This is a genomic window from Frankia sp. Mgl5 (assembly GCF_023242985.1).
Lineage (GTDB): Bacteria > Actinomycetota > Actinomycetes > Frankiales > Frankiaceae > Parafrankia > Parafrankia soli.
The window spans coordinates 1-57671 of record NZ_JALKFY010000011.1; the positions used below are offsets into that span (position 1 = coordinate 1).

The 57671-nt window shown below is 73.1% G+C and carries 41 protein-coding genes, 2 tRNA genes and 2 pseudogenes (1 of these 45 running past the window's edge); 36 read left to right on the forward strand and 9 right to left on the reverse strand.

Features of this window, described 5'->3' with window-relative positions; all coding sequences use genetic code 11:
* The first annotated feature begins 474 nt into the window (after positions 1–474).
* From MXD62_RS07570 to MXD62_RS40130, 7 genes and pseudogenes are all read left to right on the forward strand, one after another.
* Positions 475–3876, forward strand: coding sequence for a methylmalonyl-CoA mutase family protein (locus tag MXD62_RS07570; RefSeq protein ID WP_248828707.1), 3402 nt, complete (start codon positions 475–477; stop codon positions 3874–3876).
* Positions 3877–4158: 282 nt separating this feature from the next.
* Positions 4159–4665 carry a MarR family winged helix-turn-helix transcriptional regulator gene (locus tag MXD62_RS07575; RefSeq protein WP_071060699.1) on the forward strand — a complete coding sequence of 169 codons (507 nt, stop codon included), beginning with the start codon at positions 4159–4161 and terminating at the stop codon, positions 4663–4665.
* Between the two features lie 114 nt (positions 4666–4779).
* On the forward strand, positions 4780–5967 hold the full coding sequence (locus tag MXD62_RS07580; protein WP_248828708.1) for a cysteine desulfurase family protein: 1188 nt from the start codon (positions 4780–4782) through the stop codon (positions 5965–5967).
* Between the two features lie 69 nt (positions 5968–6036).
* Positions 6037–7095 carry a tRNA 2-thiouridine(34) synthase MnmA gene (gene mnmA / locus MXD62_RS07585; RefSeq protein ID WP_248828754.1) on the forward strand — a complete coding sequence of 353 codons (1059 nt, stop codon included), beginning with the start codon at positions 6037–6039 and terminating at the stop codon, positions 7093–7095.
* Between the two features lie 269 nt (positions 7096–7364).
* The gene (locus MXD62_RS07590) at positions 7365–8483 is read left to right on the forward strand and encodes a methionine synthase (protein WP_248828755.1); all 1119 of its coding nucleotides are present in this window, start codon (positions 7365–7367) and stop codon (positions 8481–8483) included.
* Positions 8480–10570 carry an NAD-dependent DNA ligase LigA gene (ligA, locus tag MXD62_RS07595; protein WP_248828709.1) on the forward strand — a complete coding sequence of 697 codons (2091 nt, stop codon included), beginning with the start codon at positions 8480–8482 and terminating at the stop codon, positions 10568–10570. Before MXD62_RS07590 ends, ligA begins: the two co-directional genes overlap by 4 nt.
* Positions 10571–11127: 557 nt before the next feature.
* Positions 11128–12759 (forward strand): annotated as a pseudogene (locus tag MXD62_RS40130) (putative bifunctional diguanylate cyclase/phosphodiesterase); the annotation flags it as partial.
* Positions 12760–12873: 114 nt separating this feature from the next.
* On the opposite strand, the gene MXD62_RS40135 reads toward MXD62_RS40130, so the two are convergent.
* Positions 12874–13590 (reverse strand): ACT domain-containing protein, encoded by a 717-nt coding sequence (locus MXD62_RS40135; protein ID WP_248828756.1) that lies wholly within the window; start codon positions 13588–13590, stop codon positions 12874–12876.
* A gap of 349 nt (positions 13591–13939) precedes the next feature.
* On the opposite strand from MXD62_RS40135, the gene gatC reads away from it, so the two are divergent.
* From gatC to leuA, 12 genes are all read left to right on the forward strand, one after another.
* Positions 13940–14236 (forward strand): Asp-tRNA(Asn)/Glu-tRNA(Gln) amidotransferase subunit GatC, encoded by a 297-nt coding sequence (gene gatC / locus MXD62_RS07610; RefSeq protein ID WP_020458721.1) that lies wholly within the window; start codon positions 13940–13942, stop codon positions 14234–14236.
* Between the two features lie 17 nt (positions 14237–14253).
* On the forward strand, positions 14254–15810 hold the full coding sequence (gatA, locus tag MXD62_RS07615) for an Asp-tRNA(Asn)/Glu-tRNA(Gln) amidotransferase subunit GatA (protein ID WP_248828710.1): 1557 nt from the start codon (positions 14254–14256) through the stop codon (positions 15808–15810).
* An 85-nt stretch (positions 15811–15895) separates the two neighbouring features.
* A complete protein-coding gene (locus tag MXD62_RS07620; RefSeq protein ID WP_248828711.1) occupies positions 15896–16144 on the forward strand; it encodes a hypothetical protein in 249 nt (82 codons plus the stop codon).
* The gene (gatB, locus tag MXD62_RS07625) at positions 16141–17658 is read left to right on the forward strand and encodes an Asp-tRNA(Asn)/Glu-tRNA(Gln) amidotransferase subunit GatB (protein ID WP_248828712.1); all 1518 of its coding nucleotides are present in this window, start codon (positions 16141–16143) and stop codon (positions 17656–17658) included. The genes MXD62_RS07620 and gatB overlap by 4 nt, the downstream gene beginning before the upstream one ends.
* 98 nt (positions 17659–17756) lie before the next feature.
* A complete protein-coding gene (locus tag MXD62_RS07630) occupies positions 17757–18713 on the forward strand; it encodes a metallophosphoesterase (RefSeq protein WP_248828713.1) in 957 nt (318 codons plus the stop codon).
* A 204-nt stretch (positions 18714–18917) separates the two neighbouring features.
* On the forward strand, positions 18918–20768 hold the full coding sequence (locus MXD62_RS07635; protein ID WP_248828714.1) for a penicillin-binding transpeptidase domain-containing protein: 1851 nt from the start codon (positions 18918–18920) through the stop codon (positions 20766–20768).
* A gap of 290 nt (positions 20769–21058) precedes the next feature.
* Positions 21059–23029: an acetolactate synthase large subunit gene (locus MXD62_RS07640; protein WP_285223988.1), complete on the forward strand. Its 1971-nt coding sequence runs from the start codon at positions 21059–21061 to the stop codon at positions 23027–23029.
* On the forward strand, positions 23026–23550 hold the full coding sequence (gene ilvN, locus MXD62_RS07645; RefSeq protein WP_020458728.1) for an acetolactate synthase small subunit: 525 nt from the start codon (positions 23026–23028) through the stop codon (positions 23548–23550). The genes MXD62_RS07640 and ilvN overlap by 4 nt, the downstream gene beginning before the upstream one ends.
* Before the next feature lie 46 nt (positions 23551–23596).
* Positions 23597–24592, forward strand: coding sequence for a ketol-acid reductoisomerase (gene ilvC / locus MXD62_RS07650; RefSeq protein ID WP_248828716.1), 996 nt, complete (start codon positions 23597–23599; stop codon positions 24590–24592).
* Between the two features lie 244 nt (positions 24593–24836).
* Positions 24837–26426: a phosphoglycerate dehydrogenase gene (gene serA, locus MXD62_RS07655; RefSeq protein ID WP_248828717.1), complete on the forward strand. Its 1590-nt coding sequence runs from the start codon at positions 24837–24839 to the stop codon at positions 26424–26426.
* 139 nt (positions 26427–26565) lie between these two features.
* Entirely contained in the window at positions 26566–27459 is an 894-nt protein-coding gene (locus MXD62_RS07660) for a septum formation family protein (RefSeq protein ID WP_248828718.1), read from the forward strand.
* A 240-nt stretch (positions 27460–27699) separates the two neighbouring features.
* A complete protein-coding gene (gene leuA, locus MXD62_RS07665) occupies positions 27700–29370 on the forward strand; it encodes a 2-isopropylmalate synthase (RefSeq protein ID WP_248828719.1) in 1671 nt (556 codons plus the stop codon).
* An 84-nt stretch (positions 29371–29454) separates the two neighbouring features.
* Here the strand turns inward: leuA and MXD62_RS07670 are convergent, their stop codons facing one another.
* Together MXD62_RS07670 and MXD62_RS07675 are read right to left on the reverse strand one after the other, a co-directional pair.
* Positions 29455–29754 (reverse strand): DUF1059 domain-containing protein, encoded by a 300-nt coding sequence (locus MXD62_RS07670; RefSeq protein ID WP_248828720.1) that lies wholly within the window; start codon positions 29752–29754, stop codon positions 29455–29457.
* Complete coding sequence (locus MXD62_RS07675; protein ID WP_248828721.1) at positions 29751–31109, reverse strand: EAL domain-containing protein; 1359 nt, start codon at positions 31107–31109, stop codon at positions 29751–29753. The genes MXD62_RS07670 and MXD62_RS07675 overlap by 4 nt, the downstream gene beginning before the upstream one ends.
* A gap of 5 nt (positions 31110–31114) precedes the next feature.
* Here MXD62_RS07675 and MXD62_RS07680 point away from each other — a divergent pair, with 5 nt between their 5' ends.
* The 8 genes from MXD62_RS07680 (at position 31115) to MXD62_RS07715 (ending at position 40991) form a co-directional block, all read left to right on the forward strand.
* Complete coding sequence (locus MXD62_RS07680; protein WP_248828722.1) at positions 31115–31408, forward strand: hypothetical protein; 294 nt, start codon at positions 31115–31117, stop codon at positions 31406–31408.
* Between the two features lie 138 nt (positions 31409–31546).
* Entirely contained in the window at positions 31547–32575 is a 1029-nt protein-coding gene (locus MXD62_RS07685) for a 3-isopropylmalate dehydrogenase (protein WP_248828723.1), read from the forward strand.
* 390 nt (positions 32576–32965) lie between these two features.
* Positions 32966–33889 (forward strand): branched-chain-amino-acid transaminase, encoded by a 924-nt coding sequence (gene ilvE, locus MXD62_RS07690; protein WP_248828724.1) that lies wholly within the window; start codon positions 32966–32968, stop codon positions 33887–33889.
* Between the two features lie 213 nt (positions 33890–34102).
* On the forward strand, positions 34103–34489 hold the full coding sequence (locus tag MXD62_RS07695; RefSeq protein WP_041253718.1) for a cyclic nucleotide-binding/CBS domain-containing protein: 387 nt from the start codon (positions 34103–34105) through the stop codon (positions 34487–34489).
* Positions 34490–34606: 117 nt separating this feature from the next.
* Positions 34607–35284, forward strand: coding sequence for a Crp/Fnr family transcriptional regulator (locus MXD62_RS07700; protein WP_041255536.1), 678 nt, complete (start codon positions 34607–34609; stop codon positions 35282–35284).
* 260 nt (positions 35285–35544) lie between these two features.
* Positions 35545–37128, forward strand: a complete 1584-nt coding sequence (gene cimA / locus MXD62_RS07705) for a citramalate synthase (protein ID WP_248828757.1) — start codon at positions 35545–35547, stop codon at positions 37126–37128.
* Between the two features lie 341 nt (positions 37129–37469).
* Positions 37470–39899, forward strand: a complete 2430-nt coding sequence (locus MXD62_RS07710) for a murein transglycosylase (protein ID WP_248828725.1) — start codon at positions 37470–37472, stop codon at positions 39897–39899.
* 141 nt (positions 39900–40040) lie between these two features.
* Positions 40041–40991: a hypothetical protein gene (locus MXD62_RS07715; RefSeq protein WP_248828726.1), complete on the forward strand. Its 951-nt coding sequence runs from the start codon at positions 40041–40043 to the stop codon at positions 40989–40991.
* Here the strand turns inward: MXD62_RS07715 and MXD62_RS07720 are convergent.
* Positions 40907–41173, reverse strand: a complete 267-nt coding sequence (locus MXD62_RS07720; RefSeq protein ID WP_071060659.1) for a hypothetical protein — start codon at positions 41171–41173, stop codon at positions 40907–40909. The two genes, MXD62_RS07715 and MXD62_RS07720, sit on opposite strands and share 85 nt — an antisense overlap.
* Positions 41174–41415: 242 nt before the next feature.
* Here MXD62_RS07720 and MXD62_RS07725 point away from each other — a divergent pair, with 242 nt between their 5' ends.
* The 3 genes from MXD62_RS07725 (at position 41416) to MXD62_RS07735 (ending at position 42683) form a co-directional block, all read left to right on the forward strand.
* Positions 41416–42192 carry a fumarylacetoacetate hydrolase family protein gene (locus MXD62_RS07725; protein ID WP_248828727.1) on the forward strand — a complete coding sequence of 259 codons (777 nt, stop codon included), beginning with the start codon at positions 41416–41418 and terminating at the stop codon, positions 42190–42192.
* Between the two features lie 292 nt (positions 42193–42484).
* Positions 42485–42556: transfer RNA gene (locus MXD62_RS07730), tRNA-Gln, on the forward strand.
* 54 nt (positions 42557–42610) lie between these two features.
* A tRNA-Glu gene (locus tag MXD62_RS07735) sits at positions 42611–42683 on the forward strand.
* A 588-nt stretch (positions 42684–43271) separates the two neighbouring features.
* Here MXD62_RS07735 and MXD62_RS07740 read toward each other — a convergent pair.
* Entirely contained in the window at positions 43272–43541 is a 270-nt protein-coding gene (locus tag MXD62_RS07740; RefSeq protein WP_071060656.1) for a hypothetical protein, read from the reverse strand.
* 200 nt (positions 43542–43741) lie between these two features.
* Here MXD62_RS07740 and MXD62_RS07745 point away from each other — a divergent pair, with 200 nt between their 5' ends.
* Positions 43742–45487: a HAMP domain-containing sensor histidine kinase gene (locus MXD62_RS07745; protein ID WP_248828728.1), complete on the forward strand. Its 1746-nt coding sequence runs from the start codon at positions 43742–43744 to the stop codon at positions 45485–45487.
* A 271-nt stretch (positions 45488–45758) separates the two neighbouring features.
* On the opposite strand, the gene MXD62_RS40140 is transcribed toward MXD62_RS07745, so the two are convergent.
* The 3 genes and pseudogenes from MXD62_RS40140 to MXD62_RS07755 all read right to left on the reverse strand — a co-directional run bounded on the left by MXD62_RS40140 (position 45759) and on the right by MXD62_RS07755 (position 49134).
* Entirely contained in the window at positions 45759–46196 is a 438-nt protein-coding gene (locus MXD62_RS40140) for a PASTA domain-containing protein (RefSeq protein WP_368862334.1), read from the reverse strand.
* Positions 46197–47183: 987 nt separating this feature from the next.
* Positions 47184–48134: pseudogene (locus tag MXD62_RS40145) on the reverse strand (serine/threonine-protein kinase); the annotation flags it as partial.
* A gap of 187 nt (positions 48135–48321) precedes the next feature.
* Complete coding sequence (locus MXD62_RS07755; RefSeq protein ID WP_248828730.1) at positions 48322–49134, reverse strand: IclR family transcriptional regulator; 813 nt, start codon at positions 49132–49134, stop codon at positions 48322–48324.
* Positions 49135–49300: 166 nt separating this feature from the next.
* Here MXD62_RS07755 and leuC point away from each other — a divergent pair, with 166 nt between their 5' ends.
* The 3 genes from leuC to MXD62_RS07770 all read left to right on the forward strand — a co-directional run bounded on the left by leuC (position 49301) and on the right by MXD62_RS07770 (position 52206).
* Positions 49301–50698 carry a 3-isopropylmalate dehydratase large subunit gene (gene leuC, locus MXD62_RS07760; protein WP_248828731.1) on the forward strand — a complete coding sequence of 466 codons (1398 nt, stop codon included), beginning with the start codon at positions 49301–49303 and terminating at the stop codon, positions 50696–50698.
* Positions 50699–50797: 99 nt separating this feature from the next.
* A complete protein-coding gene (gene leuD / locus MXD62_RS07765; protein WP_248828732.1) occupies positions 50798–51385 on the forward strand; it encodes a 3-isopropylmalate dehydratase small subunit in 588 nt (195 codons plus the stop codon).
* A 536-nt stretch (positions 51386–51921) separates the two neighbouring features.
* Positions 51922–52206 (forward strand): HU family DNA-binding protein, encoded by a 285-nt coding sequence (locus MXD62_RS07770; RefSeq protein WP_006541029.1) that lies wholly within the window; start codon positions 51922–51924, stop codon positions 52204–52206.
* A gap of 118 nt (positions 52207–52324) precedes the next feature.
* Here the strand turns inward: MXD62_RS07770 and MXD62_RS07775 are convergent, their stop codons facing one another.
* Positions 52325–54541: an RNA degradosome polyphosphate kinase gene (locus MXD62_RS07775; protein ID WP_248828733.1), complete on the reverse strand. Its 2217-nt coding sequence runs from the start codon at positions 54539–54541 to the stop codon at positions 52325–52327.
* 192 nt (positions 54542–54733) lie between these two features.
* Here MXD62_RS07775 and MXD62_RS07780 point away from each other — a divergent pair, with 192 nt between their 5' ends.
* Both MXD62_RS07780 and MXD62_RS07785 read left to right on the forward strand, forming a co-directional pair.
* The gene (locus MXD62_RS07780) at positions 54734–55720 is read left to right on the forward strand and encodes a transglutaminase family protein (RefSeq protein WP_248828758.1); all 987 of its coding nucleotides are present in this window, start codon (positions 54734–54736) and stop codon (positions 55718–55720) included.
* 568 nt (positions 55721–56288) lie between these two features.
* Positions 56289–57671 carry the 5' portion of an EAL domain-containing protein gene (locus tag MXD62_RS07785; RefSeq protein WP_248828734.1) on the forward strand. The gene runs 1008 nt beyond the window's last position, so the window shows 1383 of its 2391 coding nt (coding positions 1–1383); it begins with the start codon at positions 56289–56291; its stop codon lies beyond the right edge, outside the window.

A 57671-nucleotide genomic window follows, 5' to 3' on the forward strand; every position in this document is an offset into this window, starting at 1 on the left:
CTTCTTTTGGTGGGGGCTGTTTCTGGCTGTGGCCGGGAGCAGCCCCCACCTGTATTTCCGGACCTTTTCCCGGCCGACGGCCGATGCCGGAGCGACGGAGGCGGTTGCCTGAGGCAGCCCCGTCGGCCCGGCTGCCAGCCATGCAGGACACCCCCGCCGGTCTCGGTGACCAGGCCGCCGGCGAGTGCGCTCCGGCCGCTCGGCTCATCGGCTGGCGTCAGGCTTGTGAGAAGGAGCCCCAGGCGGAGGCTCCTGGAGCGTTCGGACCGGCGCCGGAACCCGGAACGTGGAGGGTTCAGGTCGTGTCGGAACGCCAGGTCACGGCGATCGGTCCTCCTGCTGTGTGACGGGTTCGACGCCCCTGTGTCGCCCGCACGTCCATGGTCTCGGTGGCCCCAGTTAAATGGACGTCCTACTATCGGAGTGCCAACGAGGGTCGTTGGTGTCCGCGTACCGTCCTCGGGAGCAAGCCACATGAGCGCAGCCACCGTGGTGGGCCAGCAGGCCCCCGCCCTGCACGTGCCCGTCTGGCCGGTGCGCGTCGTCACCGCGGCGTCGCTGTTCGACGGCCATGACGCGGCGATCAACATCATGCGCCGGATCCTGCAGGCCCAGGGAGCCGAGGTGATCCACCTCGGTCACGACCGGGGCGTCGACGAGATCGTGACGGCGGCGATCCAGGAGGACGCGCAGGCGGTCGCGATCTCGTCCTACCAGGGCGGTCACGTCGAGTACTTCACCTACCTGGTGGACCGGCTGCGGGAGCGGGGAGCCGGGCACATCGGCGTGTACGGCGGCGGTGGCGGGGTCATCGTGCCGGACGAGATCGCGCTACTGCACTCCCGCGGTGTCGCGAGGATCTTCTCCCCGGAGGATGGCCAGCGACTCGGCCTGCACCTGATGGTCAACAGCATCGTCCGCGACGGGGACGTCGATCTCGCGGCGCGCCCGCCGGCGGTCGAGGCGGTGCGGGCCGGCGACGAGTCCGCGCTGGCCCGGGCGATCACCGTGCTCGAGGACGGCCGGAACCCGGCCCTGGCCGCAGCGCTGCGCGAGGCGGCCGAGTGCGGACCGGCCGTGCCGGTGCTCGGCATCACCGGTACCGGCGGGTCCGGGAAGTCGTCGCTCACGGACGAGGTGCTGCGCCGTTTCCGTCTCGACCAGGGAGACGGCCTGCGCATCGCCGTCCTCGCGGTCGACCCGACCCGGCGGCGCGGCGGCGGTGCGCTGCTCGGCGACCGGATCAGGATGAACGCGCTGGGAGCCGGCTTCCTCGGCGGTGAGCCCGACGGCGGCGGTCCGGCGGACGGCGGTCCGGCGAAGGGCGGCCAGGGGAACGGTGCCCAGGAGAGTGGCGTCCACGGGAGCGGGGTCTTCTTCCGCTCGTTGGCCACCCGCGGCGCGGGGCGCGAGCTGCCCGAGCATCTCGCCGACATCATCGCGGCCTGCAAGGCCGCCGGGTACGACCTGATCATCGTGGAGACTCCGGGCATCGGCCAGGGCGACGCGGCGATCGTGCCCTTCTGCGACGTCTCGATGTACGTGATGACCCCCGAGTACGGGGCCGCGTCCCAACTCGAGAAGATCGACATGCTCGACTTCGCGGATGTCGTGGCGGTCAACAAGTTCGAGCGCCGCGGAGCGGAGGACGCGCGGCGCGACGTCGCGCGTCAGATGGTGCGCAACCGGGAGGACTTCAGCGCCTCCTGGGAGGAGATGCCGGTGTTCGGCACCTCGGCCGCGCGGTTCAGTGACGACGGGGTGACAGCGCTCTACCAGTTCCTGCGCGACCTGCTGCGCGAGCGCGGGCTGCGCGTGGTCCCGGGCCGGCTGCCGGCGGTGGACGTCCGTGTCTCCTCGGGGCTGACGACGGTGGTGCCGCCGGCGCGGGTTCGCTACCTCGCGGAGATCGCCGATGCGGTGCGCGGCTACCACGCGCACACCGAGGAGCTGTCCGAGCTCGCCCGCCGGCGCCAGCACCTGTCCACGGCGATCGGCGAGCTCGACGGCGCCCAGGCGGATCACGCCAGCTCGAATGGCGCCGGCGGTCCGGGTGGCGCGCTGGCGCGGCTGCGGAGCCTCCGGGACGCGGCTGACGCGGCGCTGGACGCGCGGACCCGCGAGCTGCTCGACGGCTGGCCCGCCCTGGTCGCCGAGCGGTCCGGCGAGGAGATGGTCTACACGGTGCGCGACCGGGAGATCCGCACCCCGCTGCGGCGCACGACGCTGTCGGGTACCGCCGTCCCCCGGGTGGCGGTGCCGCGGATCGACGACGACGCCCGCCTCGTGCGGTTCCTGCGGCGGGAGAACCTGCCGGGGCTCTTCCCGTTCACCGCGGGCGTGTTCCCGTACAAGCGGGCCGGTGAGGCGCCGGCGCGGATGTTCGCCGGCGAGGGCGACCCGTTCCGCACGAACCGGCGGTTCCACCTGCTCTCCGCCGACTCGCCGGCGACCCGGCTGAGTACCGCGTTCGACTCGGTCACGCTTTACGGGCGGGACCCGGGCCCCCGCCCGGACGTGTACGGAAAGGTCGGGACGTCCGGGGTCTCCGTGGCGACGCTGGACGACATGAAGGCGCTTTACGCGGGATTCGACCTGTGCTCGCCGACGACGAGCGTCTCGATGACGATCAACGGCCCGGCCCCGGCGATTCTGGCGATGTTCCTCAACACCGCGATCGACCAGCGGCTCGAGCTGTTCCGGACGGAGAACGGGCGCGAGCCGTCGGCGGCCGAGACGGCCGAGGTGGCAGCCTGGGCGCTGGCGAACGTGCGCGGCACCGTGCAGGCGGACATCCTCAAGGAGGACCAGGGCCAGAACACCTGCATCTTCTCGACGGAGTTCGCCCTGCGCTGCATGGCGGACGTGCAGGAATGGTTCATCGACCACCGCGTCCGAAACTTCTACTCGGTTTCGATCTCCGGCTACCACATCGCGGAGGCCGGGGCGAACCCGATCAGTCAGCTCGCGTTCACGCTCGCCAACGGGTTCACCTACGTCGAGGCCTACCTGGCGCGCGGAATGCGGATCGACGACTTCGCGCCCAACCTGTCGTTCTTCTTCTCCAACGGCATGGACGCCGAGTACAGCGTGATCGGCCGGGTGGCCCGGCGGATCTGGGCGGTCGCGATGCGCGAGCGCTACGGCGCGGCGGAGCGCTCCCAGAAGCTCAAGTACCACGTGCAGACCTCGGGTCGGTCGCTGCACGCGCGGGAGATGAACTTCAACGACATCCGGACGACCTTGCAGGCATTGTGCGCGATCTACGACAACTGCAACAGCCTGCACACCAACGCCTACGACGAGGCTGTGACGACGCCCACGGAGCAGTCCGTGCGGCGGGCGCTGGCCATCCAGATGATCATCGATCAGGAATGGGGGCTCGCCGGGAACGAGAACCCGCTGCAGGGCTCCTTCGTGATCGACGAGCTGACCGACCTCGTCGAGGAGGCGGTGCTGGTCGAGTTCGAGCGGATCTCCGAGCGGGGCGGTGTTCTCGGCGCGATGGAGACCGGTTACCAGCGCGGGCGCATCCAGGACGAGTCGATGCTCTACGAGCGGCGCAAGCACGACGGCTCCCTGCCGATCATCGGGGTGAACACCTTCATCGGGCCGGACGCCGACGACAAGGGAGCCGGTCCGCTGGAGCTCGCCCGGGCCACCGAGGAGGAGAAGCAGTCCCAGCTGCGGCGCCTGGCGGACTTCACCAGCCGTAACCGCGAGCCCGCCCAGCAGGCTCTCGAGCGGCTGCGGCAGGTAGCCGCGGCGGGCGGTAACACTTTCGAGGTGCTGATGGACGCCGTGCGGGTGTGTTCCCTGGGCCAGATCAGCGCGGCGTTCTTCGAGGTCGGCGGACAGTACAGGCGTAACATCTGAGGACGTGACCGCGGGCCGGTGCCGGTGCGCGGGCAGCGGCGCGTCGAGCGTGTGCACCCGCACCACCTGGTTCGTCGATCATCAGGCGATCACCAGATGTCGGTCGGACGTCGATCCGGGCGTCGGCGGGGATGCGCACCTGGGCGCGCTGTGTGGCCTTCATGTTGCCGGCATCGCCAACGTTGCCAGCATCGCCGTTCCCGGATGCAACGGTCGTACGCCGGAATGGCTATTGTTGATGGCTCTGCCGGCCCGACGATCCCGTCCTGGAGAATTGCACCCGTGTCACAGCCGAAACCGCTTCCGACCGACCCGATCGCGGAGGCGCACCGGCAGTGGACCGCCCACGGATGGGGGCCCGTCGCGGACGGCATGGCCGCCGTCACCTCGCTGATGCGCGCGCAGCAGATCCTGCTCGCCCGGGTCGACGAGGTCCTGCGGCCCCTCGATCTCACCTTCGCCCGCTACGAGCTGCTCATGCTCCTGCTGTTCAGCCGCAAGGGCTCGCTGCCGCTGAGCCGCATCGGGAGCCTGCTGCAGGTGCACCCGACCAGCGTCACCAGCGCCGTGGACAGGCTGGAGGCCCGCGGGCAGGTGCGCCGCCTGCCGCATCCGACGGATCGGCGCGCGATCCTCGCCGAGATCACCGAGGACGGGCGGGCGACGGCGCTCGCGGCCACCGAGAAGCTCAACGACACGGTGTTCGCCGACCCCGGGCTTCCTGACAGCGGTGTGCGGGACCTCGTCGAGCTGCTCACCGACCTGCGGCGCGGTGCCGGCGACTTCTGACCCGCCCGGACCCGGACCCGGGCCGGCCGGTGCCCGGGCCCGGTGCGCGGCCGGGTTCGGGCGGTCGTCCCGAGGCCGGGTGGGGCGCCCGAGTGGCGGCTACCCTCTACAGACGTGACCTACCTCGACCACGCGGCGACCACGCCGATGCGCCCGGAGGCCGTCGCGGCGTTCACCGCCGTGTTGACGGACGCCGGGAACGCCTCATCGCTGCACGCCGGCGGTCGGCGCGCCCGCCGGATCGTCGAGGAGTCGAGGGAGTCCCTGGCCGAGGTGCTGGGCGCGCGGCCGTCCGACCTGATCTTCACCGCGGGCGGCACGGAGAGCGACAATCTGGCGATCAAGGGGCTGTACTGGTCGCGCCGCGCCGCCGACCCGCGCCGGCGCCGGATCCTGGTCAGCGCGGTGGAGCACCCGGCGGTGCTGGACACCGCGTCCTGGCTGGCCCGGCGGCAGGGGGCGGTGCTGGAGACGCTGCCGGTGGACGAGACCGGCCTGGTCGCCCCCGAGGTGCTGCGCGCCGCGGTGGAGTCCGACCCGGCCTCGGTCGCGCTCGTCTCGGTGATGTGGGCGAACAGCGAGGTGGGCACCATTCAGCCGGTCGCCGAGCTGGCCCGGGTCGCCCACGCTCGCGACATCCCGTTCCACACCGACGCCGTCCAGGCGTTCGGGCAGATCGAGACGTCGTTCGCCGCCAGCGAGGCGGACGCGCTGACGATCAGCGCGCACAAGATCGGCGGCCCGGTGGGGGTGGGCGCGCTGCTCGTGCGGCGCGGGGTCGAGGTGGAGCCGCTGGCGCACGGCGGCGGGCAGGAGCGCGACGTCCGCTCCGGGACGCTCAACACCCCGGGAGTGGCCGCCTTCGCCGCGGCGGCGGCCGCCGTCACCGCGGAGCTGCCCGCCGAGCGGGTCCGGCTGGCCTCGCTGCGCGACGACCTCGTGCGCCGGGTGCTGGCCGAGGTGCCCGGGGCGACGCTCAACGGTGCCGCCCCCGGCCCCGGCCGGCTGCCCGGAAACGCACACCTGACCTTCCCCGGCTGCGAGGGCGACTCGCTGCTGATGCTGCTCGACGCGCACGGGGTGGAATGCTCGACGGGCTCGGCCTGCTCGGCGGGAGTGGCGCGGCCCTCGCACGTGTTGTTGGCGATGGGCGCCGGTGAGGCCCACGCCCGTGGGTCGCTGCGGTTCTCGCTCGGGCACGGCTCGTCGGCGGCGGACGTCGACGCGCTGGTCGCCGTGATCGGTCCGGTGGTGGCGCGCGCCAGCCGCGCCGGTGAGCTCGCGGGTCTGAGCGCGGGGTGAGTCGATGAGCCGGCGGCGGGAGCGCCCGCCGAGCCGGCGGTGTGGACGAGGGGTGGGATCGTGAGCCGGATGAGGGTGCTCGCGGCCATGTCGGGCGGCGTCGACTCGGCGGTGGCCGCCGCCAGGGCCGTCGACGCCGGCCATGACGTGACCGGCGTCCACCTGGCGCTGTCGCGCTCGCCCGCCTCGGACCGGGTCGGTGCCCGTGGGTGCTGCACGCTCGAGGACGCCCGCGACGCCCGCCGTGCCGCCGACGTGCTCGGCATCCCCTTCTACGTCTGGGATCTCGCGGAGCGTTTCGAGACCGAGGTCATCGACGAGTTCGTCGCCGACTACTCGGCCGGGCGCACGCCCAACCCCTGCGTGCGCTGCAACGAGCGCATCAAGTTCGCCGCGGTGCTGGAGAAGGCGCTCGCGCTCGGCTTCGACGCGGTCGTCACCGGGCACCACGCCCGGCTGGACGAGGACGGCACGCTGCGCCGCTCGGTGGACCCGGCGAAGGACCAGTCGTACGTGCTCGGCACCCTGCGGCCCGAGCAGCTCGCCGCGGCCCGGTTCCCGCTCGGCGACTCGACGAAGGCGCAGGTCCGCGAGGAAGCCGCGCGCCGTGGCCTCGCCGTCGCCGACAAGCCGGACAGCCACGACATCTGTTTTGTGGCCTCCGGGGACACCGGCGCCTGGCTGCGCGAGCGCCTGGGGCCGCGCCCGGGGCCGGTCGTCGACGCGGAGACCGGCGAGACCCTCGGCGAGCACGACGGGGCGTACGCCTTCACGGTCGGGCAGCGCCGGGGGCTCGGGCTGGGACGTCCCGCGCCGGACGGCCGTCCGCGCTACGTGCTGGAGATCTCTCCGGCGACGTCGACGGTGACCGTCGGCCCGTCCAGCGCGCTGGACATGCGCAGCCTGGTCGCGGAGCGGATCGTCTGGCCCCATGACGGGCCGGTGTCGTGCACCGCGCAGGTCCGGGCGCACGGCGGGGTGGTCCCCGCGGTGGTGACGGTCCGGGGCGACGAGCTCGACGTGCGGCTGGCGGAGCCGGTGCGCGGCACCGCGGCGGGGCAGGCCGTGGTCTTCTACGACGGCGACCGGGTGCTCGGCGGCGGGCGCATCCGCTCCCTGGCAGCCTGAGGCACCGGGCCCGCCCGAAGCCCGGCCGCCCGCCTGGCCGGAGTGGCTCGTGTGGCCTTCGGCGCGCCTTCGGTGATACGCCGGGCGCGGTGGCCGCGTGCTGACGGGTCCTGCCAGCGAGTCATCCGAGGGGTGCCGCCGGCGGGTCGTTCCGACGGGTGATCCTGACGGGTGATCCTGGTGGGTGATTCTGACGGGCGATCCTGGTGGGTGTTGTTCGCCGGCCGTGGCCTGGGGTCGCGGCCGGAATCTAAGGAGTCGATGTGGTGATGACGTGGTCTGCCACCGAGCGGGGCGCGGGCCCGGAGCCGATCCGGGACGTGCCGGGGGAGGGTGTCTCACCGCTGGGCAGCGACGGGACCGCCGAGCGGGCGGGCATCCCCTGGCCGCCGGGGACGGCCTCCGGGGTCGGGTCGCTGCCGGATCTCGACCCGGTCGAGGCCGCACGGTACGTCCTGGGGGAGGTGCCGGACCTGCCGTTCCTGCCGGAGCTGCCGGGCCGCGGGGTCGGCGCCGACATCATCGGCCGTTCGTGCGCGCTGCTGGTGGACCTCCCGGTCGACTTCCAGCCGTCCGGGTGGCGGCTGGTGCCGCGGCCCGGCCTGGACCTGCGCCGGGCCCGTGACCTGCTCGCCCGGGATCTGGACGCGTTCACCGAGGCGGCCGCCGGCTACACCGGGCCGCTCAAGGTGTCGGCCGCGGGCCCCTGGACGCTGGCCGGCGGGGTCGAGCTGCCGCGCGGGCACAAGGCGCTCGCCGATCAGGGCGCGGCCCGGGACCTGGCCGAGGCGCTCGCCGAGGGGCTGGTCGCCCACCTGGCCGACCTGGGGCGACGGATTCCGGGTGCCCGGCTGCTCGTCCAGCTCGACGAGCCGTCGCTGCCGGCTATGCTCGCCGGCCACATCCGCACTCCCAGCGGGTTCTCCGTCCTGCCCGCCGTCGAGGAGGGGCCGGCGACCGAGCGGCTGGCCGGCGTGCTGTCCGCGGTGACCGGGGTGGCGTCGGTCGCCGCGTCCGGCGTGCACTGCTGCGCGCCGGACGTGCCGCTCGACCTGCTGCGGCGGGCCGGCGCGCGGTTCGTCGGCCTCGACGCGACCCTGCTCACCCGGGCGCAGGACGACGCGGTCGGCGAGGCGGTCGAGGCGGGCGTCGGCCTGATGTTCGGCCTGGTGCCGACGGACGGGGCCGGGAACCTGTCGGACCCCCGTCATACGGTCGCGGTGGCGGTCGACCTGTGGCGTCGGCTGGGGTTCGCTCCGGAACTACTCGGGGAGGTGGTGGCCGTGACACCGACGTGTGGTCTGGCCAATGCCAGGGTGGGTGACGCACGCGCCGCGCTGCGGCACTGCCGTGAGGCGGCGCGGGTCCTGGTGGAATCTCCACAGTGAGCGTGGACGAGCGTGGCCTGGCTGCCGACGAGCGTGGCCTGGCTGCCGACGAGCGTGGCCGGGCCGCCGAGCTGGCCCGCGAGCTGGAGGAACACGCCTACCGCTACTACGTGCTCGACAAGCCGACCGTCGCCGACGCCGAGTACGACGCGCTTATGCGCGAGCTGGAGGCGATCGAAAAGCGGCACCCCGAGCTGCGCACCCCGGACTCGCCGACCCAGAAGGTCGCCGGCTCCTACTCGACGCTGTTCACCCCGGTCGAGCACCTGGAACGGCTGCTGTCACTCGACAACGTCTTCACCGACGAGGAGTTCCACGCCTGGGCGGCGCGCGCCGCGCGGGAGCAGCCCGTCACGGCGTGGCTGTGCGAGCTGAAGATCGACGGGCTGGCGGTCGACCTCGTCTACGAGGGCGGCCGGCTCGTCCGCGCGGCCACCCGCGGCGACGGTCGCACGGGGGAGGACATCACGCCCAACGTGCGGACCCTGGCGAGCGTGCCGTCCCGGCTGCGCGGCCCGGCCGTGCCGGAGCTGCTCGAGGTGCGCGGCGAGGTGTTCTTCCCGACCGAGCGGTTCGCCGAGCTCAACGCGGCGCTGGTCGAGGCGGGGAAGGCGCCGTTCGCCAACCCGCGCAACGCCGCCGCCGGGTCGCTGCGCCAGAAGGACCCCCGGGTCACCGCCGGCCGTCCGCTCGACATGATCGTGCACGGCCTCGGCGCCCACCAGGGCTTCGACGTGGCGTCCCAGTCGGGCGCGTACGCGCGGCTCGCCGAGCTGGGGCTGCCGGTCTCCGCCCGTCACGAGGTGCTGGCCTCGGTGGAGGACGTGCTCGCCTTCGTCCGGCGCTGGGGCGAGCACCGCCACGACGTCGAGCACGAGATCGACGGGGTCGTCGTGAAGGTCGACGACTTCGGCCGGCAGCGTCGCCTCGGCGCCACCTCGAAGGCCCCCCGCTGGGCGGTCGCGTTCAAGTACCCGCCGGAGGAGGTCACCACCCGGCTGCGCGACATCCAGGTGAACGTCGGCCGCACCGGCCGGGTGACCCCGTTCGGGGTGCTCGAGCCGGTGAAGGTGGCGGGGTCGACGGTGGCGATGGCCACCCTCCACAACATCGATGAGGTGGGTCGCAAAGGCGTCCTGATCGGCGACACCGTGGTGCTGCGCAAGGCCGGCGACGTCATCCCCGAGATCGTCAGCCCGGTCGTCGACCTGCGTGACGGTTCCGAGCGCGCGTTCGTGATGCCCACGCACTGCCCGGAGTGCGGCACCGAGCTGGTCCGCCCCGAGGGCGAGGTCGACATCCGCTGCCCGAACACCGTCTCGTGCCCGGCACAGCTGCGGGAGTCGGTGTTCCACCTGGCGTCGCGCGGCGCGCTCGACATCGACGGGCTTGGTTACGAGACGGCGACGGTCCTGCTCGCGGAGGGCCGGATCCACGACATCGGCGACGTCTTCCACCTGGCCCCGGAGTCCTTCGAGGGGCTGCGCGGCTTCGCAGACAAGAAGATCGAGCAGATCCTGCGCGGCCTGGAGGCGGCTCGCGACCGCCCGCTGTGGCGGTTGCTGGTCGGGCTGTCGATCCGTCACGTCGGGCCGACGGCCGCCCGCGGGCTGGCCCGGGAGCTGCGTTCCCTCGACGCGATCGCGGCGGCGCCCGCCGAGCGGCTCGCGGCCGTCGACGGCGTCGGGCCGAAGATCGCCGATGCGGTGGTCGACTGGTTCGCCGACCCGCGGCACCGCGACATCGTCGCCCGGATCGCCTCGGGCGGAGTCCGTCTGGCCGACGAGGGCGCCGGCGAGGGCCCCGGCCCGCTGGACGGCGTCGTGGTGGTCATCACCGGCACCCTGGACGGCTGGAGCCGGGACACGGCGACCGAGGCGGTGCAGTCCCGCAGCGGCAAGGTGACGGGCTCGGTGAGCAAGAAGACGACGTTCGTCGTCGCCGGCGCCGATCCCGGGGCGTCGAAGTACGACAAGGCTCGCGCCCTGAAGATCCCGCTCCTGGACGAAGCCGGATTCGCCGTGCTTCTCCGTGACGGGGCGGATGCGGCGAGGGCACTCGCCGTGCTCGAGGAGGTCGACGGGTAACCTTCGCATCCTGGCAGCGAAAGGTTCATTACGGTGAGCACTCATATGTTCCGTCATGTTCTCGTCGGTGTGGCCGGGCGTCGGTGCGCCCGTCCCCGACGCGTCGAGGGATCGACGCGGGGCCGTTCCGGTCGCCGCTGATGCGCGCCCCGCGAGCCGGCGGCGTGCCGCCGGAGCCAGGGGCCGGGTGGGGGGCCGCGGTCGGCGCGGCGGGATGCCTGACGGCCGCGGTGGTCGCCGTCGCCGGGGCCTGGCGCGGTGCCTTCGACAACCTGGGCGCGGCCTTCGTGCTGATCGCCGGGCTCGCCCTTCTCGTCGGGTCGCAGCCGGTGCCCGCCGGTGGGGCCTGGCCGGGCGCCTTCGGGCCGGCCGGTCTGCCGGCGGGTGCGCTGGGTGCCCGGCGCCGAGCGGGCGGGCCGGGCGCCGGCGGCAGTGATCTCACGGTGACCTTCCTGTTCGCGCTCCTGCTCGGTTGGGGAACGCCGCCCGCGCTGGCGGCGCACCTGGTCGTCGGCGTCCTGCTGGAGCTCGTGCGGGGCGCGCGCCCGCGGTGGGTGATGGTGGTCGTCGGGCGCCGCTCGCTGGCGCTGTGCGCGGCGGGAGCCGTGGCGGCCGCGTACGGCCTCGGAGCCGATCTCGGGGCCGGGGATCTGCCCGAGGTCGCGCTCGCCGGCCTCGCGCTGTTCGCCGTCGACGACCTGCTCGGCCTGCCTACGCACCCGCGCGGGCCGGCGGCCGTCGGCGGCGCGGCCGGCCGTGGCGGGGGCGGTGCCCACGCCGGGTACCGGGCTCCCCTCACCGACCTGCGGCGCCGGGTGGCGGGCGGGGTGGCGACGCTGTCCCTCGCGCCGCTGGTGGTGGTAGCCGCGGCGCGAAGCGCCTGGCTGGTGCCGCTGCTGCTGCCGGCACTGCTGGTGGTGGCCCGGGTCGGTGAGGTCTCCCGGCAGAAGGAGCACGAGGCCCGCCACGACGGGCTCACCGGGCTGCCGAACCGGGCGGAGCTCGCCGAGCGCGCGGCCGCCAGCTTCCACGCGGCCGAGCGGACCGGCTGCCGGGTCGGCCTGCTGCTGCTCGACCTGGACCGGTTCAAGGAGGTCAACGACCGGCTGGGGCACGAGGTCGGCGACCGGCTGCTGGTCGTCGCCGCGGCCCGGCTCACCGCCGCGCTGCGCCCCGGTGACGTCGTCGCGCGGCTGGGCGGCGACGAGTTCGCCGTCCTGCTGCCCGCGCTGCCGGCCGGCGAGGCGGGCCGGACGGTGGCAGGGGAGGTGGCCGGGCGCGTCCGCGGCGTGCTGCGCGCCCCGTACGAGATCGACGGGCAGTTCTGCGACGTCGACGCGAGCGTCGGGGTCGCGCTCTACCCGGACCACGGCGGCGACCTTCCCGCGCTGTCGCGGTGCGCCGACCTCGCCATGTACACCGCGAAGGAGCACCGCCTCGGCGTCCAGGCCTACGGGCCGCGTGACGCCAGCCGTGCCCGGCTACGGGCCCGGACGGCCGCCGAGCTCGGCTACGCTTTCGAGCACGGGCAGCTCGAGGTGCACTACCAGCCGCAGGCGGAGATCGCCGACGGGCGGGTGCGGCGGGTCGAGGCGCTGCTGCGCTGGCGGCACCCCAGCCGGGGGCTGCTGCTGCCGGGAGTCTTCGTCCCGCTCGCCGAGTCCGCCGGCCTGATCCGCCCGATCACGTCATGGGTGATGGGCCGCGCGCTCGCGCAGGTCGCCCGGTGGAACGCGGCGGGGATCCCGGTGGCGGTCGCGCTGAACGCGTCCGCGCGTGACCTGCGCGACCCCGGCTTCGTCGGCTCGGTCGCGGCCGCGCTGGCCGAGACCGGCCTGCCGGCCGCGGCGCTGACCTTCGAGGTCACCGAGGGCGCCGTCACCGCGGACGGTGACGAGCCGGCCGGGGCGCTGCGCGACCTGGCGGACCTCGGCGTGCGGGTCAGCCTGGACGACTTCGGCACCGGCCGGGTCTCCCTCGACGCGCTGCGGCGCCTGCCGTTCGAGGAGATCAAGATCGACCGGACCGTGATCGGCCGGATGGCGGGCGCCGACCGCGACGCCGACTTCGTCCGCGCGGTCGTTCGGATGGCCGCGGACCTGGGGCTGCGGGTCGTCGCCGAGGGCGTGGAGACCCCCGTCGAATGGCGCCGGCTGGCCGGCTTCGGCGCGGACGCGGCCCAGGGGTGGCACGTGGCGCCCGCGCTGCCCGCGGTGCTGCTCACCCCGTGGCTCGCCGCTGCGTCGGCGGAAACGGCCGCGCCGCCGCGGCCGGCAGCCGCGGTCAGCGGCGCGCAGTCGTGCTCAGTGGCCGGGACCGGCCGTGCGGGCGAGGGTGGCGGCGATGCCGGCCAGGTGCGCGAGCCGGGCCACCTCGGAGGAGCGGAACGCGGGGCCTCCCGGCCGGCCGACCAGGACGGCCAGCCGTTCGTGCCCGACCGGGGCCGCGGCGAGCTCCATGTTGACCGCCTCCCAGCGGGCCGGGAACTCGCCGTCGTCCGGCACGACGCGCCGCGCCGCGCGCAGCGGCAGCCAGGGCAGCGGGAGGCGCACCCGCTCCGGAACGCCGAGGTCGTCGCCGCCCAGGCTCGGCGCGCCCACCGAGGCCTCCCGGATCCGGACGTCGCCCGGCCCCAGGTACTCGAGCAGCAGCGTCCAGTCGGCGTGGAAGACCCCGGCGACCAGGTCGGTCAGCACGGCCACGGCGTCGGCGGGGCGTTCGGCGAGCGCGTCGACGAGCTCGAGGTCCTCGCTGATCCCGGCGCCGTCGGCCTGGTAGGGCCGCAGCGACTCGACTGAGACCCCGGGTACGGAGTGGGCCGCGGTGAACAGCCGCTCGGCCAGGCCGCCCGGGGGCAGGAGCACGATCAGGTCGTCGACCGCCCCGGCCGGTGTGTGCTCCACCACGGTGAGGCTGACGATGTCGATGCCGGCGGCACCGAGTGCCGTGGCCACCGCTCCCAGCACACCGGGATGATCGGGAAGCAGGAGCCGGAGCAGGTACGACATGTGGTCGAGCATGCGCAAGGGGCGTGACGGAACGGTGGCCGCCGGGTCACGCCCGCGTGTCGCGCCGCCCTACCGACGCCCGCCGCGCCCATGCCGTGTCGCCAACCGCCACGGATGAGTCGGGGTGGGGTGGTGGGCCGTACGATGTGGGGAACGCCGACGTTGTGTTCGCCGGCATGTCACCGCCGGCAGCAACCGGCGCGGCAGTCGTCCGGCGCCCAGCCGGCCGGGCCGCGGTCAGGGTCGCCGGCAGCGGCCTGCCGCCGGTCGTGGCCACCACCGGGCCACCACCCGCACGACGGCGCGCGACGACCTGACCGATCTCGGGCCTGTGCCCACCGCCCACGAGGGGTCCACCGGAATGGCGATCACCCGGGACGAGGTAGCCAACCTCGCCCGCCTGTCGCGGATGTCCCTGTCCGACGCCGAGCTCGACGCGCTCGCGCCGCAGCTCGAGGCGATCCTCGGCGCCGTCGCGCGGGTCTCCGAGGTCGCGGCCGCGGACATCCCGCCGACCTCGCACGCCGTGCCGCTGACCAATGTCTTCCGCGCGGACGTGACCCGCCCGTCGCTGCCGGTCGCCGACGTCCTCGCCGGTGCGCCCGCCGCCGAGGAGGGCCGGTTCCGGGTGCCGCGCATTCTCGATCCGGACGAGTGAGGGGCACCAGGCCGCACATGACCGACGTTTCCAGCACCTCAACGCCTGCCGCCGCGGCTGCCGCCGGCGCGGGCGCCCTCCGCCGCACGGACGACGTCGTCCGGCTGACCGCCGCCGAGACGGCGGCCGCGATCGCCGCGGGCGAGCTGTCCGCGCAGGACGCGACCCTCGCCGCGCTCGACCGCATCGCCAAGGTCGACGAGGCCGTCCACGCCTTCCTGCATGTTGACGCCGAGGGCGCGCTCGCCGCCGCCCGCGCGATCGACGCCCGCCGCGCCGCCGGGGAGAAGCTCGGCCCGCTCGCCGGCGTCCCGCTCGCGCTCAAGGACGTGCTCACCGCGCGGGGCATGCCGACGACCTGCGGCAGCCGCATCCTGGAGGGCTGGCGCCCGCCGTACGACGCGACCGTGGTCTCCCGGTTGCGCGCCGCCGACGTGGTCATCCTCGGCAAGGTCAACATGGACGAGTTCGCGATGGGCTCGTCCACCGAGAACTCGGCGTACGGGCCGACCCGCAACCCGTGGGATCTCACCCGCATCCCCGGTGGCAGCAGCGGTGGCAGCGCGGCGGCGGTCGCCGCCTTCGAAGCGCCGTTGTCCATCGGCACCGACACCGGCGGGTCCATCCGCCAGCCGGCAGCGGTGTGCGGGCTGGTGGGGGTCAAGCCGACCTACGGCGGGGTGAGCCGCTACGGCCTGGTCGCGTTCTCCAGCTCGCTCGACCAGGCCGGGCCGCTGGCCCGCACCGTCGGCGACGCCGCCCTGCTGCACGCCGCGATCGCCGGGCACGACCCGATGGACAGCACCAGCGTCGACCTGCCGGTGCCGCCGGTGGTCGAGGCCGCCGCGCGCCGCGACATCCGCGGCCTGCGGGTGGGCGTGGTGCGCGAGCTCTCCGGTGAGGGCTACGACCCGGGTGTGCAGGCGGCGTTCGACGCGGCGGTCCAGGAGCTGGCCGGTCTCGGCGCCGAGGTCGTGGAGGTGAGCTGCCCGCACTTCACCTACGCGCTGGCGGCGTACTACCTGATCGCGCCGAGCGAGTGCTCGTCCAACCTGGCCCGGTTCGACGCGATGCGGTTCGGGCTGCGCGCCGGGGACGACGGCCGGGCCGGTGCCGAGGAGGTCATGAGCCACACCCGCGACGTCGGCTTCGGTGCCGAGGTCAAGCGGCGGGTCATGCTCGGCACGTACGCGCTGTCCTCGGGCTACTACGACGCCTACTACGGGCAGGCGCAGAAGGTCCGGACGCTGATCAGCCGCGACTTCGCCGCCGCCTACGAGAAGGCCGACGTGCTGGTCTCGCCGACCACGCCGACGCCGGCCTTCCCGCTCGGCGACAAGGTGGACGACCCGGTGTCGATGTACCTGTCGGACCTGTGCACGATCCCGTCCAACCTGGCGGGCGGGCCGGCGATGAGCCTGCCGGCCGGCCTGGTGGGCGGGCTGCCCGCCGGCATCCAGATCATGGCCCCGGCGTTCGCGGACGACCGGCTCTACCTGGTCGGCGGAGCGCTCGAGGCCGCGCTGGAGGCGCGCCGCGGACATCCGCTGCTGGACGAGGCACCCGCGCTCTAGCGCCGGCACTCGGCACCCGGAACACCGGGAAGCCGGTAGGGCGGGGAAGCCGGGGAAGGTCGGGAAAGTAAGGACGAGGAGGGACATGGTCGGGCTGCGCAGCGGCCGGCAGGACCGCGCACTGCTGATGGTCGTCTGGGGGCTCACGCTCCTGGTGCTCGTCCTCGGCGGCCTGACGCTGAGCCCGATCCTGCTGGTCTGGGGGATCATCGGGCTGCCCGCCGCGATCGCGCTGAGTTACGTCCACGTCCGTGACACCCGCTCCGCTCCGCGCCCGCCCGCCGCGGGTGAGGGAGACGGCGTCGACGGCATCGAAGAGGAGTCATCCCGGTGAGCACATCGGCTCCCGTCATCGCCACCCCGTCCTACGAGGACGCCACCGCCCGGTACGAGTCGGTGATCGGGCTGGAGACCCACGTCGAGCTCGGCACCGCGTCCAAGATGTTCTGCGGGTGCGCGACCGCCTTCGGTGCGGAGCCGAACACCCAGGTGTGCCCGGTCTGCCTGGGCCTGCCCGGCGCGCTGCCCGTGGTCAACGAGGCCGCGGTGCGTTTCGCGACGCTGATCGGGCTGGCGCTGAACTGTTCGATCGCGTCCTGGTGCCGGTTCGCCAGGAAGAACTACTTCTACCCGGACATGCCGAAGAACTTCCAGATCAGCCAGTACGACGAGCCACTGTGCTCGAACGGCTGGCTCGACGTCGAGGTCGAGGGCGAGATCCACCGGGTCGGGATCACCCGGGTGCACATGGAGGAGGACACCGGCAAGTCCCTGCACGTCGGCGGGGCGACCGGTCGGATCCACGGCGCGACCCACTCGCTGGTCGACTACAACCGTGCCGGCATCCCGCTGGTCGAGATCGTCACCGAGCCCGACATCCGCTCGCCGGAGGTCGCCCGCGCCTACGTCGACGAGCTGCGTGAGCTGTGCCGCGCGCTGGCCGTCTCGGACGTCCGGATGGACCAGGGCTCGCTGCGCTGCGACGCGAACGTCTCGCTGCGTCTGCGGCCCGCGCCCGGTGAGCCCGACGCGCCGTTCGGCACCCGGTCGGAGACGAAGAACCTGAACTCGCTGCGCTCGGTCGAGCGCGCGGTGCGGTTCGAGATCGTCCGGCAGGCCGCGCTGCTGGACGCGGGCGACCGGGTCGTGCAGGAGACCCGGCACTTCGACGAGGCCTCCGGGCGGACGTCGTCGGGCCGGTCCAAGGAGGAGGCGACCGACTACCGGTACTTCCCCGAGCCGGACCTGACGCCGCTCGCGCTCACGCACGAGTACATCGAGGCCGTTCGCGCGGTGGTGCCGGAGCTGCCGGCGCAGCGGCGCGTCCGGCTCATCGCCGAGCACGGGTACACGGTGCGCGACATCCAGGAGATGCGCAACGCCGGGGTGCTCGACCTGGTCGAGGCGACGGTGGCCGCCGGGGCCAGCCCGCCCGCGGCCCGCAAGTGGTGGCTCAACGAGCTCGCCCGGCGCGCGGCCGACGCCGGGGTCGAGCCGCGCGAGCTGGCGATCGGCCCGGCCGACGTGGCGCGCATCTGCGAGCTGGTCGCGAGCGGGCAGCTCACCGACGCGCTCGGGCGCAAGGTCGTCGACGGGGTGCTCGCGGGTGACGGCTCCGCCGACGAGGTCATCGCCACCCGTGGCCTGGCCGTGGTCTCCGATGACTCGGCGCTGCGCGACGCGGTCGACACGGCGATCGCCGGCGCGCCCGACATCGCCGAGAAGGTGCGCGGCGGCAAGGTGAACGCCGTCGGTCCGCTGGTCGGCGCGGTCATGAAGGCGATGCGCGGCCAGGCCGACGCCGCGGCCGTCCGCCGCCTGCTGCTGGAGCGCCTCGAGGCCTCCTGACACATCCGGGGCGGCGTCCGGGGCGGCGACGTGGGCCACATCACTGGTTCCGTTCTCGCTCCGGGCCCGGGCCGGCCGGTGTGCGACGATCGTCAGTGATGCAAGCGACCACGCCGGGCCGGCTGCCGGCGACCACACAGGGGCGGCTGCTCGCCACCAGCGACATCCACGTCCGCCATCCCGACAACCGGGCGATCGTCGAGGCGATGCGCCCGGGGCGACCCGACGACTGGCTGCTCGTCGTCGGCGACGTCGGGGAGCTCTACGAGGACGTCGAATGGGCGCTGCGGCTGCTCGCCGACCGCTTCGCGCAGGTCGTGTGGGTACCGGGCAACCACGAGCTGTGGACGCTGGGGCGGGACCAGACGTCGCTGCGCGGCGAGGCGCGCTACCGGCGCCTGGTCGACCTGTGCGCCGGGCTCGGCGTGCTCACCCCGGAGGACCCCTACCCGCTGTGGACGGGTCAGGGCGGCCCGGCCCGCATCGTGCCGATGTTCCTGCTCTACGACTACACGTTCCGGCCCGAGGGCACCTCGACCAAGCAGGAGGCGCTCGCCGCCGCCTACGAGGCCGGCATCGTGTGCTCGGACGAGTCGGTCCTCTTCCCCGACCCGTACCCGACCCGGGACGACTGGTGCCGGGCCCGGGTCGAGCTGACCCGGCGGCGGCTCGACGCGTGCCCGCGCGACGTCCCGCTCGTTCTCGTGAACCACTTCCCGCTGGTGCGGGAGCCGACCAGGATCCTGCGCTACCCGGTGTTCGCCCAGTGGTGCGGCACCGAGCTGACCGCGGACTGGCACACCCGCTACAACGTCGCCGCCGTGGTCTACGGGCACCTGCACATACCGCGGACGACCTGGTACGACGGGGTCCGGTTCGAGGAGGTCTCGGTCGGCTACCCGCGCGAATGGCGGGCCTGGCCGGCCCGCCGGCCGGTGCTGCGCCAGATCCTGCCGGCGCCGACGGGCGAACCGGTGCCCCCGTGGGGGGCGCCCCGGGACGAGTCCGCCGTGGCGGCGATCCGGTCCGGGCTGTCAGCGGATCGAACGAGTTAGACGACGAATTAGATAACGGATTAGGCCGGACGTCCGATCGGTCGCCGTGGTCCTCTGTGTTGCCACCATCGGTGCATCCGCGTGTCGGCTTGCCGACGAACGACGGCGCGTCGGATGCGGAGCGGGTTAGCCGTTCGTAGGGTGTGGCTCGGGCCGTGTGGTCCTGTCAGACGGTTCTCCGAGCGAGGGGGGAGGCGAGCCGTCGTGCCTCTCACTCCGACTGGGTTCAGCCCGTCCACGTCACGCCGCCGTGGCCGGGGCCGCGGCCGGCGCAACGCACTCATCGTCGCGCTCGTCGTGGTCCTGCTGGCGGTCGGTGGCGGGGTGGCCTACTGGCTGAAGTCCCGCTCCGACGCGCGCGAGGCGGACCGCCGGGTGGCCGCGGTCGCCCTCGCCTACCTGGACGCCTGGAAGACGCTGACGACCGCGCCGGCCGCCGAGGAACCGGCGGCGGGCGACCCCGCCGGCGGCGCCGCGGGCGCGACCGCACCCGCCTCGGGCGCGCCGGCCTCGGCCGCGCCGACAGCCTCGGCCGGGCAGGCACCGGCCGGGCAGGCACCGGCCGGGCAGGCACCGGCCGGGCAGGCCCGGGAACGGGCGGGCGCCGCCGTGACGGCCCTCAGCACCGAGGGCGACGTCGCGGTTGGTGCCCTCGTCGGGCTGATGGGTGACATGCGTGACCGGCTCTCGGTGACCGGGGCCGAGTTCGTCTCCGGTGAGCTGACCCGGCCGGGCTCGACCGCGACCGTCCCGTACACCGCGAAGCTGACGCTCGCCGGTTTCGCCGAGCCGCTGGCCTACGTGGGTGAGCTGGCCCTCGTCGACACCGGCGGCGGGCAGTGGAAGGTGCGGGCCCGGCCGTCCTCGGTGCACCCGTCCCTCAAGCCCGGCCTGCGCCTCGACCGCGCCGCGTCCACCGGCGAGCGCGGCGCCCTGCTCGACGTCAACGGGCGGCCGCTGGACGGCAGCCCCGAGCTCGCCGGGAACCTCGTCGGCCGGGTCGATCCGGCGTCCGGCCTGCAGCGGGTGTACGACGCCAGGCTGCGGCCGCAGGGCGGCTCGGTGGTGGTGCGCACCGACGGCAACGAGACCGTCGAGACCCTCAAGACCTACCCGAGCAGCAACGGCGAGGAGATCCGCACCACCATCAACCTGGACGTCCAGCGCGCGGGGGAGGCGGCGCTGGGGACCGCGTCGCGCCCCAACGGGGCCCTCGTCGCGATCGACACCCGTACCGGCGGGGTGCTGGCGGCGGTGAACCACCCGCTCAACGGCTACGGCCGGGCGGTGCGCGGCTCCTACCCGCCGGGCTCCACCTTCAAGATCGTGACGGCTACCGCGGCGCTGATGAGTGGCAAGGTCGCCGACACCATGATCGACTGTACGCAGACGGTGAGCGTCGGCGGGCGCGAGTTCCAGAACGCCGAGGCGGAGCAGTTCGGGGCCATCCCGCTGCGGACGGTCTTCGCCAAGAGCTGCAACACCGCCTTCATCCGGCTCGAGCAGTCGCTGCCCGACGACGCGCTCGAGCGGGCCGCGAAGCTCTACGGGTTCGACAGCTCCGAGCCGTTGCCGATCGCCAGCGTGGGCGGCTCGTTCCCGACCCCGCGCGACGCCGTCGAGTCGGCGTCCGCCTCGATCGGGCAGGGGCGGGTGGCCGCGTCGCCGCTGCAGATGGCGAGCGTCGCCGCGGCGGTGGCCAGCGGCACCTGGCACCAGCCGTTCGTCGTCGGAGAGTCCCCGCGCAGCAACCCCCTCCCGGCCGAGGCACTGGGGCCGCTGCGGGACTTCATGCGCGCGGTGGTCACCGAGGGGACCGCGGCCGGCGTCCCGATGCCCGGCGACGTCCACGGCAAGACGGGCACGGCCGAGTACGCCGACGGCAACCCGCCGCCCACGCACGGCTGGTTCGTCGCCTACCGCGGCGACGTCGCCGTCGCGGTGGTGATCGAGGACGGCGGGTTCGGCGCCGAGTCGGCCGCGCCGGTGGTGTCGGCGTTCTACACCGCCCTCGACGGCGGCCAGGTCGGCGGCCCGCCCGCCGCGGCCGGCTGATCGGTTCCCTGCCACTCCGCCGGCATCGACCGGACCACGATCACATGGCCGTCGCCGGCGGGGTGGCGCATGCTTGTCCGGCGTCCTGGCGGGCGGCGCGGCGACTGTCGTCGTGCTGTCGGTCGCGGTGTCGGTGTTGTGGTCTGTCTCTCCGGACGCGACGTGGTGCTTGACGCGGTGGCGGATGTCGGGGATGGTTGTCCGCATGCTGCTCGGCATTCTCGTACGTTCGGAGCGCGTGTAGTCGGACCAGACCGGTCTCCGACCACCCGCGCCGCCCCTCAGTGCCCATGGCACGAGGGGTTTTTTCGTGTCCGGCTCAGACCCCGGCCCCGCGTGACGCCGTTCCCGGACACGGGCACGGCGGCAACGCCGCGCACGGCGACCAACCGTCGCCGTCCGTGGACCCGTCCGTGAACGACGTCCCGTCCGCACCTCGCCGGCCCCGTCAAGGAAGACGACAGATGACCAGAGAGACCAGACAGATCACCGGAGCGCAGTCGCTCGTCCACTCGCTCGAGGCGGTCGGTGCCGACGTGGTCTTCGGCATTCCGGGCGGGGCGATCCTGCCCGCCTACGATCCGCTGTTCGACTCCACCCGGGTCCGGCACGTGCTCGTCCGGCACGAGCAGGGCGCCGGGCACGCCGCCGAGGGGTATGCCCAGGCCATCGGGCGTGTCGGGGTCTGCATGGCGACGTCCGGGCCGGGCGCGACGAACCTCGTGACACCGATCGCGGACGCCTACATGGACTCGGTGCCCATCGTCGCCATCACCGGGCAGGTGCCGAGCGCGGCCATCGGCACCGACGCCTTCCAGGAAGCCGACATCTGCGGCATCACGCTGCCGATCACCAAGCACAACTTCCTGGTGCAGTCGGCGGACGACATCCCGCGCACGATCGCCGAGGCGTTCCACATCGCCTCGACGGGGCGCCCGGGCCCGGTGCTGGTCGACCTGCCGAAGGACATCCTGCAGGCGGTCACGTCGGTCCTGCCGCACGAGGTGTGGCCGCCCACGCTCGACCTGCCCGGCTACCGCCCGGTCACCCGGCCGCACGCCAAGCAGGTCCGCGAGGCGGCCAAGATGATCAGTGCGGCGCGCCGGCCGGTGCTCTACGTGGGCGGTGGGGTGCTGAAGGCCCGTGCCGCCGCCGAGCTGCGGGTGCTCGCCGAGCTCACCGGCATCCCGGTGGTCACCACGCTGATGGCGCGCGGCGCGTTCCCCGACTCCCACCCGCAGCACCTGGGCATGCCCGGGATGCACGGCTCCGTCGCGGCGGTCACCGCGATGCAGAAGGCCGACCTGCTGATCACCCTGGGGGCCAGGTTCGACGACCGGGTCACCGGCAAGCTGTCGTCGTTCGCGCCCGGCGCGGCCGTCATCCACGCCGACATCGACCCGGCCGAGATCGGCAAGAACCGGATCGCCGACGTGCCGATCGTGGGCGACTGCCGGGAGGTCATCGTCGACCTGACCGCGGCACTGCGCACCGAGGAGCGCCCCGACCTCGAGGGCTGGTGGCGGTCGCTGGACAGGTGGCGCAAGACCTACCCGCTCGGCTACGACCAGCCCGCCGACGGCTCGCTCGCCCCGCAGCAGGTCATCGAGCGGATCGGCCGGATCGCCGGCCCGGAGACCGTTTTCGCGGCCGGGGTGGGGCAGCACCAGATGTGGGCCGCCCAGTTCATCTCCTACGAGCACCCCTACACCTGGCTGAACTCCGGCGGCGCCGGCACCATGGGCTACGCCGTGCCGGCCGCGATGGGCGCCAAGGTCGGCCGCCCGGAGGCCACCGTGTGGGCGATCGACGGCGACGGCTGCTTCCAGATGACCAACCAGGAGCTCGCCACCTGCGCCCTGGAGGGCATCCCGATCAAGGTCGCGGTCATCAACAACGGTTCGCTGGGCATGGTCCGGCAGTGGCAGACGCTCTTCTACGACAAGCGCTACTCGAACACCGACCTGGGCACCCACCCGGTGTCGGCGCGCACCGGGGTGACCCGGGTCCCCGACTTCGTGCGCCTCGCCGAGGCCCTGGGCTGCGTCGGCCTGCGCTGTGAGTCGCCCGCGGACGTGGACGCCACGATCGAGAAGGCGATGAGCATCGACGACGCCCCGGTCGTGGTCGACTTCGTGGTCCACCCCGACGCGATGGTGTGGCCGATGGTGGCCGCCGGCTCGAGCAACGACGAGATCCGCGTCGCCCGCGACATCGCCCCCGACTTCGACTACTCCGGCGACGCGGAGGTCAACCTGTGACCCGGCACACTCTCTCGGTGCTCGTCGAGAACAAGCCCGGCGTCCTGGCCCGGGTGTCCGGCCTGTTCTCCCGGCGCGGCTTCAACATCGAGTCGCTCGCCGTCGGGCCGACCGAGCACGCGGACGTCTCCCGGATGACGATCGTCGTCGCGGTGGAGGACCTGCCGCTGGAGCAGGTCACCAAGCAGCTCAACAAGCTGGTGAACGTGCTGAAGATCGTGGAGATGGACACGGCCGTCTCCGTGCAGCGCGAGCTGATGCTGGTCAAGGTGCGGGCCGACCTCTCGGTCCGCTCCCAGGTGCTCGAGACCGTGCAGCTCTTCCGGGCGAAGGTCGTCGACGTCGCCCCCGACGCGGTCACGATCGAGGCCACCGGTACCCGTGACAAGCTGGACGCGCTGATCCGCATGCTGGAGCCCTTCGGGATCCGCGAGCTGGTCCAGTCCGGCATGGTCGCGCTCGGCCGCGGGTCGCGGTCGATCACCGACCGCAGTCTGCGCGCCGTCGAGCGCTCGGCCTGACTCCCACCCCCACATTTCATTTCCCACTAGGAGAGATGCAGCAGCGATGGTCGAGATCTACTACGACGACGACGCCAACCTCGACAACCTGGCCGACCGCAAGGTCGCCGTGATCGGCTTCGGCAGCCAGGGGCACGCGCACGCGCTGAACCTGCGCGACAGCGGGGTCGACGTCCGCGTCGGGCTGCCGGAGACGAGCACCAGCCGGGCCAAGGCGCAGGAGCAGGGCCTGCGGGTGGTGACCCCGGCGGAGGCGTCCGCCGAGGCCGACATCATCATGATCCTCACGCCGGACACGACCCACCGCAAGATCTACGCCGAGTCGATCGCGCCGCACCTCACCCCCGGCAAGGCGCTGGCGTTCGGGCACGGGTTCAACATCCGGTACGGCCTCATCGAGCCGCCGGCCGGCGTCGACGTCTTCATGGTCGCCCCCAAGGGCCCGGGTCACCTCGTCCGCCGGGTGTTCGTCGAGGGCAAGGGCGTACCGGTGCTCGTCGCCGTCGAGGCCGACGCCACCGGCAAGGCGCTCGACATCGCGCTCGCCTACGCGAAGGGCATCGGCGGCACCCGGGCCGGCGCGCTGCGCACGACCTTCACCGAGGAGACCGAGACCGACCTGTTCGGCGAGCAGGCGGTGCTCTGCGGCGGCGCCAGCGCGCTGGTCCAGGCCGGCTTCGAGACGCTGGTCGAGGCGGGCTACACCCCCGAGGTCGCGTACTTCGAGTGCCTGCACGAGCTGAAGCTGATCGTCGACCTCATGTACGAGGGCGGCATCTCGCAGATGCGCTACTCCATCTCGGACACCGCCGAGTACGGCGACGTCACCCGCGGCCCGCGGGTGATCACCCCGGCGGTCAAGGCCGAGATGCGCAAGATCCTCGACGAGATCCAGGACGGGACGTTCGCCCGCGAGTGGGTCGCCGAGGACGACGCGGGCCGGGCCACCTTCACCAAGCTCGTCGAGGAGGGCAAGCAGCACCCGATCGAGCAGGTCGGTGGCAAGCTCCGCCCGATGATGTCCTGGATCGCGAAGGACTGAGGCGAGCCGGGCCGGGCGGCACGTGCTGCCCGGCCCGTCGACGTGTGCCCGCGCCCGCCGCAGGTGAGAGCGGGCACACCCGTCGCGGCGCCCGAACGTGCCGAGCTCCGTCTGTAGGCTGTACCCGCACCGAACCGCCCACCGATTCGACATCGTCGTCGTCCGCCCGGGCTGCGGCGCAGCGCGTCCACGCCGCTGCGTCCTCCTCAGCGGTGGCCGGCGACGAGCGTGCTAGGAGCAGACCGTGCCCGTCGTACTCGTCGCCGAGGAACTCTCACCGGCCGGGCTGGAGGTCCTGTCCGGGGACTTCGAGATCCGTCATGTGGACGGGGCCGACCGATCCGCCCTGCTACCGGCGCTGGCGGACGTCGACGCGGTCCTCATCCGCTCGGCAACGAAGATCGACGCCGAGGCGCTCGCGGCCGCCCCGCGGCTGAAGGTCGTGGCCCGCGCAGGGATCGGGCTCGACAATGTCGACGTCCCCGCCGCCACCAACCGCGGCGTCATGGTGGTGAACGCGCCGCAGTCGAACATCGTCAGTGCCGCCGAGCACGCCATCGCACTGCTGCTCGCGGTCGCCCGCCGGGTCCCGGCCGCCCATGAGTCGCTCGTCGGCGGTGAGTGGAAGCGCTCGAAGTACGTCGGCGTGGAGCTGACGGAGAAGACCGCGGGCGTCGTCGGCCTCGGCCGCATCGGTGTCCTGGTCGCGCAGCGGCTGGCGGCCTTCGGCATGAAGGTCCTGGCCTACGACCCCTACGTCTCCGTCGCCCGCGCCTCGCAGCTCGGTGTGCGCCTGGTGGACCTCGACGAGCTGCTCACGTCCAGCGACGTCATCACGATCCACCTGCCGAAGACACCCGAGACGCTGGGGCTCATCGGGGCCGACGAGCTGGCCCGGGTGAAGCCGGGCGTGATCATCGTCAACGCGGCGCGCGGCGGCCTGGTCGACGAGGGCGCCCTGGCCGACGCGGTCCGGTCCGGCCGGGTCGGCGGTGTCGGGCTCGACGTGTACGTCAAGGAGCCGACCACCTCCTCGCCGCTGTTCGGGCTGGAGAACGTCGTCGTCACCCCGCACCTGGGCGCCTCGACGCAGGAGGCGCAGGACAAGGCCGGTCTGGCCGTGGCCCGTTCGGTGCGCCTCGCGCTCAGTGGCGAGTTCGTCCCGGACGCGGTGAACGTGCAGGCCGGCGGGGTCGTGGCCGAGGACGTGCGGCCCGGTCTGCCGCTGGCGGAGAAGCTGGGTCAGCTCTTCTCCGGGCTGGCCGCGGGCGTGGCCGCCGCGATCACCGTCGAGGTGCGCGGCGAGAGCGCCGCGCACGACGTGTCGGTGCTGCAGCTCGCCGTCCTCAAGGGTGTCTTCATCGACATCGTCGAGGAGCAGGTCACCTACGTGAACGCGCCGCTGATCGCCAAGGAGCGTGGCGTCGACGTGGCGCTGGAGACCTCCGAGGAGAGCCCGGACTACCGCAACCTCGTCACGGTGCGCGGCGTCCTGCCCGACGGGACGGCGGTGTCGGTCAGCGGGACGCTCGTCGGCTCCCGCCAGGTCGAGAAGATCACCGCGATCGACGGGTTCGAGGTCGACCTGCGTCCCGAGGACCACCTGGCGTTCTTCCGTTACGAGGATCGTCCCGGCATCGTCGGGGCTGTCGGCGCGCTGCTGGGCGAGGCCCACATCAACATCGCCAACGCTCAGGTCAGCCGGCTCAGCGCCGGTGGCGAGGCCCTCATGTCGCTGTCCCTGGACGACGCGGTGGCGCCCGACATCCTGGCCGAGATCGCCAAGATCATCGGTGCGTCGTACGCCCGCGCGGTGAGCATCTCCGCGAGCTGAGCGCGCACCGGCGCAGGTAGGGCGCCTGTACGGCGGGATTCTCCGTACTTGACCGGGGTCGTGACGACTCGGCCCGGTGTGGGTGATCTTTAGCGGGAAGCGGCGCTCTCACGCGCTTGCTCGCGTTACCGTGACAGGCATGGCGGCACGGCACCCGGATCCGTTCGAGGACCTTCGGCTCGACGAGCGCTTCGTCCGGTCGGCCCGGTTTCTCGAGCCATCGGCCCGCGAGCGGGCCGGTCAGGTTGCTCGGGCCCACGGGACACGGTGCCAGGTGGTGCCCGCGCCCCGTGGCCTGCAGGGATTCGTCCACCGGCTGTTCGTCGCGCCGCCACGCCCGGCGCCGCGGACGAGGCGGCTCACCCGGGTGCTGGCGGTTGTCACGCTCGCCGTCGGCATGATCAGCCTGACGGTCGTGGCGCTGCGCCAGACCGCGGGCCGCGGCACACCGGTGGCGACGGAACCGCTGCCGGTCTCGCAGGTCAGCACCCCCGTCGGCGGGCCGGCGTCGGCGAGCAGCGTGGGTGAGTTCGCCGACGGCGCCGCGGCCACCGGCGGTGGGAGCGGGGGCGGGGGTGGTGTCGGGTTCTCGGCCAGCTCGGTTCCGCTCACCGTCGACCCCGCGGTCGGGGTGCCGGGGGGCTTCGACCTGGCGCCCGGGCTGTTCGCCGCGATCCGCAAGGGTGACTGCATGGCCTGGTCGGCCCGGTCCGTGTCTCCGGTCACGCCGGTCCGCGTCGACTGTGCGGCCCCGCACGTCGACGAGGTCACGAAGATCGTCGATCTCGGCGGCCGCTTCGCCGACTGGCCCGGCGTCGAGGTCCTGCGCACCACGGCGCGGGACGTCTGCGCCGGGTCGATGCGCGAGTACGTCGGCGCCCTCGACGTGGCCCCGCACCAGGTCGTCGGGTCGGTGCGGCCGGACGAGGCGAGCTGGGAGCGGGGGGTGCGAGCCGTGGTCTGCACCATCCGCTCGGATGATCTCGCCGCGCGCTCGGGGCGGTTCGTGGTGGCTGGCGCCGTCCGGAGCTGACCGCTGGGCCGGCGGGTGGGCTGGGCGATCCGGTAAACTGCCACCGTGATGCGTGCGCTGCTTCTTCTTAGGTGCCGCGGCGGGGCCTGATCCGATCCGGCTGATCCGAGCCGGACAGATGGCTGGCTTCCCCGCCGCGGAGTTCTCGTGCGTCAGCGCCGGGTCCCGCTCGGCGGGGGGATAACCGCCGGCTCTTCCGAGGAAGCAGGAGCAGTGATCACACCGCAGCAACCGTCCGGCATGCCCATTGAGAAGTACCGCCCGTTCCCGGCGGTCGCGCTGCCGGACCGCACCTGGCCCAACGCCACGATCACCGAGGCCCCGCGCTGGTGCAGCGTCGACCTGCGGGACGGCAACCAGGCCCTGATCGACCCCATGACGCCGTCGCGCAAGATGCAGCTGTTCGAGCTGCTGGTCGCGATGGGCTACAAGGAGATCGAGGTCGGCTTCCCGGCGGCGAGCCAGACCGACTTCGACTTCGTCCGTCAGCTGATCGAGGATGACCTGATCCCCGACGACGTGACGATCCAGGTGCTGACCCAGGCCCGCGAGGAGCTGATCGAGCGCACCGTCACCTCGCTGGTCGGCTCCCGCCGCGCCCTGATCCACCTGTACAACTCGACGTCCACCCTGCAGCGCCGGGTCGTGTTCGGCCTGGACCGGGCCGGCGTCACCGACATCGCGGTGCAGGGCGCCCGCTGGTGCGCCCAGTACGCGGAGAAGTTGCTGGAGGGGACGGACGTCCGCTGGCAGTACAGCCCCGAGTCGTTCACCGGGACCGAGCTGGAGTACGCGCTCGAGGTCTGCGAGGCGGTGATGGACGTCTGGGCGCCCACCCCGGACAACCCCGTCGTGCTGAACCTGCCCGCCACGGTCGAGATGTCGACGCCGAACGTGTACGCCGACCAGATCGAGTGGATGAGCCGCAACCTGAGCCGCCGGGACTCGGTCGTGCTGTCGCTGCACCCGCACAACGACCGGGGCTGCGCGGTCGCCGCGGCGGAGCTGGGCGTCATGGCCGGCGCCGACCGGGTGGAGGGCTGCCTGTTCGGCAACGGCGAGCGTACCGGCAACGTCTGCCTGGTCACCCTGGGGATGAACCTGTTCTCCCAGGGCATCGATCCGATGATCGACCTCTCCGACATCGACGGCGTGCGCCGCACCGTGGAGTACTGCAACCAGCTGCCCGTGCACCCGCGCCACCCCTACGGCGGCGACCTCGTCTACACGGCCTTCTCCGGCTCCCACCAGGACGCCATCAAGAAGGGCTTCGAGGCGATGGAGCGGACCGGCCAGACGCTGTGGGAGGTCCCCTACCTGCCGATCGACCCGAAGGACGTCGGCCGCTCGTACGAGGCCGTCATCCGGGTGAACAGCCAGTCGGGCAAGGGTGGCGTGGCGTACCTGATGAAGTCGGAGTACGCGCTGGACCTGCCCCGCCGGCTGCAGATCGAGTTCTCGGGCGTGGTCCAGAAGCACACCGACGACGCCGGTGGCGAGGTCACGGCCGGCCAGCTCTGGGAGATCTTCACCCGGGAGTACCGGCCGGAGGGCGGGGACCCGGCGGCATCGCTGGAACTGCTCGGATCACGGACGACCGCGGCGAGCGGCGCACGGGACGAGGTGACCGTCTCGGTACGCCTGGACGGCACGGAGACGGTCATCACGGGCAGCGGCAACGGCCCGATCGACGCGTTCGTGGCCGCGCTGTCCGAACGGGGTGTGCCGGTGCGCGTCCTCGACTACAACGAGCACGCGCTGGGTTCGGGCGCGGACGCCCGTGCCGCGGCCTACCTGGAGGTCGCGGTGGGGGAGACGGTGCTGTGGGGGGTCGGGATCGACCCCAACATCGTCACCGCCTCGCTGCGCGCGGTCGTCAGCGCCGTGAACCGGGCGTCCCGGGAGAGCTGAGTATCCGGCCGGTGCGGGTGGGCGGGCGGGATGCCGTGCCGTCGTCCGCACCGGCCACGACCTGCGCCGCGGCCAGTGCCGTGATCAGTCGTTGAGGGAGGCCGGCTCGGCGTTCCTGATGCCCTGCCGGACCTGGTCGACCAGCTCGGCGGGAACGTCGGCCATCGAGTGGTCGACCCGGGCGTGGGTGTTGACCGCGCCGAGGAGCTCGTCCTCGGTGCCGGCGACGAACCGGGCCTCGCAGCCGGGGATGATCGCCCCGCAGTAGAACTCCTTCATGGCGGGCGGCCGCGCGATGCTCACCTCGCGCACCCGCGCGCCCGGGTCTCCGGCGGGGCGCGGGCCCATCAGCGCCTGCGCCGTCCAGAATCGGTTCCGCCTCATGCGGCCGACAGATCCGCTAGACGCAGCATCAGGCGCTCCATCCGTACCAGGCCGAGAGGCCGTCCCATCTCGGTCACGATTATCACCGGGTCGAACCGGCAACCGGCGGGCCGGGTCATCGCCCGGCGGGCGACCTCCGTGACGGGCTCGTCCGGGAGCGCGAACAGCGACGTGGGAATCCGCTGCGGCTCCCGCCCACCCGCGCCGCCGGCCAGCCGCACGGCGACCGGCCGGCATCGGTTGCTGACGATGATGGCAGTCCCGCCACCGGAACCGTCGCCCCTGAGCGTTTCGTGTTCTTCGGCGTGTTCCTCGGGACGTCCGCCCGGGGACGGCGAGCCGGCGTCGTCGCCCGGTGCGGGCGAGTGCACGCAGGGCGGGCAGCCCGGGACCTGGCCGCAGCGCCCGTAGTCGCCGGTCGAGATCCGGACCGGCTCCATCAGGCTCACGATGCGCGAGGAACGGTCGGAGCGCGCGGAGAGCAGCCTGATCCGCCTGGCCACGGCCGGGTCGAGCTCCTGCCAGCGGGCGGACGGCCGTCCGAGCAGGAAACCCTGCCCGAGGGGGACGCCGAGGGCGACCAGCATGGTCAGCTCCTGGACGCGCTCCACACCCTCGGCGATGACCCAGCCGTTGAGGCGGCTGGCGAACCCGCCGACCAGCTCGGTGAGTGCGATCTTCACCTGGTCGTCGTCGATGTTCGAGACCAGTGACGCGTCGAGTTTCACGAAATCGGGCCGGATGTGGGTGAGCTGGCGCAGGCCGGCATATCCCGAACCGACATCGTCCATGGCGAGGAACGCGCCGTGGTCCCGCAGCTCCTGCGAGGTCGCCGTCAGACCGGTCGCGCGCTCGATGTCGACGGCCTCGTTCAGCTCGAGAACGATGCGGGAGAGATCGGCGCCCCGCCAGGCCGCCTCGACCTCGGGGGAGGAAAGAAGATGCGGTAACACGTTGACGGCGAGAAAACAACGGTCGGGAAGATGGTCGCGGGCGGCGAGCGCCCGGCGCAGGACCCGGGCCTCGAGCTCGGCCGCGCAGCCGCGGCGGTCCGCCTCGCCGAACACGAGATGGGGCGCGTTGCGTGGGTCCGGGCCGAAGCGTGCCAGGGCCTCGTAGCCGGCCGTGACGCCGCGGCGCAGGTCCACGATTGGCTGGAAGACAAGGGACGGCGCGTCGGGGTCGGCCAGGATGCCGTCGAGATCCGGCCGCGTGGGCAGGCCGGGAACCTGGCGGCGTCCGTCCGCGGGGCGGGCTCCGCCCGCCTCGTCCACCTGACCCTGACCGGCGGGTTCGCGCGCCCCCGGTGGACCGGCCTCGGCCGGGCGCCTGATGGTCGACTGTTGAGGAACCATGCGCCGTGCACCCCCTCGTGTCGCCGCACGCCGCATCGTCGATGTTGTTGATTTCTTATCACTTTTTCAACGCTCTGGGCACGGTTGGTGGCGTGAGTTGTGGTGCCGTTCGAGTGCGTGGTCCGAATTTTGTCTGCTGCGCATTTATCGTGGCCAGGGCGATTGTGGTCTGGTTGATGTGGCGGCGTCTTTGTCTGCTGCCGCTTACGTCAACGCGCGATGTGTCCTCGTATGTCGTCTCCTGGTTCAGTGGAATGACGACCGGCGACGGCCGGGGTGGCGCGATCCGTCGCCGGTGACCCGGGGGCCGCCCCGGGCTGCCTCGGGGCAGCCCGCGGGCTGTTCCCCGGCGGGCGCGACCGGGCGCCCGTCCGGCCTGGTCGCGCCCGGGGCGGGCGCGCCGGACGTCCACGCCGGGCGGACTAAAGTCGAGCCCCATGAGGCTTGCGGTCATTGGTGGCGACGGAATCGGCCCGGAAGTGGTCGCGGAGGGGCTGCGCGTGCTACGTGCCGTGCATCCCAAAGTGGAGACCACCGACTACGACCTGGGCGCGCGGCGCTGGCACGAGACCGGCGAGACCCTGCCCGACAGCGTCCTGGCGGAGCTGCGCGGGCACGACGCGATCCTGCTCGGAGCCGTCGGCGACCCCGGGGTGCCCAGCGGCGTCCTGGAACGCGGGCTGCTGCTGCGGCTGCGGTTCGAGCTGGACCACCACGTCAACCTCCGGCCGGTCCGGCTGTACCCCGGAGTGACCTCACCGCTCGCCGGTGACCCCGCCATCGACATGATCGTGGTGCGGGAGGGGACGGAGGGCCCCTACGCCGGCGCCGGCGGCACGCTGCGGCGCGGGACGCCACAGGAGGTGGCGACCGAGGAGAGCCTGAACACGCGCTTCGGGGTCGAGCGGGTCGTGCGTGACGCCTTCGCGCGGGCGAGCCGGCGCCCCCGCGCCCACCTCACCCTGGTGCACAAGACCAACGTGCTCACCAAGGCGGGCGACCTGTGGGCCCGCACGGCCGCCGAGGTCGGCGCGGAGTTCCCCGGCGTCAGCGTCGACTACCAGCACGTGGACGCCGCCTCGATGTTCTTCGTGACCAACCCGGCCCGGTTCGACGTGGTGGTCACCGACAACATGTTCGGCGACATCCTGACCGACATCGGCGCCGCGATCACCGGCGGCATCGGGCTCGCCGCCAGCGGGAACCTCGACCCCTCGGGCGCGAACCCGAGCATGTTCGAGCCGGTCCACGGCAGCGCTCCCGACATCGCCGGCCAGGGGCTGGCGGACCCGACCGCGACGGTCGCCTCGGTCGCGATGCTGCTGGACCACCTCGGCCACGCCGACGAGGCGGCCCGGGTGGAGGGCGCGGTGGCCGCGTCGCTGGCCGCCCGCGCCGCGGCCGGCGGTGCCCGCCGCTCCACCCGCGAGATCGGCGACGACCTGGCCGCCCGCGCCGCGGGCTGAGTCGGGCCCCACCCCGACCGGCCGCGCGAGCGGGAACGACCGCGCGGCCGGCGAGCCGGGGGAGAGCCCGGTGTGTCCCCGCCGATTCGTCGTTCGTTTTCCGTCCGGTCATCCGGCGGCTATTCTTCGGTGAAGCCGTAGATCCGGTACGACGGCAGCCGACAGGGCCCGACCACGGCGACGATCGGCGGTTTCGTCCTCTCTGACCGTTTGTTCGCTGATCGTTCGGCGCTTCTCTGATCGTTCGGCACGGAGCCGTTCGTCACGGCGCCGGTGGGCGACAGCGCAGGCGAGCGCCGGTCAGTGACAGCGTTCGAGTACCGCGGCGCTCGTGCCCGTGGTGCTCGCCAGCCCGCACGTCCCCCTGACGTAGCCCGTCCTGGAGTCATCATGGCCATCACGCCCACCTCGAAGATCTGGATGAGCGGCGAGTTCGTCGACTGGGACGACGCCCGCATCCACGTGCTCAACCCGACCCTGCACTACGGCTGGGGCGTGTTCGAGGGCATCCGCGCCTACTCGACGCCCGTCGGCAGTGCGGTCTTCCGGCTGACCGACCACATCGCCCGCCTGTACCGCAGCGCGAAGATCTACCTGATGGAGCCGACCTTCACGCCGGAGGAGCTCGTCCAGGCGACGAAGGACACCATCGCGGTGAACAACGTCGAGGAGTGCTACATCCGGCCCCTGATCTACCTCGGGTACGGCGAGATGGGCCTCAATCCGCTCCCGTCCTCGATCGAGGTCATGATCGCGGTCTGGCCCTGGGGCTCCTACCTGGGCGAGGACGCCGAGCGCAACGGGGCTCGGGCGACCATCTCGACCTGGCGCCGCAACGACTCGAACATCATCCCGCCGGCCGCGAAGGCGTCCGGCCAGTACCTCAACTCGTCGCTCGCCAAGGTCGCCGCGATCAAGGCCGGTTACGACGAGGCGATCATGACCAGCCCGAACGGCCACATCGCTGACGGCTCCGGCGAGAACGTCTTCATCGTCTCCGGCCGGCAGGTGATCACCCCGCCGCTCAGCGACGGGCCGCTCGGCGGCATCACCCGCGCCTCCGTCATGCAGATCGCCGCGGACCAGGGCTACGAGGTGCGCGAGCAGCACATCGTGCGCACCGACCTCTACCTCGCCGACGAGGCGTTCTTCACCGGTACCGCGGCCGAGATCGTTCCCATCTCCGAGGTGGACGACCGGCGGGTCGGCACGGGCCGGCCCGGCCCGGTCACCCGGGAGATCCTCGACATCTTCCACCAGGCCACCCACGGCGAGGTCGACCGCTACAAGGACTGGAACGAGCTCGTCGGCTGACGTCCCGCCCGGCGGCGAGCCGACTGCGTGACCACGCTGCCGCCGCGTGTGCCCTGGCCAACCCGACCTTGGACGCCTACCGTCTCCAGTAGTCGTTTCACGAGCGCACAAGCGTCCGGAGTCGGAGTTCGGGAGGACGTCATGCGGGTTTCGGAGGGCACACGCGTTTCGGGGGATACGCGCGTTTCGGAGGATATGCGGGCTTCGGAGGGCATGAGCGTCTCGGAGGGCATGAGCGCTCTGGTCCTCGTCGTCGGGCCCGGGCACACCCTGCGCCAGGCGGCCCGGCTGATGGCCGCCCGGCACGTGGGTGCCGCCGTCGTGCTCGACGGCGACGGCCAGGGGTTCGGAATCCTCACCGAGCGCGACGTCCTGCGGGCGATCGCGGCCGACCAGGATCCGGACGTCGAGGTCGTGGGCGACCACGTCACCCGGGACGTGGTGGTCGCCGCCCCCGACTGGTCACTCGACGAGGCGGCCGCGGCGATGCTGCGCGGCGGGTTCCGGCACCTCGTGGTCACCACCGGCGCCGAGGTCGAGGGCGTGCTTTCGATGCGTGACGTGGTGCGCTGCTGGAGTCGGCAGCGGGTGTCGGCCTGACGTGTCGGCCACGACGGGTATTACCAGGCGTGTTCGCATGATCACGATTTCGCGATGAACGTGTCGGCTCCGGGATCTGCGGCACACGAGACCGCCGGGCGGCGCTACGTTCACCGCATGCACGACACTGAGGCGGTCACGCTGCTGCGGGCGACCACGCTGCTGAAGGAGCTCGACGAGGAGGATCTGCTGCGGCTGGCCAGCCGGTCCGTGACCCGGCGTTTCCGCCGAGGCCAGGTGGTCTTCACCGAGGGGGAGCCGGCCGACACCCTTCTCGTCATCGCGTCCGGGCGACTCAAGATCCTCACCAAGGCCGACGACGGGCGCGACCACGTGCTCAACATCGCCGGTCCCCGGGAGACGCTGGGCGAGCTCAACATCGTCGAGGCCGGGACGAGGTCCGCGAGCGTCGAGGCGCTCGAGCCGAGCACCGCGCTGGTGCTCGAGCGCAGCGCCGTGTGGGAGCTCGTCCGGGAGCGCCCGGCTGTCGCCGAGCAGCTCATCCGCGCGCTGGTGGCGCACGTGCGCCGGCTCACCGGGGCGAACGCGGACCTGGTCTTCCTCGATCTCCCGCGCCGGGTCGCGAAGCTGCTGCTGATGCGGATGCGCGAGGCCGGCCGGCCGGTCATCGAGCTGGGCCTGACGCAGACCGAGATCGCGTCGCTGCTGGGCGGCTCGCGCCAGTCGGTCAACCAGGCACTGCGCGAGTTCGAGCGGCGGGCGTGGATCCTGTCCGAAGGTCAGACGATCACCATCATGCAGGTCGACCGCCTCCGCCGGTTCGCGGGCGACTGACCGCTGCGGCGGGCGCGCATGGCACTCGCCACACTTGCTACGTGTCCAGCGTGTTACATCGTATGGTGGGACGCTGGCGGCGAACCCGTCCCCGTCGCGCGTTCCGGTCACTGACCAGGCAGACCGGGCGCGTGACGGCCAGACACGGTTCCAGCGAGAGGTCCATCGTGGTTCACGACACCCCAGCTCCGCTCGGTTCAGCTCCGCTCGGCTCCGCTCACCTCGGTGCCGCCGGCGGGCTCCCGTTCGACCGGGAGTCGCTGCACATCTACGACACCACGCTGCGCGACGGCACCCAGCAGGAAGGCCTGTCGCTGTCGGTCGCCGACAAGCTGGCGGTCGCCCGGCACCTCGACGACCTGGGTGTCGGCTTCATCGAGGGCGGCTGGCCCGGTTCGAACCCCAAGGACGCCGAGTTCTTCCGACGGGCCCGCACCGAGCTCGACCTCAACGGCGCGCTGCTGACCGCGTTCGGGTCGACCCGGCGGGCCAGCAAGGCCGTCGCCGACGACTCCCAGGTCGCCGCGCTGCGCGACGCCGGCACCTCCGTGGTCTGCCTGGTGGCCAAGGCCGACCGCCGGCACGTCGAGCGCGCGCTGCGGACCACGCCCGCCGAGAACCTCGCGATGATCCGCGACACCGTCCGTCACCTGACGAACGAGGGCAAGCGGGTCTTCGTCGACGCCGAACACTTCTTCGACGGCCACCGCGCCGACCCCGCCTACGCGCTCGAGATGGTGCGCACCGCGGCCGAGGCCGGTGCCGAGGTGATCGTGCTGTGCGACACCAACGGCGGCATGCTGCCCACCCGGATCGGTGACGTCGTGGCGGCCACGCTCGCGAGCACCGGAGCGCGCCTGGGTATCCACACCCACGACGACGCCGCCTGCGCCGTCGCGAACAGCCTGGTGGCGATCGAGGCCGGGGCCACCCACGTCCAGGGGACCGCCAACGGCTACGGCGAGCGTTGCGGGAACGCCAACCTGTTCAGCGTCGTCGCGGGCCTGGAGACCAAGCTGGGCCGCCAGGTCCTGCCGGCCGGGCGGCTGCGTGAGCTCGTGCGTGTCTCACACGCCATCGACGAGGTCACCAACTCGGCCCCGAGCACGCACCGGCCCTACGTCGGCGCCAGCGCCTTCGCGCACAAGGCCGGTCTGCACGCGAGCGCCGTCAAGGTCGACCCCGACATGTACCAGCACATCGACCCGGCCGCCGTCGGCAACGACATGCGGATGCTCGTCTCCGAACTGGCTGGCCGCGCGACCCTCGAGCTCAAGGGCCGCGAGCTCGGCATGGACCTCTCCGGGGAGCGTGAGGCGCTCGGTCGGGTGCTGGAGATGGTCAAGGACAGGGAGGCCTCCGGCTACGCCTACGAGGCCGCCGAGGCGTCCTTCGAGCTCATGCTGCTGGACGAGGTCTCGGGCCGGGAGCGGTTCTTCACCCTGGAATCCTGGCGGGTCATCGTCGAGCAGCGCTCCGGCGGCGAGGTCGTCAGCGAGGCCACGGTGAAGCTCACCTCCCACGGCGAGCGGCACGTGTCGACGGCGGAGGGCAACGGGCCCGTCAACGCGCTCGACACCGCCCTGCGCAAGGCGCTGGAGAAGGCCTACCCGGGCCTGGCCGATCTCGACCTGGTCGACTACAAGGTCCGCATCCTCGACGGCCGGCAGGGCACCGGTGCGGTCACCCGCGTCCTGGTGGAGACCAGCGACGGCCGCGGCCGTCGCTGGGACACCATCGGCGTCGACGAGAACATCATCGCCGCCTCCTGGGTGGCGCTGCAGGACGCCGTCACCTATGGCCTGCGCCGCCAGGGCGAGCGCCCCGACCCGGACGCCGCCTGACGATCTGATCGGGCCGGCCCGATCGCCCGCGCCGCGGATTCTTCATCATCGGATGATCTACACGGCCAACGCCGTCCGTGCGTTTCGGGTCTGTCCTGTCAAAGAATTCCCGGTTGACGCCAACGCCGCCCGGTCATCCTTTGGTGCCCGTTACGCTGACCGCGACGCTTTCGGGCATCCCGGTCATCCGCCACAGATGGCGGTGGACGGGTTCGGGGGCTCCCGGGGGCGACGGTGATGGGCGATCTCGGCTGCTGCGGCCGAGGAGAGGGGACGGCCGTGTCGCGGTGCCCGGCGGTTGAGCGCCCGACAGGGCGCGACCGTGCTCGGGGAGGTCGGCGATGAGCCGTCGTTCCGCCGGCAGCGCGGGTGGACGCCGAGGCGGCTCGCACCGCTCGTCGCCCGGAGTATCGGACATCGTGTGGGTCGACCCGCCGTCCGGGGGCCGCCGCCGGACGGGCGGTCGCCGCCGTTCCACCTCAGGGCGCGTCGAGGCCATCGCGCGCACTGAGCTTCCTGAGCGCACCGAGCTTCTTGAGCGCACCGACAGCCTGGCGCCCGCCGAGGGCCACGTGCCCACCGACGACGGCGTGGGCACCGACGGCCGCGTGCCGGCCAGCCGCGTGCCGGTCGACGGCCGCGTGCCTGCTGATGGCCGCGTGCCCGCCGGCGGCGCCGGACCGGCTGGAAGCTCCCCCCGCACCATGCCGTCTCCGGACGCCGATGCCTCCGAGCAGGACGTTCTCTGCGGTCGGTCGTCCTCTGCCGAGCGGGCTGCGGCCCGCCGGGGCGGGATCGCCGCCGGCCGCCGGGTACGGCTGGGGCGGCGCCCCGCACCCGGCGCGTGGCCGGTGGGCGGGAGCCGGTCGCGCACAACGCGGAGCCGGGGTCTGGCCGGGGGGCGCGGCCGGAGACGGGACCGGGACGCTCCCACGAACGGGTCCTGGTCGCTGCCGAAGATCGCGCTCGCGGCCACGGCTCTCGCGCTCGCCGTCACCGCGGTGGCCGGGCCGTCGTCCGAAACCGCCGCAGCGAAGCTCACCGGCCCCGTCAACGGACGGGTCGACCAGACCGAGCTGCTCCCCGAGGGTGGCGCCGCCTTCGGGAGCGCGACCGTGGAAGACCTCGCCAGCGTCGTGGGCGCGTCCGGGCAGGTCCGCCTGCCCGTGCGAGCCGGGCTCGCCGCCTCGCCGGTCGCGAGCCGGCCGGCCGGGTCCGCCACGGCCACGTCCGGCACGTCCCCGACGGCAGGCGCGTCGCCTTCGCCGGCCGGGACGTCGTCGACCGGAACAGCGTCGACCGGAACAGCGACCGCGGGCGCGTCGGACGACGGCACCGTCCGCAACGCGCCGCTCGCGACCCCGCCCGGCTCCAGCAAGGAGGCGTCGACCATCCCGGCCCGGGCCCTGGCGGCGTACACCAACGCGGCCGACCGGGCCGCGACCGAACATCCAGGCTGCTACCTGCACTGGTCGGTCCTCGCCGGCATCGGCGCGATCGAGTCGGGCCACGGGCAGGGTGCACGCACGGACAGTAACGGCCGGGTCGCGCCCACCGTTGTCGGCCCGCGTCTCGACGGCTCTCCCGGGATGTTCCGCATCCGCGACACCGACGACGGCTGGCTCGACGGCGACACCGTCTGGGACCGGGCGGTCGGCCCGATGCAGTTCACGCCGTCGATGTGGCGGTGGATCGGGCGCGACGCCGACGGCGACGGCCGCGCGGACCCCAACGACTTCGACGACGCCACCCTGACCGCCGCCGATCGCCTCTGCCAGGCCGGGGGTGACCTGCGCGTACCCGACAACGTGCTCTCCGCGGTGCGCTCCTACAACCCCTCCGACGGCTACATCCGCTCCGTGCTCGGCTGGGCTGCCTGGTACGCCGTCGGACCGACGGTCGTCGGGAACCTGGGCACCGGGACGGCCGACCCGGCGGGCGCCGGCGCGGCCGGGGGCGACGGCGGCGACCCGACCACCGACGCCCTGGCGACCGACCAGCCCTTCCAGGTCACCACCCTCGTCCCGCTGCCGGGCTCGTCCGACGGCACCTGCGTGGCCCCCGTGATCGACCAGGCGTCGATCAGCGCGGGCGGTGTCGGCGGAGACGTCGTGACCGGATCGGAGTACGAGTCGCTGGAGGTCCGCGCCCGGGTGGGCGGCACCGCCGAGCGGACCGTGACCATCGAGCTCACCCTGCTGGACAGGACCGGGGCGACGGTGGCGACCGGGGTGAGCGCGCGGGCGCTGCCCGGCGGCGACGGCGTCGTGCCGCTGGGCCGGCTGGACGGGCTGGCGATCGGGCGGGCCACCGGCCGCGGCCCGTTCGACGTGAAGGTCCAGGTCCTGCCGGCCGGCCAGGACTGCCAGCCGGTGCAGGCCACCGCGCGGGTCGGCAACGTCGATCCCGCGGACTTCGCCGGCGCGCCGTCCACGCTGGCCAGCCTCCGGCGGCGGCTGGAAACCTACCGGGACACGGGACGGATCACCCAGACGGCCGCGGCGGACCTGCTCGCCACCCTGCCAGCCGGCGACGGCGGCCTGCAGGCCTCGGTGGAGCTCGCCCGCTTCCTCGACCGCCTCGCCGCGGCCATCCGGATCGGGGAGATCGCCGCCGACGCGGCGACAGGCCTCGGTGACGTCGCCAATGCCCTGCAATCCCAGCTGAACCCGCCGGCGAGCACACCGCCCGCGGGCGGGACCCCGTCACCGGGCACGAACGAGGACGTCCCCCTGCCGTTCGACGTGGTCCCGCTGGCGCCCGGGACCTGACCGGGACGCTGCGACGGGCTCGCCGCCGCGGCATCCCGACCCCTCCACCTCGTCCCACGTTCAGTCACTCAGAGTGACAGGTGTGGTGGCCGGGGCATGCGTGCCGCCGTAACGTCGCCGCACGGGGGAGGGAGGGCGGCGATGCTCCTGCGGACGATCCGGGGCTGTGTCGTGGACGAGCGCGCGCTGCGCGCCGAGCTGGAACGCTGGGCGGCTGGGGTGGCTGAGGCCGCCGGAGTCGCTGGGGCCGCCGGAGTCGCTGGGGCAGGTGGGCTCGCCGGGGCCGGTGGTGTGACGTGCGCCGGTCCGCTCGGCGTGACCGCGGGAATGGCCGGGGACGACACGTTCGTCGGCCTGTTCGTCCTGGCCGGCGACGCCCTGCACGGCACGCCGCACGGCACCCCGCACGACACGTGGTGGAGGCGGCTCGGGCGGTGTCTGTGTCCCGCCGTGGTCGTTGACCACCCGTGCGTCCAGGTCGTCGGGGAGACGGTCCAGGCCGTCGGGGCGGCGGGGGCGGAGCGCCGCGGCGGGCAGATGCTGAGCGCAGCGCGCTATGTTCGCGTCACCTGGGGACGGACCGCCGACCGGAGCGCGCTGTGGGCGCTGCGACGCCGCCTGGCCGACCGGCTGCCCGATGGCCGCCCCGACCTGCTGGGCCTGGTGTCGGCGGCCACCGCGAGCGGGGCGCTGGTCGAGGCCGCCTACCACGAGTCCGAGGAGCTGACGCACGCCGCCGATCGCGGTGATCCGGACCCGGAGGTGGCCGAGCTCCTCGACGAGGCGCGTGCGCTGGTCACGGTGTCCGGCACCGATGTCCTGCGCTCGCCGTGGCCGCACCTGCCCTCGCCGTGCGCCGACCCGCCCCACCACGGGCGGGAAGGCACCGCGGCCCACGGCGGGCGCGTAGGCGTCCCGGACCATGATGGGCGGGAAGGCGTCGCGCCAGCGGCACTCGTGTCCGCCGGCACGACATCAGTTCACTGGACGGGGACGCTCCCGGCGTCTCAGTCCTCGTCCGGGATCTCCTCCCACCACTGGCACCACCAGTCGCCGCCGACGAGGATCCGCAGCTTCGGGTGCCAGCAGTAGGTGATGTCCTTGTCGGTGTCCAGGTAGTACAGGCAGTTGTCGCAGCGCTCGTCACCGTTCGGCTTGCCGCGGAGGATGGCGTCCTCCGCGAGGTGGCCCAGCTTGACGCTGAGCTCCTCGTCGATCGGCTTGGGCTCGGGTGCGCCGACGTCGTAGACGGGGGTCGCGTCGATCTCGGTCACCGTTCTCCTTCCAGGTCGATGGCGGGTCGTGCTGGGCCACGCCGTGTCCCGACCGGGGCGCCGACCCGTATCCGGCAATCCTGCCTGATTCTCGGCTTCTCTTCGCCGTCCCCGTGAACCGGATCCGGCGGCCGGGCGGCCGAGTGGTCCGGACCACAGTGCGGCCTGGCCGCCGCCGCGTGCCGGAACCCGGCCCGGATCCGGACACCCCGATTCCCGCGTTCGGTCGGTACGGTCGCGGAGTGCGTATAGCGAGGTACACCGACGGGTCCGAGCCGGCATTCGGAGTGGTGGAAGGCTCCGTGGCGGACGGAACCGCCATTGTTGCCGGGATCACACCGCATCCGTTCGCGCCCTTCACCTTCACCGGGGCGCGACGACCGCTGGCGGAGGTACGGCTGCTGGCCCCCGTGCTGCCCAGCAAGATTCTCTGTATCGGGAAGAACTACGCCGACCACGCACGGGAGATGGGCGGCGAGGTCCCGACGAGTCCCGTCCTGTTCCTGAAGCCGTCCACGAGTGTGGCCGGCCCCGGGGACCCGATCGTGCTGCCGCCCGACAGCGAGCGGGTCGACTACGAGGGCGAGCTGGCCGTCGTCATCGGCCGGCTCTGCCGTGACGTGCCGGCGGAACGCGCGTTGTCCGTCGTCCTCGGCTTCACCTGCGCGAACGACGTGACCGCTCGCGACCAGCAGGCGACGGACGGCCAGTGGACCCGCGCCAAGGGCCACGACACCTTCTGCCCGATCGGCCCCTGGATCGAGACGGACCTCGACCCGTCCGACCGGGCCATCCGGACGACGCTGGACGGCGAGGTCCGCCAGGACTCGCGGACCAAACTCCTCCTGCACGACGTCCCGGCGCTGGTGGCGTTCATGTCCCGTGCGATGACCCTGCTCCCGGGAGACGTCCTGCTGACCGGCACCCCGGCCGGAGTCGGCCCGATGCGCGCCGGCCAGACCGTAGCCGTCACGGTGGACGGCATCGGAACCCTGACGAACCCCGTGACCACCCGATAACCAGGCCACGGCCGCAACCAGGCCGCTCCCGCCCCCGGTCGTCCCGGTCTCGAATCCCGGGGTTCCCGCCGCCCGAAGCCCTGAGCCCCGAGCCCCGTTCCCGCCACGCATTCGGCCGTGATGGCGGTGTGCCGGGTGGGGACGGGGATGTTCGGTTCTGGGGTTGGGGTGGTGTCGCGGGCCTGCTCCGGGGGTGCGAACGGCTCGGATGGGACGACTCGCCCCGCGCCCACCCCTCGTGTGGACCGCGGTCGCCGATGGGGTACAGTAGGCATCGCCCGCGAGGGCCCCATGGGGTATGGGGTAATTGGCAGCCCAACGGATTCTGGCTCCGTTAGTCTAGGTTCGAGTCCTGGTACCCCAGCTGCACCAGATGCACCACGATGCTGTATATTGAACGAGACACACAGACAGTCTTGGCCCCGTCGTCTAGCGGCCCAGGACGCCGCCCTCTCAAGGCGGTAGCGCCGGTTCGAATCCGGTCGGGGCTACGTTACGAATAATCGCGAGCGCCAACCTTCTTAGGTTGGCGCTTTTGCGTTTTCATTGTTTCACCCCGCCTCGCTCACCTCTGTGCTCCGGGCCCAACGACGTCCGCCCGGCGGGTGTGACCCCCGGCGGGCGTGAGCTTTCGAAGTTCGGGGAGCGCGGTGCCCTCCGCCCTGTCACGTCGGTGTGACGACTCCACCGGCCTGGCCGTACCCCACCGATGGCCGCCCAGCCGTGTGCCGTGCGCGCTGGGCCGGGTGGCGTGGGCCGTCCGGGGTGAGCCGGGGCGCGTGGATGGCGTGCGGGGTGCGGGTGAGGCGGGGACGAGCGCGGTGCGGAGCGATGCGCGGGCGGGGGCGTGCGGGTAGCGCGTATGGGTGGAACGGTGCGGGCGGTACGAGTCCGCCGCGACGGGTGCGCCGGAGGCGCGGACAGCGTGCCGGTGGCATCGGAGTACCGGTGGCATCGGAGTGCCGGCGGCGTGCAGAGTGCCAGTGATGTCCGGTGGCGTGCCGGTGCTGGCGGGTGTCCCGGTGGACCTCGGGTCGCCGGGCTGCCGTCAGCGGGTGGGGTCGGAAGCGGGCGAAGGACTAGTCAACGACGCGCAGGCGGGGCATGGCCGCGGGGTGGCGGGCCATGGCGCAGGGGCGGCAGCTGCACGTGCTCGGGCCGCCCCAACCGTGGACGACCTCCTCGGCAGCCTCGGACGAGCCGACCGGCTCCGAGCCGACCAGACGCAGCACGGGGCGGGTGGTGAGCGAGGCCGGGGCGCAGCCGTCAGTGAAGGTCTCCGCAGGCTGTGGCACCGCCTGGGTGATGCGGACGGGGGCGGTCGCGGTAGTCAGGGCCACTGGGGGCACGAGTCCTCCTCCGCGGGTGGCCGTCCTGGGGCCACCTCGCGGACCACAGCCTGTCGGGAACCGCGGTATGTGCGCCATGCTTCTTTGAGCCCGTTACCAGGTGGTACAGATGGCCTAGTCAAAGCTGGGCATAGTCGTCATACGACACCACCCTTGACAGCCATGGTGCTCCACGGCCGGAACGGGAGAAACTTGCTCGGATGTCCTCCGTCAGCCCCTCCATGCCCGAACGGGCGCGCCGCCGTCACGGCAGCGCCCACGTCGGGCGCGCCGCCCGGCGGCTCGAGAAGTCTCGGTCGTCCCGGTCACCCGCGGCGGATGCCGGGCTGGCCGCGGCGACCGCCGACGCCGCGCTCCGCGGTCCCGTCGCGTGGTTCCCCCGCGGCCGCGGCCTGCCGACCGAGGACTGGGCCGCCCGCCACGCGCTGATGTGCTGGGTTCTGGCCCTGCACCTTCCGGCCATCGTCGGGTACGCGCTGTGGCGCGACCACAGCCTCCCGCACGGCCTGCTGGCGGCGAGCCCGCCGGCGCTGCTGTTCGCGGCCGCGCTGGCCCCCGGCATGCGGCGGGTGCGCGCGCTGGCCGCGAGCCTCGGCCTGCTGTGCTGCTCGGTCGTCTTCGTGCATCTCTCCGACGGCCTGACCCCGATGTACTTCCACTTCTTCGTGGTGGTCGCGCTCATCGCGCTCTACGAGGACTGGACCGTCTACCTGCTGGCCATCGCCTTCGTCTTTCTCGCCATCCTCGCGATCGGCGACCTGATCACCGACGAGGCCGCGTCGCGGATGGACAACGCCCTGCTCCTGGCAGGGCTCCACGCCGGCTTCATCTTCGCCCTGGCCGGTGCCCAGATGGTCTTCTGGCACTACAACGAGCAGTCCCGTCGGCGGGTGGAGGACTACCGCCAGCAGCTCTACGAGGGCCAGCAGAGCCTCATGGCCCGGCTGGAGGAGACCGACCGCATCCGCAGCGACCTGGTCGCCACGGTCTCGCACGAGTTCCGGACGCCGCTGACGGGCATCCGGGGGACCCTGCTCACGATCAGGCGCCGCCGGGACCGCCTCTCCGACGCCCAGCTCGACGACATGCTCGACTCGGCCGTCACCTACTCGGACCGCCTCTCCAGGCTGCTGGAGAACATGCTGACGGCCGCCACGGCCACCGGCACCGACGACACCACCGCCGCCGACCTGCCCGAGGTCGTGCGCGAGGTGATCGCGAGCCTGAACTACGCCGGCAGCAGCGTGACGGTCGACCTGCCGCCCCAGCTCCCGGTGCGGATGGCCCGCCAGGCGCTGCACCAGGTCGTGGCGAACCTTGTGGACAACGCGCTGGTGCACTCCTGGCCGGGCGCCCCGGTGCGGCTCATCGCGGGCCGGGTCGGCGACGAGGTCGTCCTGCGGGTCCGCAACCCCGGTCCGGATCTCGACCCGGCGACCATCCGCCAGCTCTTCGAGCCGTTCACCCAGCGGGACGGAACGGCGACCCGGCAGACCGACGGCGCCGGCATGGGGCTCTACGTGGTGCGCCGGCTGGTGGAGGTCCACGGCGGCCGGCTGCGGATGTCCTCCGAGAACGGCGAGATCATCGTCGAGGTCGACCTGTGGGCGGCGTCCACGACATCGGCCACCACCGGCACGGCCGATCCGGCTCCGATGCCGGTACCGATGCCGCTGCCACGCAGCATGCGCAACCGGTCGGATCTGCCCGACCCGCCCGCGCTGCCCGCCGGCTCCGGTGCGCTGCTCGGGCCGCGGGGCGGTCCCGCCGCCCCCGGGCACAGCGCGGTCGCGCCGGCCCCGACCCCTGAGCCCGCCAACTTCCCCCGCCCCGCCTCGGCGCCCCGCCCGGCAGCACCCCCGCACGCCGCGTCCCGGCACGCTCCGTCCCCCCGGACCTGGGGCTCGATGTCCTCGTCATCCCTGCCCGCGGACTGGGGACACTGACCTCGAGGCACGCGCACGGGCCGGCCCCACCGGCCTCGTCGAAGCGAGTTGCCTCAGCCAGTCCATGCGCTGATCAGCCAACTCGGTTCGGTGTGGGTGGCGGCCGGTTCGGCGTGAGCACTGGTGGCTGCGGAAGCACGCGGAAATGCGGTAGGCCCGAGCGCCACCTGCGCTCGGGCCTACCGTCGGTGCCCTGGTCCGGGGCGCCCCGCCCGGGGCAGGAAGACCGTTGTCTGTCCGCCGCCCGGGTCGGAGCGAAAGGAGGATCGCGTTACTTGGCCGGCGCCTGGCTCGCGGGCGGGGCGGTCGTGGGCGGGGGCGCGGGGGCGTCCTTGCAGGTCGGCTCCAGCCAGACGCTGTCGCCCTTGTGCATCATGGAGCCGGCGCCGGGGGTCGTGCGCGCGGCGTTGGGCCCGGCGCCGTACTGGCAGCCGCCGTTGCCGTCCAGGACACCCAGGCCGGCGCCGACCAGGGTGTTGCGGGCGGCGGCGAGGGTCTGGCCGGCCACGGCGGGCACCTCGACGCAGTTCGTCGCCTGCACCGTGAGTGTCACCTTGGTGGTGACCGGGACGACGCTGCCCGCGTTCGGGGCCTGGTCGATCACGGTGCCGCCGTTCTTGCCCTTCTGGCAGACCTCGTTGGTCGCCACGTTGGTGAACCCCTTGCCCGAAAGGGTGTTCGTCGCCGCCGCCTGGCTCAGGCCCACCACGTCGGGGACGGTGCCGTCCTTCGGCGTGGGCGTGGCCGAGGCGGTGGCGGGCGGGGCCGAGGTCTGGCCGGGCTGGGTGGGCGTGGCCCCGGGCGTGGCGCTCTCGCCGGGGCGCGGGGAGGTGCCCGCGTGGGGGCTCGCGCCCGCGGCGGTGCTGGTGGGGATCGCAGCCGGGTCCATTCCAGGGGGCATCGGGGCCCCGCCGGGCAGCGTCGCCGTCACCGACGGGTCGGTGATCACCTGTCCGCCGCCGTCCGCGGTGAGCGCGCTCTCGCTGTCACCGGCCGCGGCCAGGGCCCAACCACCGGCGCCGGCGACCAGCGCGACGACCAGCCCGGCTCCGGCCGCGATGCGGCTGCGGCGGCGGCGGTCGGCGGCAGAACGCCCGCCCGGTCCGCCTGACGAGCCCGAGCTGCCCGGGGCCGGCTGCTTGTTCGCCGGGATCGCGGAGATCACCGTGTTGCGGTCGGACGCGGAGCCCGTGGAGCGGGCCGGGACGCGGACCGCCGGCCGGCCACCGGTGTCGTCGTCGCTCCAGTCGGCGCGGACGGGTGGCATCCCGGCGATCTGGGTGTGCTCGGCGTCGTTCCAGTCGCCGGCCGGGCCACCCGCACCCGCACCCGCGACGCTGGTCGCCGCGACCGCGGCACCGGCGAGACGGCGCCCCGCCGCGGCCGGCTGGCGGCCGCGCTCGTCCTCCGCCCAGTCGGCGGCCGAGCCGATCCGGGTCTGCGCCGCGTCGAAGGCCGCTTCCCGTTTCCCGGGCGCGTCGCGGCGAGGTTCGGGGACGGCGCCGCGGCCGGTGCCGGAGCCGCGCCCACGCTGACCCGCGGACCGGTCGTCGAACTCGCGGTCCCGGTCGTCGGGACGACGGTTGTCGAGGTCCAGCTGGTCGTCGGAGTCGAAGTCCGGGTCGTCGCGGTCGCGGTCGTTCTCGAGCGCCTCGATCAGGTCCTCCGCGGCGTCCGCGGCGGAGGCGGGCCGCTGGCGCGGCGACTTCGCGAGCATCGACGACAGGACGTCCCACAGGGCCGGCGGGACGCCCTGGATGGGCAGCGGCTGGTCCTCGCGGTGCGCCCGCACCATGTCGGCCGGGTGCGCCTCGTCGAACGGCGGGCTGCCGGCGATGAGCTCGTAGAGGACGACCCCGGCGGCGTAGATGTCGACGGACGGCGTCGGCGGGGCGTCGGTCGTCAGCTCCGGCGCCATGTAGAGCGGGGTGCCGATCGGGCCGGTCAGCGAGGCACGGGTGGGGGTGTGCACCATCCGCGCCACGCCGAAGTCGGTCAGCCGGACGTAGGGGCGGCGCGGGTCCGAGGTGTCGATGAGGACGTTCTCGGGCTTGACGTCGCGGTGGATGATCCCGGCCGCGTGCACGCTGTCCAGCGCCCAGAGGAGCCCGACGACGAGGTTGACCGCCTCGGTCACCGGTCGCGGTCCGCTCTGGTCGAGGTGTGCCCGGAGGTCGATGCCCTCGACGAGGTCCATCACGATCGCCAGGGGCGTGTCGGGCTCTCTGATCAGGTCACGAACCCGCACCAGGTCAGGGCTGTCGAGCTCGACGAGCAGGTCCCACTCGCGCAGGAACCGGTCGACGATCTCGGGGTCATGAGCGAGCTCCGGCCGAAGTACCTTGATGGCGACGGGCTCTCCGTCGGGGACATGGGCCCCGCGCCAGACCTGGCCGGCCGTTCCCTGCCCGAGCAATTCGTGCAGGACGTACCGTGCACCCAGTTTGCGCACTGCGCCTTTCCCCCTTTGTGTGCCGTCCGGGAGCGGACGGCACGAGCCTGTGACGCTGCCGCGGCGGGGGCTGCGGAAGCCTGAGGACTCCGGTGAACCCTCTCGCCTACCAGTGGCGAGAGCCCGTTGACGTAAAGTCCGACCGGGCCACCGGATCGACGCACAGCGACGGACGCCCCCCTGTCCGGTCGGCATCCCACGGGCTGGCGGGCTGACCGGACTGCGCCATCACTGCTTGTGCGCAGAAACTGCTCAGTGCGTCGATCCTGCTCTGTTGACAACACCAGAGGCTACGATGCCGGGCTCTCTCCGGGTGCGTCGGGGTGCCGGTGGGGCCGGCTGGTGCGGGAGCATTGTGTTTCCGGACATCGAATATCGGCTTTCACGGTGGAGCGGCGGTGGTTTTCGCTGTGCCCGGTGGGGTTCTCGGCGCATTCGTCGTGATCTGAGACACGATTCCCGTTTCGGGTGTGGGGATTCGGTCGGCACCTGTCGGAGCCTGCGGGCTGGACAGCTCCCGGGCCGCGGCGACCACCGCGGTACCGTGCCGCCGTCCCGGCGACCGGGTCAGCCGTTCGACCGGGCCGGACAGCGACAGCGCGGCGACCACGCCGGACGCGCCGTACACCGGGGCCGACACCGAGGCCAGGCCCGGCTCGCGCTCGCCGAGGCTCTCCGCCCAGCCACGCCGGCGCACCTTCGGCAGGACGTCCGCCGCGAACGCCGCGCGCGCCAGCAGTTCGGGCTCGGCCGCGTCGTCGAAGGCGAGCAGGACCTGCGCGCCGGAGCCCGCGGTCATCGGCAGGGCCGCGCCGACGGGCACGGTGTCGCGCAGCCCGGTGGACCGCTCGGAGGCGGCGACGCAGACCCGGACCGGCCCGCGCCGGACGTAGAGCTGGGTGCTCTCGCCGGTGGCCTCGCACAGGGCGGTGAGTACCCGGCCGGCCGCGTCGACCATCTCCCAGGGCAGGGGGGTCGGGCCGCCGGCGGCCAGTCGTGGGCCGGGCACGAACCGGCCGTCGGAGTCGCGGGTGAGCAGGCGGTGGGTCTCCAGGGCCAGGGCGAGCCGGTGGGCCGTCGCTCTGGTCAGGCCGGTGCGAACGACCAGGTCGGCGAGCCCGGCCGGCCCGTGCTCAACGGCGCTCAGGACCAGGGCGGCCTTGTCCAGCACGCCGACGCCGCTAGTATGTTCCATAGTCTGATATTGCCATCTCATTCTCTGAGATGCACGACCGCGAGACGGTGACCGCGAGACGCATGCCCGTGGGAGGCACGGCACGGCCATGGGGCGCGCGGTCCCGTCATGACAGCGAAGTCCGAGCAGCGTGGGCCCCGCCCACGCGAGAGAGGGAGTGGGGCCAATGGGTCGCACACTCGCGGAGAAGGTCTGGGACGCACACGTCGTCCGCCGCGCGGACGGAGAGCCCGACCTGCTCTACATCGATCTGCACCTCGTCCACGAGGTCACCTCGCCGCAGGCGTTCGAGGCGCTGCGGCTGGCCGGGCGCCCGGTCCGCCGTCCCGACCTGACGCTGGCGACCGAGGACCACAACGTCCCGACGACCGACACGCTGGTGCCGATCGCCGACCCGGTCTCGCGGGCGCAGGTCGAGGCGCTGCGCAAGAACTGCGCCGACTTCGGGGTCCGCCTGTTCCCGATGAACGACCCGGGCCAGGGCATCGTCCACGTGGTCGGCCCGCAGCTCGGCCTGTCCGAGCCGGGCATGACGATCGTCTGCGGCGACAGCCACACCTCGACGCACGGCGCCTTCGGGGCGCTCGCCTTCGGGATCGGCACCAGCCAGGTCGAGCACGTGCTGGCCACCCAGACGCTGCCGCAGCGCCGCCCGAAGACGATGGCGGTCACCGTCCAGGGTGAGCTGCCCGCCGGGGTCACCGCGAAGGACCTGATCCTCGCGGTGATCGCCCGGATCGGCACGGGTGGCGGCGCCGGCTACGTCATCGAGTACCGCGGCGAAGCCGTCCGCGGGCTGTCGATGGAGGGCCGGATGACGGTCTGCAACATGTCGATCGAGGCGGGCGCGCGCGCCGGGATGATCGCCCCGGACGAGACCACGTTCGAGTACCTCAAGGGACGTCCGAACGCCCCGACCGGGGCCGACTGGGACGCCGCGGTCGAGTACTGGCGCACCCTGGCCACCGACCCCGACGCCACGTTCGACCACGAGGTCGTCATCGACGGGCCCAGCCTGAGCCCGTACGTCACCTGGGGGACCAACCCGGGCCAGGCCGCGCCGCTGAGCTCGCCCGTGCCCGACCCGGCCGCCTACGCCGACCCGGCCGCGCGCGGCTCGGTGGAACGCGCCCTGGCCTACATGGATCTCGTGCCGGGCACCCCGCTGTCCGACGTCGCCGTCGACACCGTCTTCATCGGATCCTGCACCAACGGCCGGATCTCCGACCTGCGTGCCGCCGCCGACGTGCTACGCGGGCGCCAGGTGGCGGACGGCCTTCGGGTCCTGGTCGTCCCCGGCTCGATGGCGGTCAAGGCCGAGGCGGAGGCGGAGGGCCTCGACGAGGTGTTCCGCGCCGCGGGCGCCGACTGGCGCAGCGCCGGCTGCTCGATGTGCCTGGGCATGAACCCGGACACCCTGCGGCCGGGGGAGCGCAGCGCGTCGACGTCCAACCGCAACTTCGAGGGCCGGCAGGGCCCCGGCGGGCGGACCCACCTCGTCTCGCCGGCGGTCGCCGCCGCCACCGCGGTGACCGGCCGCCTCACGGCGCCCGCCGACCTGTAGGGCGCCCCGGCCCGGGTCGAACTCCGGGCTCCGGACCCCGGGCCACCGGACTCCCAGACTTCCGAAACTTCCGAACGGACTCGAAGGGAACGTGCCGTCATGGAGGCGTTCACCATCCACACCGGTCGGGCGGTGCCGCTGCGGCGCAGCGACGTCGACACCGACCAGATCATCCCGAGCGAATGGCTCAAGCGCATCGAGCGGACGGGCTTCGGCGCCGGGCTGTTCTCCGAATGGCGGGCGGACCCGTCGTTCGTGCTGAACGACCCGGTCCACGCCGGTGCGTCGATCCTGCTCGCCGGCCCGGACTTCGGCACCGGCTCGTCGCGTGAGCACGCGGTCTGGGCGCTGCAGGACTACGGCTTCCGCGCGGTGCTCTCGCCCCGCTTCGCCGACATCTTCCGCGGCAACGCGCTGGGCAACGGCCTGCTCCCGGTGGTGCTGCCGGCTGACACGGTCGAGGCACTGACCGCGGCGGTGGAGGCCGACCCGACCACGGAGATCACCGTCGACCTGGTGGCCCGGGAGGTCCGCGGTGCCGGTCAGGTCGCCGGCTTCGAGCTCGACGACTTCACCCGCTGGCGGCTGATGGAGGGCCTGGACGACGTCGGCCTGACGCTGCGCCACGAGCCGGACATCACCGTGTTCGAGGCCAGCCGGCCCGGGTGGCTCCCGACCACGGCCTGAGCCTCCCGCGTCACCTGAGGATTTTCCCCGGGCCGAGCTGGGACGTCCCCGCTCGGCCCGGGGATTTCCGGCCCACTGAGGGGCTCCCGGGCCGCCCTCGCGGATGTTGCGTTGATCACGTTCCAACCCCTTGCGGCGCCCCAGGTGGTGGGTGGTCCGCGCGCCGCCGGCCGGCCTGCCGCCCGGTGTTCGTCGCAACGCTGAGGGTGATCTCACATCCGCATGGGGTAGTTCCATGGTGTGTTGCTGTGAGGACCTTCTCCGGCCGGCGTCTACCGGCTACCAATTCGTGACTTTCGGCTTGAATTCGCCCCCGTCAAAAGTTACTGAAGGTGACCAAGTTGCAGGATGCGGCGGGCTCGTAGGACAGCGCGCAACCTGTAGCCACCCGACGCGAACCCGCTGACGTGCGGGTTTGTGTGACGCGACACGCTCATGGGAATTGCCCTCGACAGTGGAGATGCCTACGGTGCAGCGCAGTGTGATGCCCGATCTGCTCCCCACCCCGCACCGTGCGGGGGCGTCCGGAGGTTGTTGTGAACAAGTCCCAGTTGGTTGACCGCATCGCCCAGCAGATCGAGGGTGGGCGGTCGAACGCCACCAAGGCGGTCGACGCGGTGTTCGACGCGATCCAGGAGGCCGTGGCCGGCGGCGAGAAGGTCACGATCACCGGGTTCGGTGTGTTCGAGCGGGTGGAGCGCGCCGCGCGCACGGGCCGCAACCCCGCGACCGGCGAGCCCGTCCACGTCGCCGCGTCCGTGGTGCCGAAGTTCCGTCCCGGCTCGGAGTTCAAGGCCAGCGTCTCGGCCAGCAGCGACTGAGCGGCCGACGGCCGTGCCCTCACGCGGCCGCGCTCCGGAGCGAGCGTGGACACCCACGACGCTCCGGGGCGCGGCCGCGGCGGACGCAGAGCCCGCCGCCGCCCGTCTGCCCTGCTAGCTAGCGGCGCCCGCGCTCGTACGCCTGCGCCATCAGGTCGGCCTGGTAGTCCGAGAGGCGCTCGTCGTTCGCCGAGGTCGTCTGGCGCTCCCAGCGGCCGTCGGCGGCCAGGGTCCAGGCCTCCACCTGGTCGGAGAAGGCGTGGTCGAGCATCCCCCGTACCGTGGCCTGCCGCTCGGTGTGCGGGACCCGCACCAGCGCCTCGATCCGGCGGTCCAGGTTGCGGTGCATCATGTCGGCGCTGCCGATCCAGAACTCGCCGACCGAGGCGAACTCCAGGACCCGACTGTGCTCCAGGAACCGTCCGAGGATCGACCGGACGTGCACCGTCTCGGACAGCCCCGGCACCCCCGGCCGCAGCGCGCAGATGCCGCGCACCAGGCAGTGCACCGGCACCCCGTCGCGGGACGCCCGGTAGAGCGCGTCGATGATCTTCTCGTCCACCAGGCTGTTGACCTTGACCCGGATGCCGCACTCGCGGCCCTCCCGGGCGGCCGCGGCCTCGGCCTCGATCCGCTGGATGATGCCGTCCCGCATGTGCTGCGGGGCGACCAGCAGCGAGCGGTACTCGGTCTGCCGGCTGTAGCCGGTCAGCACGTTGAACAGGTCGGTCAGGTCGGCGCCGACGTCCGGGTCGGCGGTGAGCAGGCCCAGGTCCTCGTAGAGGCGCGCGGTCTTGGGGTTGTAGTTGCCGGTGCCGACGTGGCAGTAGCGGCGCAGCCCGCCGCGCTCCTGGCGCACCACCAGACAGATCTTGCAGTGCGTCTTGAGTCCGATCAGCCCGTAGACGACGTGGCAGCCCGCCCGCTCCAGCTCGCGTGCCCAGCGGATGTTCGCACTCTCGTCGAACCTGGCCTTGATCTCCACCAGGACGACGACCTGCTTGCCGGCCTCGGCGGCCGCGACGAGCGCGTCGACGATCGGTGAGTCGCCGGAGGTCCGGTAGAGCGTCTGCTTGATCGCCAGGACGTTCGGGTCGGCCGCGGCCTGCTCGATGAACCGCTGCACCGAGGTCGTGAACGAGTCGTATGGGTGGTGGACGAGGACGTCCACCTCGCGCAGCACGCCGAAGAAGTCCGGCGGCTCGCCCTCGTCGGTGAGCAGCCGCGGATGCGTGATCGGCACCCGCGGCGGGTCCTTCAGCTCCGGCCGGTCGAGGTCGTAGAGGGCCCAGAGCACCGACATGTCGAGCGGGCCACGGACCCGGTGGACCTCGCGGTCACTGATCTCCAGCTCGCGCATCAGCAGGCTGAGCAGGTCGTCGTCGATGTCGTCGTCGACCTCGAGGCGGACCGCCGGGCCGAACCGGCGCCGGGCCAGCTCGCGCTCCAGTGCCTGGAGCAGGTCCTCCGCCTCGTCCTCCTCGACCTCCAGGTCGGCGTTGCGGGTGACCCGGAACAGGTGCGAGTCGACGACCTCCATCCCGGGGAAGAGCTGCCCGAGATGGGCGGCGATGACCTCCTCGAGCGGGACGAAGCACGCGGTGGTGTCGTCCGGGGCGTGCCGGGGGGCGGTCTCCGTGCCGGCCCGGTCCCCGGCCGGCTCGTCAACGTCCACCCGGATCAGCCGCGGGACGTTCTGCGGCACCTTGACCCGCGCGAAGCGCTGCGCGTCGCCGCCAGGCTCGCGCACCGCCACGGCCAGGTTCAGCGACAGGCCGCTGATGTAGGGGAACGGGTGTGCCGGGTCGACCGCGAGCGGCGTGAGCACCGGGAAGATCTGCTCGTGGAAGTAGTCCCGCAGTCGCTCCCGCTGCGGGTCGCCGAGCTGGTGCCACAGCTGGATCGTGATGCCCGCGTGCGCGAGCGAGGGCGCCACCTCGTCGGTGAAGCAGCGCGAGTGGCGGGCGGTGAGCTCGGCGGTGGTGCGGCTGATCAGGTCGAGCTGCTCGCGGGCGGTCAGCCCGTCGGCCGAGCGGACGGCCAGCCTCGTGGCGTGCCGGCGCATCAGGCCGGCCACCCGGACCATGTAGAACTCGTCGAGATTGCTCGCGAAGATGGCCAGGAACTTCGCCCGTTCCAGCAATGGGGTCGAGACGTCCTCGGCGAGTGCGAGGACACGGCTGTTGAAATCAAGCCAGGACTTCTCGCGGTTGATGTAGCGGTCCGGCGGGAGGTCCGAAGGGGTCGGCGTGCGGGGCGCCTCCAGGGGCTCCAGCAGCGCGCTTCGGGCCTTCCGTTGCGGCTGATCCGTACGGGTCGCCACCAGCTCGCTCATGCTTGTCCATGCTGCCAGGACTGAGTGAACACGGCAGCCTCGAAGTATGACGATGTGAGGTAATCATGAGGATTGGTTGTGTCGTCCGGGCTGCTGAGATGTCCTGTACCGCTGCCGTTCGGTGACAGTCGTGCCGCGATGCGGCGTTTGTTAACGGACGGGAAACAGGCCAGAGTGACGATCGGTGGCGTGGTGGAGACTCCTGGGGTACCCGGCGGCCGGCTCACGCCCGCCGGGCCGGCGTCTGCCGCGCCCGACATCGCGGGCGCGCAGCGGGTCACCTACCGGGTGAGTCAGCGGTTCCGGTACACCTATGACGGCAGAGCGACGAACCTCGACCACCGGCTTGTCGCGGTGCCCCCGCCACGGCACGGCGGCCAGTTCCGCCGGTCCGTCGACCTGAGGGTCTCCGCCCCGGAGGCGCGCACGACCTGGCAGCGCGGGCCGGACGGCCTTCAGATCGCCAACATCCGGATCGACGTCGTGCCGCCGACGCTGGACTTCGATGTCACCGTCGTCGTCGAGCGGATCGCCCGGGCCGGGTGGCCGACGCTGCCGGCGTCCGCGCTGAGCAGCCGGCGCCTGCTGACCGCCACCGCTCTCACCGCCCCCACCCCGGCGATGATCGACGCGGCGCGCTCGATGGCCGGGCCCGACCCGGTCGCCACGGCCCGCCGGGTGTGCGGATGGGTCCACGAGCGCATCGCCTACGTCTCGGGCAGCACCGACGTCGGGACGACCGCCGCCCAGGCGCTCGCCGGCGGGCGCGGCGTCTGCCAGGACCAGGCCCACGTGATGATCGCGATGTGCCGCGCGGCCGGCATCCCCGCCCGGTACGCGCAGGGGCACATGCTGGGTGAGGGCGCCTCGCATGCCTGGGTGGAGGTGCTGGTGCCCGCGGCCCTCGCTCCGCCCGTCGCCGGGGCTCCGCCCGTCGGCGAGGCTGGCGCGCTCGCCGGGGCGGGGGCGGTCGATCCGGGGCCGGTCGAGGCGTTCACCCCCGGCGGTGTCGGCGCGGCCGCGGTGGCCTTCGACCCCTGCCACGACCGGCTCGCCGACCTGCGGTACGTCACGGTGGCGGTCGGTCGCGACTACCAGGACGTCGCACCGACCTCGGGTCGCTACGTCGGCGCGGGCCGCGGCGTCCTGGTCGCCACCGCGCGGGTCGACGTCGTTTAGAGGGCCGAGCTACTTCCGACTCAGGACCAGCCCGCCCCGCCACCGCCACACCGACCGACCGACCGACCCGCACTACCACTGTCGCCGGCCCGGTCGGCGCTGGCGCGACTGCCGGAGCCGATGCCGGTGTCGCGGCGGACCGGCGCTCGTCCGGTTTGGCCGTCCGCGACGTCTCGGTCTGACGCCATAGGGTGCCCGACGCGCCGCGCGCACCACAGGTGGACACTCTTTGTGTTTGCCTGATCACAAGATACGGTGACCCGAGGGGCTCTCCGACGAGCTGGTCTCTCGGCGTCGATTGATCGACCACGCACGAGCTGTCCTGGTTCGCGGGAGTTCCCGACGAGCGTGCCGCGGCCTGCGCCGCGGTCAGTGACCCCTCGCGAGTGATCGGGCCCAGCGGGTCCTGACCACCCGCGACGCACCGTCATCCGCGATGCACCGTCATCCGCGAAAGCCGTCATAACCCTCGGTCGCCGCCGGCTGACCCCACGGACGTCGGTGCGCAGAGAACCGGCCCATGTGCCGGTGGGGCGGACCACCGGACCACAGGGGGAGGAGGGTGGGCGTGCCTCTACTGCTCGACGGCGTCGGGATCGCGGCGGGTCTCACCGCGGCCGCCGGCTGCGTGTGGACAGGCCGCCGGCTCGGGCGGGCCCACGGCAGATGGCTGATCTGGGTCGCCGCGGCGCTGGTGGCGTGGACGGCCAGCCAGTCGGCGTGGGTTGTCGACGGGCGTGAGGGTCAGCGGCCCCGCCGGCCGTCCCTGGCGGATGTCGGCTACCTGGCGATGCCCGTCCTGGCACTCGCGGCGCTCGCCGCGACCCCGACCGCGCGGGCGCGCCGGCCGGTGAAGCAGCCGGATCTGCCGCCCCTGCCGGCGGGTGTGCCGATCGCGGGCGGGCCGGGGGCCTCCGGTGGTTCCGGTGGCTTCGGTGGTTCCGACCGGGTCCGCCGGTCGCGGGCGGAGCGCACCGGTGACGGCATCGCGGGCCTGGTGGACCGGCTGCTGCTTGCCTGCTCGGTGATTCTCGTCGGCTGGGGGCTCGGGGTGCGCCCCGCGCTCGCCGCCGCCGGCACGGACGGGTGGAGCCGCGCCGTGGCGGCCGTCTATCCCGCCGGGGCGGTGCTGCTCGTCGTCGCCGCGCTGCACGCCACAGCGTTCCGGCGGCCTCCGGACCGGGTCCGGATCCTCGCGGCCGCCGTGGGCCTGTTCCTGATCGTCGCCTCGACCTCGTGGCTTCGCGGGCCGACCGACGCCGCCGCCTTCCCGGCGGTGGTCGGGGTCGTGCCGATCGTCGGCTGCGCGTTCGTCCTGCTGGCCGTGCTGCGCGCGGCCGGCGGCGCCGACGCGGGCGACGCCGGCGACGGGTCCGAGCGCTGGGGCTTTCTCCTGGTGCCCACGCTGGTCGCCGGCTGCGCGACGGCGACGGTGCTGGCCGGCCTCGCCGGCGGCCACCGCCTCGACGGCGTCGAGATCGGGCTGGCCGCAGTGGTAGTCGCCGGGATGGTGGCCGACCGCCTGGTGGCGGCCCGCGCGGGCCGCCAGCTCGCCCAGCGGGTCCACGCCGCCGAACGGGAGATCCACCACCGGGTCTTCCACGACCCGCTCACCGAGTTGGCGAACCGCGCGCTGTTCCAGCACCGGCTGCGCGGCGCCCTGACCGACCGCTGGCGCTCCGGCGACGACCGGTCCGGTGGCGACATCGCCATCCTGTACTGCGATCTTGACGACTTCAGTGCCCTCAACGACAGCCTCGGCCCGGCGGCCGGTGACCATCTGCTGCGCACCGTCGCGCAGCGGCTGCGGCACTGCGTGCGCACCACCGACCTGGTCGCCCGGGTCGGCGCGGACGAGTTCGCGGTACTGCTGGCCGGCGGCGACGAGTCGCCCGAGGTGGTCGGGGAGCGGGTGCTGGCCGCGCTGCGCCACCCGATGGCGGTCGGCGGG

Coding starts and splice junctions, on each gene's coding strand:
- MXD62_RS07570 (WP_248828707.1), top strand. CDS start 475: ATGAGCGCAGCCACCGTGGTGGGCCAGCAGGCCCCCGCCCTGCACGTG.
- mnmA (WP_248828754.1), top strand. CDS start 6,037: ATGAGGGTGCTCGCGGCCATGTCGGGCGGCGTCGACTCGGCGGTGGCC.
- MXD62_RS07590 (WP_248828755.1), top strand. CDS start 7,365: ATGACGTGGTCTGCCACCGAGCGGGGCGCGGGCCCGGAGCCGATCCGG.
- MXD62_RS40135 (WP_248828756.1), bottom strand. CDS start 13,590: ATGCTCGACCACATGTCGTACCTGCTCCGGCTCCTGCTTCCCGATCAT.
- gatC (WP_020458721.1), top strand. CDS start 13,940: ATGGCGATCACCCGGGACGAGGTAGCCAACCTCGCCCGCCTGTCGCGG.
- gatA (WP_248828710.1), top strand. CDS start 14,254: ATGACCGACGTTTCCAGCACCTCAACGCCTGCCGCCGCGGCTGCCGCC.
- MXD62_RS07620 (WP_248828711.1), top strand. CDS start 15,896: ATGGTCGGGCTGCGCAGCGGCCGGCAGGACCGCGCACTGCTGATGGTC.
- MXD62_RS07630 (WP_248828713.1), top strand. CDS start 17,757: ATGCAAGCGACCACGCCGGGCCGGCTGCCGGCGACCACACAGGGGCGG.
- MXD62_RS07640 (WP_285223988.1), top strand. CDS start 21,059: ATGGCACGAGGGGTTTTTTCGTGTCCGGCTCAGACCCCGGCCCCGCGT.
- ilvC (WP_248828716.1), top strand. CDS start 23,597: ATGGTCGAGATCTACTACGACGACGACGCCAACCTCGACAACCTGGCC.
- MXD62_RS07660 (WP_248828718.1), top strand. CDS start 26,566: ATGGCGGCACGGCACCCGGATCCGTTCGAGGACCTTCGGCTCGACGAG.
- leuA (WP_248828719.1), top strand. CDS start 27,700: ATGCCCATTGAGAAGTACCGCCCGTTCCCGGCGGTCGCGCTGCCGGAC.
- MXD62_RS07670 (WP_248828720.1), bottom strand. CDS start 29,754: ATGAGGCGGAACCGATTCTGGACGGCGCAGGCGCTGATGGGCCCGCGC.
- MXD62_RS07675 (WP_248828721.1), bottom strand. CDS start 31,109: ATGGTTCCTCAACAGTCGACCATCAGGCGCCCGGCCGAGGCCGGTCCA.
- MXD62_RS07685 (WP_248828723.1), top strand. CDS start 31,547: ATGAGGCTTGCGGTCATTGGTGGCGACGGAATCGGCCCGGAAGTGGTC.
- ilvE (WP_248828724.1), top strand. CDS start 32,966: ATGGCCATCACGCCCACCTCGAAGATCTGGATGAGCGGCGAGTTCGTC.
- MXD62_RS07695 (WP_041253718.1), top strand. CDS start 34,103: ATGAGCGTCTCGGAGGGCATGAGCGCTCTGGTCCTCGTCGTCGGGCCC.
- MXD62_RS07700 (WP_041255536.1), top strand. CDS start 34,607: ATGCACGACACTGAGGCGGTCACGCTGCTGCGGGCGACCACGCTGCTG.
- MXD62_RS07710 (WP_248828725.1), top strand. CDS start 37,470: ATGAGCCGTCGTTCCGCCGGCAGCGCGGGTGGACGCCGAGGCGGCTCG.
- MXD62_RS07715 (WP_248828726.1), top strand. CDS start 40,041: ATGCTCCTGCGGACGATCCGGGGCTGTGTCGTGGACGAGCGCGCGCTG.
- MXD62_RS07745 (WP_248828728.1), top strand. CDS start 43,742: ATGTCCTCCGTCAGCCCCTCCATGCCCGAACGGGCGCGCCGCCGTCAC.
- MXD62_RS07755 (WP_248828730.1), bottom strand. CDS start 49,134: ATGGAACATACTAGCGGCGTCGGCGTGCTGGACAAGGCCGCCCTGGTC.
- leuC (WP_248828731.1), top strand. CDS start 49,301: ATGGGTCGCACACTCGCGGAGAAGGTCTGGGACGCACACGTCGTCCGC.
- leuD (WP_248828732.1), top strand. CDS start 50,798: ATGGAGGCGTTCACCATCCACACCGGTCGGGCGGTGCCGCTGCGGCGC.
- MXD62_RS07775 (WP_248828733.1), bottom strand. CDS start 54,541: ATGAGCGAGCTGGTGGCGACCCGTACGGATCAGCCGCAACGGAAGGCC.